The sequence below is a fragment of the Pelotalea chapellei genome (assembly GCF_018531195.1).
Classification (GTDB): Bacteria; Desulfobacterota; Desulfuromonadia; order Geobacterales; family Pseudopelobacteraceae; genus Pelotalea; species Pelotalea chapellei.
The window spans coordinates 345483-403153 of record NZ_JAHDYS010000001.1 but is presented as its reverse complement, the minus strand read 5'-3'; the positions used below and the strand labels follow the sequence as shown (position 1 = coordinate 403153).

The 57671-nt window shown below is 52.2% G+C and carries 55 protein-coding genes and 2 tRNA genes (2 of these 57 cut by a window edge); 31 read left to right on the top strand and 26 right to left on the bottom strand.

The genetic code is table 11. From position 1 onward, the window contains the following. From KJB30_RS01855 to KJB30_RS01810, 10 genes are all read left to right on the top strand, one after another. A protein-coding gene (locus tag KJB30_RS01855) for a sodium-dependent transporter (protein ID WP_214296212.1) crosses the window boundary here: on the top strand, positions 1 to 775 show its 3' portion. The gene continues 593 nt to the left of window position 1, outside the view; 775 of the gene's 1368 nt are visible here — the last part of the coding sequence; its start codon lies off the left edge, out of view; it ends in the stop codon at positions 773 to 775. 178 nt (positions 776 to 953) lie between these two features. Continuing rightward, on the top strand, positions 954 to 1085 hold the full coding sequence (locus KJB30_RS18190; protein ID WP_281415419.1) for a hypothetical protein: 132 nt from the start codon (positions 954 to 956) through the stop codon (positions 1083 to 1085). A gap of 28 nt (positions 1086 to 1113) precedes the next feature. Further along, entirely contained in the window at positions 1114 to 1746 is a 633-nt protein-coding gene (locus KJB30_RS01845) for a carbonic anhydrase (protein WP_214296211.1), read from the top strand. Between the two features lie 265 nt (positions 1747 to 2011). Continuing rightward, positions 2012 to 2278, top strand: coding sequence for a GlsB/YeaQ/YmgE family stress response membrane protein (locus KJB30_RS01840; protein WP_214296210.1), 267 nt, complete (start codon positions 2012 to 2014; stop codon positions 2276 to 2278). A 55-nt stretch (positions 2279 to 2333) separates the two neighbouring features. After that, a complete protein-coding gene (locus KJB30_RS01835; protein WP_214296209.1) occupies positions 2334 to 2747 on the top strand; it encodes a hypothetical protein in 414 nt (137 codons plus the stop codon). A gap of 404 nt (positions 2748 to 3151) precedes the next feature. Then, the gene (locus tag KJB30_RS01830; protein ID WP_214296208.1) at positions 3152 to 3985 is read left to right on the top strand and encodes a hypothetical protein; all 834 of its coding nucleotides are present in this window, start codon (positions 3152 to 3154) and stop codon (positions 3983 to 3985) included. A 39-nt stretch (positions 3986 to 4024) separates the two neighbouring features. Next, the gene (locus tag KJB30_RS01825; protein ID WP_214296207.1) at positions 4025 to 5005 is read left to right on the top strand and encodes an aliphatic sulfonate ABC transporter substrate-binding protein; all 981 of its coding nucleotides are present in this window, start codon (positions 4025 to 4027) and stop codon (positions 5003 to 5005) included. Positions 5006 to 5015: 10 nt separating this feature from the next. Beyond that, a complete protein-coding gene (locus tag KJB30_RS01820) occupies positions 5016 to 5861 on the top strand; it encodes an ABC transporter permease (RefSeq protein WP_214296206.1) in 846 nt (281 codons plus the stop codon). After that, positions 5858 to 6658 (top strand): ABC transporter ATP-binding protein, encoded by an 801-nt coding sequence (locus tag KJB30_RS01815; protein ID WP_214296205.1) that lies wholly within the window; start codon positions 5858 to 5860, stop codon positions 6656 to 6658. The genes KJB30_RS01820 and KJB30_RS01815 overlap by 4 nt, the downstream gene beginning before the upstream one ends. Before the next feature lie 559 nt (positions 6659 to 7217). Continuing rightward, positions 7218 to 8837, top strand: a complete 1620-nt coding sequence (locus KJB30_RS01810; protein ID WP_214296204.1) for a methyl-accepting chemotaxis protein — start codon at positions 7218 to 7220, stop codon at positions 8835 to 8837. Positions 8838 to 8948: 111 nt separating this feature from the next. Here KJB30_RS01810 and KJB30_RS01805 read toward each other — a convergent pair whose 3' ends face one another. From KJB30_RS01805 to KJB30_RS01795, 3 genes are read right to left on the bottom strand one after another with little or no spacing between them, the layout of a single operon-like run. Next, positions 8949 to 9935 carry a 4Fe-4S dicluster domain-containing protein gene (locus KJB30_RS01805; protein WP_214296203.1) on the bottom strand — a complete coding sequence of 329 codons (987 nt, stop codon included), beginning with the start codon at positions 9933 to 9935 and terminating at the stop codon, positions 8949 to 8951. Further along, a complete protein-coding gene (gene fdhF / locus KJB30_RS01800) occupies positions 9932 to 11968 on the bottom strand; it encodes a formate dehydrogenase subunit alpha (RefSeq protein ID WP_214296250.1) in 2037 nt (678 codons plus the stop codon). Before fdhF ends, KJB30_RS01805 begins: the two co-directional genes overlap by 4 nt. Continuing rightward, a complete protein-coding gene (locus KJB30_RS01795; RefSeq protein ID WP_214296202.1) occupies positions 11965 to 12813 on the bottom strand; it encodes an FAD/NAD(P)-binding protein in 849 nt (282 codons plus the stop codon). Before KJB30_RS01795 ends, fdhF begins: the two co-directional genes overlap by 4 nt. 247 nt (positions 12814 to 13060) lie before the next feature. Between KJB30_RS01795 and KJB30_RS01790 the strand changes: the two genes are divergently transcribed. Together KJB30_RS01790 and KJB30_RS01785 are read left to right on the top strand one after the other, a co-directional pair. Further along, positions 13061 to 14815, top strand: coding sequence for a transporter substrate-binding domain-containing protein (locus KJB30_RS01790; RefSeq protein WP_214296201.1), 1755 nt, complete (start codon positions 13061 to 13063; stop codon positions 14813 to 14815). Further along, positions 14812 to 16224: a sigma-54-dependent transcriptional regulator gene (locus KJB30_RS01785; RefSeq protein ID WP_214296200.1), complete on the top strand. Its 1413-nt coding sequence runs from the start codon at positions 14812 to 14814 to the stop codon at positions 16222 to 16224. Before KJB30_RS01790 ends, KJB30_RS01785 begins: the two co-directional genes overlap by 4 nt. A gap of 217 nt (positions 16225 to 16441) precedes the next feature. Here the strand turns inward: KJB30_RS01785 and KJB30_RS01780 are convergent, their stop codons facing one another. After that, a complete protein-coding gene (locus KJB30_RS01780) occupies positions 16442 to 16804 on the bottom strand; it encodes a nuclear transport factor 2 family protein (RefSeq protein WP_214296199.1) in 363 nt (120 codons plus the stop codon). 511 nt (positions 16805 to 17315) lie between these two features. Between KJB30_RS01780 and KJB30_RS01775 the strand changes: the two genes are divergently transcribed. From KJB30_RS01775 to arsB, 3 genes are all read left to right on the top strand, one after another. After that, positions 17316 to 17663 (top strand): ArsR/SmtB family transcription factor, encoded by a 348-nt coding sequence (locus KJB30_RS01775; protein ID WP_214296198.1) that lies wholly within the window; start codon positions 17316 to 17318, stop codon positions 17661 to 17663. Positions 17664 to 17746: 83 nt separating this feature from the next. After that, the gene (locus KJB30_RS01770; RefSeq protein ID WP_214296197.1) at positions 17747 to 18148 is read left to right on the top strand and encodes an arsenate reductase ArsC; all 402 of its coding nucleotides are present in this window, start codon (positions 17747 to 17749) and stop codon (positions 18146 to 18148) included. A gap of 15 nt (positions 18149 to 18163) precedes the next feature. Continuing rightward, on the top strand, positions 18164 to 19204 hold the full coding sequence (gene arsB, locus KJB30_RS01765) for an ACR3 family arsenite efflux transporter (RefSeq protein WP_214296196.1): 1041 nt from the start codon (positions 18164 to 18166) through the stop codon (positions 19202 to 19204). A gap of 168 nt (positions 19205 to 19372) precedes the next feature. Here the strand turns inward: arsB and KJB30_RS01760 are convergent, their stop codons facing one another. Then, complete coding sequence (locus tag KJB30_RS01760) at positions 19373 to 20248, bottom strand: hypothetical protein (protein WP_214296195.1); 876 nt, start codon at positions 20246 to 20248, stop codon at positions 19373 to 19375. A 499-nt stretch (positions 20249 to 20747) separates the two neighbouring features. Here KJB30_RS01760 and KJB30_RS01755 point away from each other — a divergent pair, with 499 nt between their 5' ends. After that, positions 20748 to 22067 carry a dicarboxylate/amino acid:cation symporter gene (locus KJB30_RS01755; protein ID WP_214296194.1) on the top strand — a complete coding sequence of 440 codons (1320 nt, stop codon included), beginning with the start codon at positions 20748 to 20750 and terminating at the stop codon, positions 22065 to 22067. 248 nt (positions 22068 to 22315) lie between these two features. Next, positions 22316 to 24424 carry a 5-histidylcysteine sulfoxide synthase gene (gene ovoA / locus KJB30_RS01750; RefSeq protein ID WP_214296193.1) on the top strand — a complete coding sequence of 703 codons (2109 nt, stop codon included), beginning with the start codon at positions 22316 to 22318 and terminating at the stop codon, positions 24422 to 24424. Positions 24425 to 24551: 127 nt separating this feature from the next. Here ovoA and KJB30_RS01745 read toward each other — a convergent pair. Further along, a tRNA-Leu gene (locus tag KJB30_RS01745) sits at positions 24552 to 24638 on the bottom strand. 123 nt (positions 24639 to 24761) lie between these two features. Here KJB30_RS01745 and KJB30_RS01740 point away from each other — a divergent pair. Both KJB30_RS01740 and tadA read left to right on the top strand, forming a co-directional pair. Beyond that, a tRNA-Ala gene (locus tag KJB30_RS01740) sits at positions 24762 to 24837 on the top strand. 77 nt (positions 24838 to 24914) lie between these two features. Then, positions 24915 to 25406, top strand: a complete 492-nt coding sequence (gene tadA, locus KJB30_RS01735; protein WP_214296192.1) for a tRNA adenosine(34) deaminase TadA — start codon at positions 24915 to 24917, stop codon at positions 25404 to 25406. Here tadA and fdhD read toward each other — a convergent pair. Further along, the gene (fdhD, locus tag KJB30_RS01730; RefSeq protein WP_214296191.1) at positions 25393 to 26757 is read right to left on the bottom strand and encodes a formate dehydrogenase accessory sulfurtransferase FdhD; all 1365 of its coding nucleotides are present in this window, start codon (positions 26755 to 26757) and stop codon (positions 25393 to 25395) included. The genes tadA and fdhD overlap by 14 nt on opposite strands. 254 nt (positions 26758 to 27011) lie before the next feature. Here fdhD and KJB30_RS01725 point away from each other — a divergent pair, with 254 nt between their 5' ends. Then, positions 27012 to 27617: a hypothetical protein gene (locus KJB30_RS01725; RefSeq protein WP_214296190.1), complete on the top strand. Its 606-nt coding sequence runs from the start codon at positions 27012 to 27014 to the stop codon at positions 27615 to 27617. 71 nt (positions 27618 to 27688) lie between these two features. Here KJB30_RS01725 and KJB30_RS01720 read toward each other — a convergent pair whose 3' ends face one another. The 11 genes from KJB30_RS01720 to tilS form a co-directional block, all read right to left on the bottom strand. Beyond that, entirely contained in the window at positions 27689 to 28903 is a 1215-nt protein-coding gene (locus KJB30_RS01720) for an aspartate kinase (protein ID WP_214296189.1), read from the bottom strand. 89 nt (positions 28904 to 28992) lie between these two features. Further along, a complete protein-coding gene (tsaE, locus tag KJB30_RS01715; protein ID WP_214296188.1) occupies positions 28993 to 29469 on the bottom strand; it encodes a tRNA (adenosine(37)-N6)-threonylcarbamoyltransferase complex ATPase subunit type 1 TsaE in 477 nt (158 codons plus the stop codon). Then, positions 29469 to 29918, bottom strand: a complete 450-nt coding sequence (locus KJB30_RS01710) for a CBS domain-containing protein (RefSeq protein WP_214296187.1) — start codon at positions 29916 to 29918, stop codon at positions 29469 to 29471. Before KJB30_RS01710 ends, tsaE begins: the two co-directional genes overlap by 1 nt. 90 nt (positions 29919 to 30008) lie before the next feature. Next, positions 30009 to 31562, bottom strand: coding sequence for an NAD(P)H-hydrate dehydratase (locus KJB30_RS01705; protein ID WP_214296186.1), 1554 nt, complete (start codon positions 31560 to 31562; stop codon positions 30009 to 30011). Next, complete coding sequence (locus tag KJB30_RS01700; RefSeq protein ID WP_214296185.1) at positions 31559 to 31939, bottom strand: holo-[acyl-carrier-protein] synthase; 381 nt, start codon at positions 31937 to 31939, stop codon at positions 31559 to 31561. Before KJB30_RS01700 ends, KJB30_RS01705 begins: the two co-directional genes overlap by 4 nt. Continuing rightward, on the bottom strand, positions 31936 to 32655 hold the full coding sequence (locus KJB30_RS01695) for a pyridoxine 5'-phosphate synthase (RefSeq protein WP_214296184.1): 720 nt from the start codon (positions 32653 to 32655) through the stop codon (positions 31936 to 31938). Before KJB30_RS01695 ends, KJB30_RS01700 begins: the two co-directional genes overlap by 4 nt. Before the next feature lie 65 nt (positions 32656 to 32720). After that, positions 32721 to 34079 carry a phosphoglucosamine mutase gene (glmM, locus tag KJB30_RS01690; protein ID WP_214296183.1) on the bottom strand — a complete coding sequence of 453 codons (1359 nt, stop codon included), beginning with the start codon at positions 34077 to 34079 and terminating at the stop codon, positions 32721 to 32723. A gap of 26 nt (positions 34080 to 34105) precedes the next feature. Next, the gene (cdaA, locus tag KJB30_RS01685) at positions 34106 to 34861 is read right to left on the bottom strand and encodes a diadenylate cyclase CdaA (RefSeq protein WP_246545414.1); all 756 of its coding nucleotides are present in this window, start codon (positions 34859 to 34861) and stop codon (positions 34106 to 34108) included. Next, positions 34861 to 36114: a dihydropteroate synthase gene (gene folP, locus KJB30_RS01680; RefSeq protein ID WP_367618904.1), complete on the bottom strand. Its 1254-nt coding sequence runs from the start codon at positions 36112 to 36114 to the stop codon at positions 34861 to 34863. The genes cdaA and folP overlap by 1 nt, the downstream gene beginning before the upstream one ends. After that, on the bottom strand, positions 36098 to 37954 hold the full coding sequence (ftsH, locus tag KJB30_RS01675) for an ATP-dependent zinc metalloprotease FtsH (protein WP_214296182.1): 1857 nt from the start codon (positions 37952 to 37954) through the stop codon (positions 36098 to 36100). Before ftsH ends, folP begins: the two co-directional genes overlap by 17 nt. Before the next feature lie 101 nt (positions 37955 to 38055). Next, complete coding sequence (gene tilS / locus KJB30_RS18335) at positions 38056 to 39447, bottom strand: tRNA lysidine(34) synthetase TilS (RefSeq protein ID WP_214296181.1); 1392 nt, start codon at positions 39445 to 39447, stop codon at positions 38056 to 38058. 243 nt (positions 39448 to 39690) lie between these two features. On the opposite strand from tilS, the gene KJB30_RS01665 reads away from it, so the two are divergent. Further along, positions 39691 to 41148 carry an RtcB family protein gene (locus KJB30_RS01665; protein ID WP_214296180.1) on the top strand — a complete coding sequence of 486 codons (1458 nt, stop codon included), beginning with the start codon at positions 39691 to 39693 and terminating at the stop codon, positions 41146 to 41148. Further along, positions 41148 to 41582 carry an archease gene (locus tag KJB30_RS01660; protein ID WP_246545413.1) on the top strand — a complete coding sequence of 145 codons (435 nt, stop codon included), beginning with the start codon at positions 41148 to 41150 and terminating at the stop codon, positions 41580 to 41582. Before KJB30_RS01665 ends, KJB30_RS01660 begins: the two co-directional genes overlap by 1 nt. Positions 41583 to 41689: 107 nt before the next feature. On the opposite strand, the gene KJB30_RS01655 is transcribed toward KJB30_RS01660, so the two are convergent. The 6 genes from KJB30_RS01655 to KJB30_RS01630 all read right to left on the bottom strand — a co-directional run bounded on the left by KJB30_RS01655 (position 41690) and on the right by KJB30_RS01630 (position 47244). After that, on the bottom strand, positions 41690 to 42046 hold the full coding sequence (locus tag KJB30_RS01655) for a phage holin family protein (RefSeq protein WP_246545412.1): 357 nt from the start codon (positions 42044 to 42046) through the stop codon (positions 41690 to 41692). Next, on the bottom strand, positions 42043 to 43290 hold the full coding sequence (locus KJB30_RS01650; protein ID WP_214296179.1) for a multiheme c-type cytochrome: 1248 nt from the start codon (positions 43288 to 43290) through the stop codon (positions 42043 to 42045). Before KJB30_RS01650 ends, KJB30_RS01655 begins: the two co-directional genes overlap by 4 nt. A 31-nt stretch (positions 43291 to 43321) precedes the next feature. Beyond that, on the bottom strand, positions 43322 to 44398 hold the full coding sequence (gene corA / locus KJB30_RS01645; protein ID WP_214296178.1) for a magnesium/cobalt transporter CorA: 1077 nt from the start codon (positions 44396 to 44398) through the stop codon (positions 43322 to 43324). A 1-nt stretch (position 44399) separates the two neighbouring features. Next, entirely contained in the window at positions 44400 to 45359 is a 960-nt protein-coding gene (gene pfkA, locus KJB30_RS01640) for a 6-phosphofructokinase (RefSeq protein ID WP_214296177.1), read from the bottom strand. Between the two features lie 67 nt (positions 45360 to 45426). Next, a complete protein-coding gene (locus KJB30_RS01635) occupies positions 45427 to 45888 on the bottom strand; it encodes an SRPBCC family protein (protein ID WP_214296176.1) in 462 nt (153 codons plus the stop codon). 93 nt (positions 45889 to 45981) lie between these two features. Next, positions 45982 to 47244 (bottom strand): replication-associated recombination protein A, encoded by a 1263-nt coding sequence (locus KJB30_RS01630; RefSeq protein ID WP_214296245.1) that lies wholly within the window; start codon positions 47242 to 47244, stop codon positions 45982 to 45984. Between the two features lie 303 nt (positions 47245 to 47547). Between KJB30_RS01630 and ilvD the strand changes: the two genes are divergently transcribed. The 6 genes from ilvD (at position 47548) to pssA (ending at position 54345) form a co-directional block, all read left to right on the top strand. Next, on the top strand, positions 47548 to 49209 hold the full coding sequence (gene ilvD / locus KJB30_RS01625) for a dihydroxy-acid dehydratase (protein WP_214296175.1): 1662 nt from the start codon (positions 47548 to 47550) through the stop codon (positions 49207 to 49209). A 39-nt stretch (positions 49210 to 49248) separates the two neighbouring features. Beyond that, positions 49249 to 50949, top strand: coding sequence for a biosynthetic-type acetolactate synthase large subunit (gene ilvB / locus KJB30_RS01620; protein WP_214296174.1), 1701 nt, complete (start codon positions 49249 to 49251; stop codon positions 50947 to 50949). A gap of 113 nt (positions 50950 to 51062) precedes the next feature. Further along, positions 51063 to 51554 (top strand): acetolactate synthase small subunit, encoded by a 492-nt coding sequence (gene ilvN / locus KJB30_RS01615; RefSeq protein ID WP_214296173.1) that lies wholly within the window; start codon positions 51063 to 51065, stop codon positions 51552 to 51554. A gap of 218 nt (positions 51555 to 51772) precedes the next feature. After that, on the top strand, positions 51773 to 52783 hold the full coding sequence (gene ilvC, locus KJB30_RS01610; protein ID WP_214296172.1) for a ketol-acid reductoisomerase: 1011 nt from the start codon (positions 51773 to 51775) through the stop codon (positions 52781 to 52783). A 72-nt stretch (positions 52784 to 52855) separates the two neighbouring features. Beyond that, positions 52856 to 53515, top strand: coding sequence for a phosphatidylserine decarboxylase family protein (locus KJB30_RS01605; protein ID WP_214296171.1), 660 nt, complete (start codon positions 52856 to 52858; stop codon positions 53513 to 53515). Further along, the gene (pssA, locus tag KJB30_RS01600) at positions 53512 to 54345 is read left to right on the top strand and encodes a CDP-diacylglycerol--serine O-phosphatidyltransferase (RefSeq protein ID WP_214296170.1); all 834 of its coding nucleotides are present in this window, start codon (positions 53512 to 53514) and stop codon (positions 54343 to 54345) included. Before KJB30_RS01605 ends, pssA begins: the two co-directional genes overlap by 4 nt. A gap of 84 nt (positions 54346 to 54429) precedes the next feature. Here pssA and KJB30_RS01595 read toward each other — a convergent pair whose 3' ends face one another. Then, the gene (locus KJB30_RS01595) at positions 54430 to 54900 is read right to left on the bottom strand and encodes a metallophosphoesterase family protein (RefSeq protein ID WP_214296169.1); all 471 of its coding nucleotides are present in this window, start codon (positions 54898 to 54900) and stop codon (positions 54430 to 54432) included. 61 nt (positions 54901 to 54961) lie between these two features. Here KJB30_RS01595 and sppA point away from each other — a divergent pair, with 61 nt between their 5' ends. Further along, a complete protein-coding gene (gene sppA / locus KJB30_RS01590; RefSeq protein ID WP_214296168.1) occupies positions 54962 to 55846 on the top strand; it encodes a signal peptide peptidase SppA in 885 nt (294 codons plus the stop codon). 26 nt (positions 55847 to 55872) lie between these two features. Here the strand turns inward: sppA and KJB30_RS01585 are convergent, their stop codons facing one another. After that, positions 55873 to 56925, bottom strand: coding sequence for a 3-deoxy-7-phosphoheptulonate synthase (locus KJB30_RS01585; protein WP_214296167.1), 1053 nt, complete (start codon positions 56923 to 56925; stop codon positions 55873 to 55875). A gap of 82 nt (positions 56926 to 57007) precedes the next feature. On the opposite strand from KJB30_RS01585, the gene gmhB reads away from it, so the two are divergent. Then, positions 57008 to 57553: a D-glycero-beta-D-manno-heptose 1,7-bisphosphate 7-phosphatase gene (gene gmhB, locus KJB30_RS01580; protein WP_246545411.1), complete on the top strand. Its 546-nt coding sequence runs from the start codon at positions 57008 to 57010 to the stop codon at positions 57551 to 57553. Positions 57554 to 57624: 71 nt separating this feature from the next. Beyond that, on the top strand, positions 57625 to 57671 hold the beginning of the coding sequence (gene rfbA / locus KJB30_RS01575) for a glucose-1-phosphate thymidylyltransferase RfbA (protein WP_214296165.1). The gene runs 850 nt beyond the window's last position; the window shows 47 of its 897 coding nt (coding positions 1-47); its start codon is at positions 57625 to 57627; the stop codon falls past the right edge of the window.

The following is a 57671-nucleotide window of genomic DNA, read 5'->3' as shown; positions in this document are numbered from 1 at the left end:
GCTGCCCGGCGCCGCCCAGGGGCTCGATTTTCTGTTTCATCCCGATTTCTCCAAGGTAACCGGCGCAGTAGTTTTGACTGCAATGGGGCTTGCTTTTTTCAAGCTTTCAGTCGGCATGGGGACCATGATCACCTATGGGAGCTACTTCAGAGACGACCAGGATGTACCGATGACCGCTTTGCGCGTCATGTTTGCCGATCTGACCGTTTCTATCCTGGCGGGAATCGCAATCTTTCCGGCGGTATTCACCTTTGGCTTCAAGCCGGAGGCTGGTCCGGCGCTGCTCTTCATCACGATTCCGGCTGTTTTTTCCCAGATGCCTCTCGGGAACATCTTCGTGACACTATTCTTTGTGCTCGGCGCCATAGCATCGACCGGCGCCATGCTCTCCATCATGGAGGTGCCGGTCGCCTATCTGCATCAGCGTTTTGCGTTATCCCGAATCAAGGCGACCGTTATCACCGCAGTAACACTCGCCCTGATCGGATCCACAGCGGCGCTCTCAAATAGCATGCTGGCCGGGTTCAAGCTCTTCGGCATGACCATGTTCGACTTCTACGATTTCCTTACTTCAAATCTGCTGCTACCGATCGGGGGACTCTTTCTGTGCCTCTTTGCAGGCTGGGTCTGGGGAGAGGAAAAGGTGCGGGCGGCGCTTTCCAACGACGGCGTCCTTGCCAACCGACACATCATCAGCACCTTTCTGTTTCTGTTGAAATATGTTGCACCGGTGGTCATCGTTGTCATACTGCTGCGAGGACTGAAAATTATCTAGTTTACGACCGGAAAGGGCTCTTTGTGTCCCCCTGACCCCGAAATCCCAGTAGTCTTCTTCATAGGAACCCAAACGTGTGTAAGATGAAGTCTTTTTTAATTTCTGTAATCTCTTTATATATCCCTACAACCCAAACGTCTCCAGGTTGCTATTTCATGAGTTATTCCAGGCAATACCAGTGGTTTATCTTGAAATAAACGTCCCCCCGGATAGCTCGGAAATTGATCGGGCGCTGGAAGAGGCGGCACGGCGAGAGCGTGAACGCTATGACCTGACCGCTGACGAGGCTCTGGCAAAATTGACTGAATGAACTGATAAAACGACAGGAGCTCTTCATAATGCAAGATCTCGAACGATTTGTAGCCGGTTTCCGTAGCTTCCAGAAAGATTATTTCGGCCCGGAAAACTCACAATTTGAGCGACTTAAGCAGGGACAAAGTCCCAAGACCATGATCATCGGCTGTTCGGATTCGCGAGTCGATCCGGCTATCCTGACCAACTGCGCGCCGGGTGATATTTTTACCGTCCGCAACGTGGCCAATCTGGTGCCACCCTACGAGGAAGATGGCGGCCGGCATGGCGTCAGTGCCGCCCTGGAGTTTGCCGTCTGCTACCTGGAGGTGGAGCACATCATCGTGCTTGGCCACTCCCAGTGCGGCGGCATTAATGCTCTGATGGCCGGAAACTGCGGCTGCAAGGGGGACGGCTTCATTTCCAGTTGGATGTCCATCGCCGCGCCGGCACGAGAGAAGGTGCTGGCGGAATTACCGGGCAAAGATACAAAGCTGCAGCAACGGGCTGCCGAGCAGGCAGCCATTCTCGTTTCGCTGGAGAATCTCCGCTCCTTCCCCTGGATCAATCAGCGGGTGATTGACGGCACCCTTTCGCTCCATGGCTGGTATTTTGAATTGAACGCCGGGGAACTATCGGAGTACCGGCAGTGTTCTGGCCTGTTTCAGAAGATTGACTAGGTTTTATTATTAGGATCATAGCTACTACAATATTTCTGTTTCCTACCCTGAATCTACCCGAAAGCCCCCTTGACGCTACCTGCACATGGAGATACCATTTTCTTATGGGATCAATCATTTTGGTCTTCTTCCCACATGTTCAGAAAGCATGCTGTGATAAAAAACAGAAGGGAGGTGAGCGAAACTCTTCAGCTATTTACGGAAAATGTTGCATGTAAAATAGTTCGTTTGTTCAAACTGAGACTGAATTTCAAAGGAGCTAGCCATGGGAATTATATCTTGGATAGTAATGGGATTGATAGTTGGCGCTCTCGCAAAGTTCATCATGCCTGGCAGAGACCCTGGAGGATTCTTTATTACCATTCTGCTAGGGATAGCGGGTGCTTTTCTGGGTGGATTCATCGGGTCTGTATTGGGGTTGGGAGATGTCACAGGTTTTAACATAGGGAGCCTGCTGCTGGCGATCGGCGGTTCTATTCTTTTATTGGTAATATACCGTGCCCTGAAAGGAAGAGGTGCTGTCCATACCTGACCTGAAAGCGTTGCCGTCGCTTCATCCGACCACTTAGCATAGGTTTAGAGGCTGTTTGGGACACAATACCAAGATGCTTGATTTGAAATTTGCAAAGCTGGTTTGGGTTTTACCTTGTTCTGCGGTGGGGCTTGTTCTCACCGCAGTTCTTTTAGTTGCTGGTGCCAAGGTCTCATGGTCCTCCGGAGCATTGGAGGTCACCTTTCGCGACAGCCTTGCTGATTGCGGCAGGCGTGCACGCGACCTGAGTTGTCGCGGCATCGTATTCGGTCATGTCATTCTGGCCGTCACTAGAGAAGAGCTCGCTATCATTGGCGCACATGAGCGAATTCATGTTCAACAATATGAACGCTGGGGGCCATTATTCTTTTTGGCTTATGGGACATCCAGTCTCTTGCAGCTGATTCACCGGCGTAGCCCGTACTGGCACAACCACTTTGAGATTCAAGCCCGCGAGCGCAGCAAATGAGTCCAGTTGACCTTTGAAATCGCCCTCTTTTATTTCCGAGTTAGTTGATGTGGTATAGGTTGTTTTTTAAATAGAATTTCTTCTGCGTGAGGAGAATCTGGTTGTCATGGTTTGTTGACAGGGTGCTATGGTTGTAATCTGTTTTTTTGGGCGTGGCTCTCGGGGTTGTATTTAAATGTCGCATTGGATCAGTAGTTTGTCGTGTTTTAACTGAGATTTCAAGAATAAAAACTACCTCTTTGGGGATGGATGCTGTCTTTAAAAAGGGGCGGGTGTAGCTCTGATGGGAGCTATGATTGACACGTTTTTTTGTTGACAATTACAGTGGAGTTATGTTTAATGTCTACTAAATTTATGGATTAAGTAGTTTCGTTGTAGTAGATCAGAAAGCTGAGGAGACAGGAATGGAACCGAAAGGGATGAAGGGAAAAATAATTCGTCAGGCTAAAAGCCTTGGTGCCAGTCTGGTGAATTTTGCACCTGCCCAGCGTTGGGACGAATACGGCGAAGTGGGGCCTGATTATCGGCCAAAAGCGCTGTGGGATAAGGTTGAAACGGTGATCGTGATCGGTGTGCCGATGCTGTTGCCGGTGCTGGAAAGCACTCCATCCATCAATTATCAGGAGATGTATAACACGACCAACAGTCTGCTGGATCAGATCGGCTTTCGTCTGTCGGTCTGGCTCAATGATCGTGGTCACTCCTCCATTTTCATGCCCCGGGATGGCTACGGAAATCTGGAAATTTTGCTGAACAAATACCAGGGCTGCTTCAGCCATGTTTTTGCCGCGAAATACGCCGGCCAGGGAACAATTGCCTACAACCACAACCTGATCACCCGGGAGTTCGGTCCACGGGTCCGCATGGTCTCACTGTTAACCAGCCTCAAGCTGGAGGGAGACCCTGTGATTGAAAAGGACATCTGCATCAAGTGCGATGTGTGCCGCAAACTTTGTCCATCCGATGCATTCACTACACGGCAGGACTCGATCATTGCCGACATGGATATGACCGCCTGTACCAATTACCATATTGAATTGCGCAAAGAGAATCGCTGGCCGTGCGGAATCTGCTGCAAGGTATGCCCCATAGGCGATGACAGGAAACTGTACGAAAGCACCAACATCGGGAAATACCTCAAGGAACGTGAAGCGCTCGATAAAAATCCCGATGATCCCGAGTACAAAAGCTGGGTTCACCAGCGGACGCACGGATCTTCGGGCACAAGAATCTATTGAATTTAATGCGGCATGTCCGCAATACAAAGGAGAATGTCAATGACGCGTAAACTGTTTCTTACTGCACTGATGGCATCAATCGCCCTCTTGTCAATCGCCATGACAAGCGGATGCGCAAAGAAAGACACCAAACCTGAAATCGTCAAAATCGACTTCGCCTATTACAACCCGGTCAGCCTTGTGTTGAAGGAAAAGAAATTCCTCGAGGAAGATTTGGCCAAGGATAACATCAAGGTGGAATGGATCCATAGCCTGGGCAGCAACAAGTCTTTGGAGTTGTTGAACAGCAAAAGCGCCGATTTCGGTTCAACTGCAGGGGCAGCAGCTCTGATAGGCAAAGCAAACGGTAACCCGATCAAATCGGTGTATGTGTACTCCAAGCCGGAATGGACCGCTCTGGTGGTGCGTAGTGACAGCCCCATTGCGAAGATCGAGGATCTCAAAGGGAAAAAAGTCGCCGTAACCCGCGGCACTGATCCGCACGTGTTCCTTCTGCGTGCTTTGGACAGTGTTGGACTTTCAGAAAAAGATATCGAACTAGTACCGTTGCAGCATCCTGATGGCCGCAATGCTCTTGAAAAGGGTGATGTTGACGCATGGGCCGGGCTTGATCCACTCATGGCTTCGACGGAAGTCGATAAGGGTTCGAAACTTTTTTTCCGCAATGCCGATCTGAATACCTATGGCGTGCTCAATGTTCGTGAGGAATTTGCAAAGAAGTACCCGGCTCAAGTTAAACAGGTGATTGCTGCCTACGAGAAGGCCCGTACCTGGGCGTTGCAGAATCCTGCAGAATTCAAAAAGATCCTTGCCCGTGATGCCAAACTCAATGACGCGGTGGCAACCCGTGTTATCCAGCGTACCGACCTGTCTGGCCCTGTCATAGGGGATAAACAGAAGGCAACCATTGCAGCAGCCGGGGATGTTCTCAAAAAGAGTGGTGTCATCAAGAAAGATGTTGATGTGCCTGCCATCGTAAATGCCTTGATTGATCCGCAGTACGGCATAACCGCAAAATAAGGACTACGTCATGGGTAATGGTTACCAGCCAGAAGAGACAGTACTATCGCTGCCACCGGATGCGTCTGCCAGCCGTTTCCGGGTTTCCGGACTGACCGGAAGATTGCCCCGTAAATGGGTGGGAGCATTACTTCCTGTCGTGTTTGTGATTGTCTGGGAGTTGCTGTCACGGGCCGGCCTGCTTGCCGCCAACTGGTTCCCGGCGCCGCTCTCCATTGCCGGTACACTGGTTGAGCTGCTGCAGGGGGGAGAGCTGTTTCATCACATCGGCATTACCGTGGCACGAGTTGTGGCCGGTTTTCTGATTGGTGCAGTGCTGGCAACGCTTCTGGCCGGCATCGCCGGCTCGACACCCTTGATACGGGAACTTGTCGATCCCACTATCCAGGCTTTGCGCAACATCCCATCCATGGCCTGGGTGCCGCTCTTTCTGCTCTGGCTCGGCATTCATGAAAGCTCCAAGATAGCCCTGATAGCAGTAGGAGTGTTCTTCCCGGTGTACCTGAACCTGTTAAGCGGCATCCTGAATGTAGATCGAAAGCTGATTGAGGTGGGGCACGTGTACCGGCTCAACAAACTGCAACTGGTGCGGCGGGTCATTTTGCCCGCTGCACTGCCTGCTTTCCTGGTCGGCTTGCGCAGCGGCCTTGGTCTGGGATGGATGTTTGTGGTGGCGGCCGAGATCATGGGAGCAAGCAAAGGTCTCGGCTTCCTGATGATTGATGGTCAAATGACCGGCCGGGCCTCGGTCATCATTGCCAGCATCGTACTCTTTGCCCTGTTCGGGAAACTCACCGACCTGATGATCGAGCGTTGTGGCAATCGGTTGCTCAGGCAGAGGGGGGTGGGAATATGAACGGCACAAGCGTATCCACGACGGGTAAAGAATCGGTGCTGGATATCCGCGGCCTCACCAGGAGATTCCAGGTAAATGGATCTGAAGTGACTGCCCTGCAGAATATCAATCTCTCGGTGCGGCAGGGAGAATTTATCAGCGTCATTGGCGGGAGCGGCTGCGGAAAGAGCACGCTGTTGCGAATTATTGCCGGGCTGGATACCGAATATGAGGGTGAAGCACTGTTTGATGGTGCACGCATCAAGGGGCCCGGACTTGAGCGCGGCGTCGTGTTTCAGGAGCACAGACTCTTTCCCTGGTTGACTGTTCGTCAGAACGTGGCTTTCGGGTTGGGCAATGTCACCTCCAAAGACGATTGGGAATCAGTTGATGAACACATAGAACTTGTGGGATTGAAGGATTTCGAAGGAGCCTATCCCCATCAGCTTTCCGGGGGGATGGCGCAAAGGGCTTCCATTGCCAGAGCCTTGGCAAATCGCCCCGAAGCGTTGCTTCTGGATGAACCTTTCGGTGCGCTGGATGCGCTAACCAAAATCCAGATGCAACAGGAAGTTCTCAAGATCTGGGAAGCGGAAAAGGCCACCATGATTCTGGTTACCCATGACATCGATGAAGCTGTTTTCCTGGGTGATCGTGTAGTAATCATGTCCAACCGGCCGGGAACCATCAAGCGGATCATTCCGGTTGATCTTCCACGTCCCCGTGACCGTGGCAGCTATGAGTTCACCCAGGTGAGAAGCGCCATCTACGCTGAATTTTTCCGTCAGGAGGAGAAGCCGTTCGCCTACGAGATTTAAGCAATCTTTCAACGGCTACAAAAGACTGATACAGAGGCCGAGGGAGAAAATCCTTCGGCCTTTTCTATATTTAAGGAAATCTGGCAGAGCGGCATGCATGAAAAAGCTTTCATGATTGTCTGAAATTGCTGGGAGTGTGGTGTAAATCAGGAGACTATTTAAGTAGAACAGGATAACACACAAAATGTATTCATAAAAAAATAGCAGTAGGTCTGATTGAAGGGAATGGGTTAATGGCACCCAGGACACCTCCTGAAGACGTTTGCGTGAAGGCAATATACTTTTAATCTAATTAAAGATCTTGTTGGTTTTAAAGTGCTTCTCCTGGAATTTCACTGGATAAAAGGGAGGTTGGCAAAAAAAAAGATTGGATAAAAAAAGAAGGACTTTAAAAATAAATATTAAAGTTATGGCATTTGAATTATTTCACTGCTGTCGGCAAGAAAGAGAACAATGTATCGCTGGTAAATGCGTCTGAATAATCAATTTACAGCTTTCAGATTGCATGTTAATTAAAATGGCAATTACCAATCAGGCAGGCTTGTGAAAGGATGTGGTTATGACGACAAAATTTAATATCGGAGCGCGTTTAGCTATTGGATTTTCGATCATGCTTCTGCTCATGATCGTGATAACAATGATCTCCATGCGCAGTTACTCGCTTATAAACAAAAAGGTAGACATAATTACCGATGACAAATGGCCTAAGGTCGTCATGCTGCATGACATTAAAGATAATATAAACATATCAGCAAGAGCATTGAGAAATGCCATTATTCTTGATGACCCCACTGAAGTGAAGCAGGAACTGATGATCATGGCGGGAACGCGAAAGCACGTCAATGACCTGTATGAGAAATTGGAAAAGGACATTACCACCCCTGAAGCCAAGGCGGTTATTGCATCCATAAAGGAACAAAGAGCAAATTATATTGCCGCACAGAAAGCTGTCATGGCAGCAATTGAAGCAGGAAACAAGGATGAAGCTCGACAGGCTTTGCAAAAGTTCCAGCCGTTGCAGCTTTCATATTTCGATCTGGTATCCAAATTTATCGATATTCAGGCGAAAGAAGTCGAGCAGGCAGGCAATTCAGTCGAGCAGGCAACAAAACATGCCGAATATATGCTGCTGGGTACACTGGTGGTTTCTCTGCTAAGTGCGGCGATTATCGGTGTGATGATTACCCTTAGCATTACCGTTCCATTGGGCAAGGCAGTCGAGCTTAATCGAACTATTGCAGATGGAAACCTGGCGGTAATCATTGATGAGGACCGTACAGACGAGATCGGTAAACTCAATGCATCGGCAAAGCATATGGTCGAAAATCTTCGCCAGATCATGCTGCGCCTATCAAGCACTTCAGATCAGGTCGCATCGGCATCCGCACAGCTTCATTCAACGTCCGAGCAGATGGCTACTGCATCTGAAGAGGTGGCTGCACAAGCTGGGACAGTGGCGACTGCAGGAGAAGAAATGTCTGCAACAGCCGATAATATTGCTCAAAGCTGTTCGCATGCTGCCGAGGGATCGAGGCAGGCAAGCCTGGTGGCTACTGACGGAGTAGTTGTGGTGAGCAGGACTGTCCAGGTCATGTCAAGAATTGCAGACAAGGTTCAGACATCTGCCAGAACGGTGGAGAGTCTGGGTACCCGCTCTGATCAAATCGGCGCGATCGTAGGAACAATAGAAGACATTGCTGACCAGACAAACCTCCTTGCGCTTAATGCCGCTATCGAAGCTGCCCGCGCTGGAGAGCAGGGACGCGGATTTGCCGTCGTGGCTGACGAGGTACGGGCGCTGGCAGAGCGAACCACACGAGCAACCAAAGAAATCAGCGACATGATCAGGGGGATTCAGAAAGAGACAAGAGGCGCAGTTTCAATTATGGAAGATGGAGTGAAAGAAGTTGAAAGTGGAACCATTGAAGCAAGCCGCTCGGGATCCTCTCTTCAGGAAATTCTTGAACAAATAAATGCTGTAACCATGCAGGTCAGTCAGATCGCAACCGCAGCCGAAGAACAGACTGCTACAACCAGTGACATCAGCAACAACATGCATCACATGGCTGAGGTGGTTCAACAGACCGCGCGGGGTGCCAGAGAATCGTCGCAGGCGGCCAGTGGTCTGGCAAGATTGGCTGAGGATTTGAAGGGAATGGTGGGACAGTTCAAGTTATAGTCACTTTGATCCATTGTATGAATAAACAAGAGGTTAGGCCGGTTGGCTTAACCTCTTGTTGCATCGGCCCAAAGACTGGAAGGTTTTGGGGAATCGGCAGATCTGTGGCTTTTATATGTTACCAAACCGCTCGATCAGCTCGCGAGCCACTGCAAAGATGCCGATGCCGGTCGGGCAGACCGCATCACAGCGGCCGCAGACGAAACAGCTGATTTCGCCCCAGCGATCAGGATCGGCGGCGAGTTTGTGGTGAATCCGGCGGCGGGTGCGAAGCCCTTCAGTGCCGAGAGGATTGTGGCCGCTTGCTTCGCGCATGAACCCGTCCAGCTGGCAGGAGTCCCACATCCGGCTTCGCTTAACCCGCCCGGCATAGCGCCAGTCCTGTACCCCGAAACAGGTGCAGGTGGGACAGGCCAGATTACAGCCGGTGCAGGCGATACACCGGTCGCCGATCTCGCTCCAGAAGGTGTCCGGGACCCGGTCGGCTCTGATCAGCTCCGAGGCACGCCGAATTGCTTTTTCATTCTCATCTTCATATACCGCCATTTCCTTCCGTAATCGTTCAAGTGTCCCATCGCTGACAGTCTCAGCCAATCCCTCGACAATCGCCGAGCCGGCCCCGGTGTGCGAAACAACCAGCCAGCGGGTGCGGTCCCAGACCAATTCAAAGTCGCAGTCGCCATCGGCAAGAGCAAGCGATGCCCCGCCAGGTCCGCAATAGCCGGAAACACCGACCACGAGCGCTCCTTGGCGATTGCGGAAATAAATGTCGTCCCGCCAGCCTTCGGCGAAGAACCTGTCGATGAACCTGAGGCAGGCAAGGTCGCGGGAGGTGAAGCCGACCACCAGAAGCGGTTTCTCCGGTGCCGAAGGCTCTGTGAAGCCTTCTGAGGCAGCGACAAATACCGGCCCCTCATGGGGGAAGAAGGCTGCAGTCGGCTTTGCGGGCAGAGCGCCGCCGAACAGTGCGACGGTACCATCGCCGGGGTGACCGAGGCAGCGGGTTCCATCGGGGAGCATGATAGGCAGGCGGACCTCATGGGTGGCTTGCAGGGAAGAGAAGAAATCAGGGATCTGCTCGTTGGAAAGGTATTTCATGGCGCCTTCCTGACCTGTACCGCGCAGACTTTGAATTCGGGTATGGATGATTCGGGGTCGAGCACATTGTTGGTGAGGGCGTTGGCTGCCCCTTCGGTAAAATGAAATGGCATGAAGACCACGCCTGGAATCACTATCCCGGTAATGCGGGCCTGGGCCCGCACCGAACCACGTCGGCTTGCAATGAGTACGTCGTCCCTCTCGCGCACACCAAGGCGTGCTGCGTCATCCGGGTTGATCTCGATGAATGATCGCCGCTCCTCCCGGTCGAGCAGGTGGGTCCGCCGTGTCATGGTGCCGGTATGCCAGTGGAAATAGGTCCGGCCTGTAGTCAATACGAAAGGAAATTCTTCGTCAGGGAGCTCGGCCGGTGATCGGTAGATGACCGGACTGAACCGTCCCTTGCCGCGGTTGAAGCGGCCGATGTGCAGGATTGGGGTGCCGGGATGGTCGCGATCAGGGCAGGGCCATTGCAGACCGAGGGGATCGAGCCGGTCGTAGCTGATGCCACCGTAAATAGGTGTGACGGAAGCTATCTCATCCATGACCGCAGATGGATCGGGATAGTGCATCTTGTCGCAACCGGCCTGCTTCGCCAGGGCACAGATGATCTCCCAGTCGGCCTTCGCCTCGCCCGGCGGCTCCACTCCCTTGCGGACCCGCTGAATGCGCCGCTCGGTATTGGTGAAGGTGCCTTCCTTTTCGGCATAGCAGGCGGCGGGCAGGACCACATCGGCCAGGGCGGCGGTCTCGGTGAGAAAGATATCCTGAACAACCAGGAAATCCAGGTTCTTCAGAGCGTGTCGGGCATGCCCCTGGTCAGGATCCGACAGGATCGGGTTTTCGCCCATGAAGAACATGCCGTGCAGCTTCCCTTCCGCAGCGGCATCCATTGCTCTGGTCAGGGGGAGTCCCGGCGTTGATGGAAGGGCATCCACTCCCCAGGCACGGGTAAACTTCTCCCGGACCATCGGATCGCTCACTTTCTGATAACCGCTGAAGACATCCGGCAAGGCCCCCATGTCGCAGCCCCCCTGGACGTTGTTTTGCCCGCGCAGCGGATTGACGCCGGTTCCGGGCCGCCCCACGTTGCCGGTCAGCATCGCCAGGGCGGCGCAGCAGCGGACGTTGTCGACGCCGTGGCTGTGCTGGGTGATGCCCATGGAATAGACGATCATTGCCCGCTTCGCTCCGGCGAAAAGCCGTGCGGCAGCGACAATTTCCCCAGGCTGCAGACCGGTGAGTGGTGCAGCCCGCTCCGGCGTCCAATCGGCTATGGAAGCGGCAAACGCTTCGAAGTTTTCGCAGCGCGCGGCGATGAACTCCCGATCCTCCAGCCCTTCGGCAATAATCACCTGCATCATTGCGTTGAGAAGTGCCACGTCGCTGCCGTTGTTGTGACGCAAATGCAGATCGGCATGGCGGGCGAGGCGGATAAGGCGGTTGTCGGCCACGATCAGCTTCGTTCCCCTGCGAGCAGCCTTGAGAATGCGGGAGCCGATCAAAGGGTGCTGCTCGGTGGTGTTGGAGCCGATTATCAGAATGAGATCAGTATTGTCGAAGCAGTCGATGGAGTTGGTCATCGCCCCGGAGCCGAAGGTCTCGGCAAGGCCGGTAACGGTTGAGGAGTGGCACAGCCGGGCGCAATGGTCGATATTGTTGGTGCCGAAGACGCCCCGTGCCAGCTTCATCAGCAGGTAGTTCTCCTCATTGGTTGCTTTGGCCGAGGAGGCGAACATGAGGGAGTCGGCACCGTGGCGTTCCTGGATTTCTCGCAGCCGCTCCGCCACCAGGCCCAGCGCCTCGTCCCACGAGGCGGGGTGCAGCTTACCGTCGCGGCGTATCAGCGGAGTGGTGAGGCGGTCCGGGTGATGAACGAAGCCGAAGGCATTCCAGCCTTTGACGCATAGCCCGCCCCGGCTGACCGGATGGGTCGTGCTCGGCTCGACGCCGATCAGGCGCCCACTATCGCTGACGAGGTAGAACATGCAGCCGGTCCCGCAGTAGGGGCAGACGGTAAGAGTCCGTTTCATAACGCTCCCCGCAGATGTTCGATTTCGTTCAGCCAGAACACCGGCCCATCCTGACAGCAGTACAGGTGCTCGATTGTGCAGTGGCCGCATTTCCCAACGCCGCAGCGCATGTGACGCTCCAAGGAGACCACGATCCGGTCGGATGAGAGTCCCTTTTTCTTCAGCTCTGCAATTACGGCACGGTACATCACCGGCGGGCCGACCAGCACCGCCACTGTCCGGTGGGGATCGATCTCCAGCGGCGGAATCAGGGAGGTAATCAGGCCCACCCCTCCGCTGTAGCAATCACCCTCAGGTACCTGGTCAACCGTACGGCTACAGGCGAAGCGGGCCGATGTTTCCCAGAGAGCAAAATCATCCTTGAAAAGCACATCCCCCGGACTTTTGGCTCCATAGAGAATGGTGAGCGCGCCGAACTCCTCCGGCCGGTCCTCGCAGTAATGGATCAGCGACCGCAGCGGCGCAAGCCCACATCCGCCGGAGATCAGCAGCAGATCGTGTCCACGCAGTTTCGGCAGTTCAAACGGCCTTCCAAAGGGACCGCGAACGCCGATCAGATCTCCTGCTGTCAGTTCATGCATGGCACTGGTCAGCGAACCGGTCCGGCGTATCCCCATCTCGAAATAGTCGGTGCGAGTCGGCGAAGATGCCACCGAGATCGGTGCCTCCTCCCAACCCAGCAGGGAAACCTGGACAAACTGTCCGGGAAGGTGACCAAGCGGTGCACCATTCTTCAGCCGCAGGCGGAACAGTTTTTCATGGGGGGTCAGGTCGCTGACTGCAATGATTTCGCAATCAACAGGCACATAAAGGGATGCGGTTGTACCATCTGCGGATGATGACATCTTGGGGCCTATCTATTTGGGATCTTGTGCTTTATTTAACGTATACATTACCTGCTTGTTGGGCAAACGACAAGCTACAAAGAACGTTACTAGGAGGTTATGAACCTTTAGCCTTAATCCCAACTCCGGGGCTGTTTTTACCACTATTCTTCCTCAATTGACTTTGCCCCGTAACACGTCTAATCTGAATCCAGTCCGGTCCTGCCAACTGACAGTTCCCCACGGCACATCACTTTCGCGGAACAATATGCTGAATACAAAGTTAATACCATTTCTGGTGCGATGTGCACTGATCCTGATGCTATGTCTGATTCATCACGATGAGGCCTGCGCCGATGCTGCCAAAGCGAACCGGCCCGCCGAAGCAACGCTGATTGTCGGTGGTGATCGGGACTATCCACCGTATGAATTCATCGACAAGGACGGGCATCCGGCCGGTTACAATGTGGATCTTACCCGCGCAATTGCGGATGTGATGGGGATGAAGGTCGATTTTCGTTTCGGCAGCTGGTCCGAGATGCGCGAAGGTCTGAACAACAACAGCATCAATATCCTGCAAGGCATCTCCTTTTCGGAAGAACGTTCGCGCAACCTCGATTTTTCCCCTCCCCATACCATCGTGCACCACGCCATCTTTGCCCGCAAAGGAACCACCCCGGTTTCGTCGTTGGAGGAACTGCGGGGGAAAAAGGTGATCGTATTTCGTGACGGCATCATGCATGACCAACTGGTGAGTCTCGGTTTCGGGTCGGACCTGATCCTGACCGGTACCCCGGCCGACGCCCTGCGACTGCTGGCATCGGGCAAGCATGATTATGCTGCTCTGGCAAGCTTGCCAGGCATGTACCTGATCCGCGAACTGCATCTGAACAATCTGGTGCAGGTGGCAGGGAGCGTTTCATCTCAAAAATATTGTTATGCCGTTAAAAAGGGAAACGCTGAGCTGATGGCGCGTTTCAGTGAAGGATTGGCGATTGTCATGCAGACCGGCCAATATCAGGCCATTTATGATAAATGGTTGGGGGTGCATGAGCCGCCCCGTTTCGGGCGTGACCGTGCCCTGAAATACGGTGCCATGGTGCTTGTGCCGCTCCTGCTGGTGCTGACGGCCAGCGTGGTATGGTCGCGAACGCTCCAGCTGCGTGTGGCACAGCGTACTGAAGAGCTGGCTTGTGAGGTGGCGGAGCGCAAGCTGGCGCTGGAAGAATTGCGCAAGCATCAGGATCAGTTAATCCAGGCGGACAAGCTGGCATCTCTCGGGATCCTGGTCTCCGGAGTTGCTCATGAAATCAACAACCCAAACGGACTGATTCTGCTGAATCTTCCGATTCTGCGTGATGTGTACAAGGATGCGGCCGAAACGCTGGAAGAGCGTTTTGAGGCAGAAGGAGATTTTATGCTGGGGGGCGTTTCTTACGCCCGCATGCGCCAGGAAGTTCCGCATATGCTGGATGAAATGCAGGAGGGCTCCCAACGAATTAAGCGGATAGTGGAAGATTTGAAAGAATTTGCCCGTCCCGATCGGGTGGCAGCCAAAGAACCGTTTGATCTCAACCTGGTTGTCCAGGCGGCGGTAAGGCTGGTGGACTCATCCCTGCGCAGGGCCACCTCCCGCTTTTCTGCAGAGTATGATGACTGCCTTCCTCGCATCTGCGGTAATGCTCTTCGGATCGAACAAGTTGTGGTCAATCTGCTGATCAATGCCTGTCAGGCGCTTCCATCGCCGGATCGGGCTATTTCACTGGCAACTTCGTTCACCTCCGGCATGGTTGTGTTGACGGTCCGGGACGAGGGGCTGGGGATCGCTCCCGAACATCTGCCGCACCTGACGGATCCATTCTTTACAACCAAACGGGAGAGCGGGGGCACCGGGCTGGGACTTTCCATTTCCGCCGGTATCATCCAGGAACATGGCGGCACTCTTTTGTTTGAAAGCCCTGCCGGTGGCGGGACAAGGGTGATTCTGACCCTGCCTGCATATAAGGAGGAAGCACACACATGACCCAATCCCTCTATCCGGATTTCCAGATCTTGCTGGTTGACGACGAGCCGGCCTGGCTTCGCGCAGTCAGTCTTACCCTGGCGAGGGCAGGTATTTCCAATACCGCTACCTGTCAGGACAGCCGTCTGGTCATGGATATTCTGGCAACCCGCCAGGTGGGGCTGCTGCTGCTCGATTTGACCATGCCTCACCTGGGGGGGGAGGAATTGCTGACGCTGGTCGCCGAGCGCCACCCCGAGGTCAGCATCATCGTAGTCAGTGGTATGAATCAGATTGAGACGGCCGTGCGCTGCATGCGGCTGGGAGCCTTTGATTATTTTGTGAAAACCGCTGAGGAGGATCGTCTCGTACAGGGGGTGATGCGTGCTATCCGCATGCAGGAACTGGAGCGGGAAAACCGGGCCATGTCAGACCGGCTCCTCTCCGGCAGTCTGCGCCATCCAGAAGCCTTCAGCGAGATTGTCACCGCTGACCGCAGTATGCATGCCATCTTTGCCTATGTGGAGGCGGTCGCCCAGAGTCCCAAACCGTTGCTGATCACCGGCGAAAGCGGGGTGGGCAAGGAGCTGGTGGCCCGGGTGTCACATCGCCTGGGGGGCAGAAGCGGCGGGCTGGTATCGGTCAATGTTGCGGGGCTTGACGACAATGTCTTTGCCGATACCCTTTTCGGCCATGTGCGTGGCGCATTTACCGGAGCCGACCAGGCACGGCGTGGCATGATAGAGGAGGCAGGGGAGGGGACGCTGTTTCTGGATGAGATTGGCGACCTTTCCATCGCTTCTCAAGTCAAGCTCCTGCGTCTGATCCAGGAGGGGGAATACTTTCCGCTGGGAAGTGACCGTCCCAAACGGATCAAGGCACGCATCATCGTGGCTACCCATCAAAATCTTGCGGCCAAGAAGGCGGCCGGGGAATTCCGTCGCGATCTGTATTACCGCTTGCGCACCCACCGCATCCATGTGCCCCCTTTGCGCGAACGTCCCGGTGATATCCCGCTGCTGGTGCCCCACTTTCTCGCCCTGGCGGCCCGCGAGCTGGGCAAGAAGCGGCCGACTCCTCCCCGCGAGCTTTTTCAGCTTCTGGCCAGTTACCGCTTTCCCGGCAACATCAGGGAACTGAAGTCAATGATCTTCGATGCCGTCAGCGTTCACCGTGAACGGGTGCTCTCCCTTGATACTTTTATCGCCGCCATCGGCACAGCCGCTATTGCCCAGAAAGAGGAGGTTTCCCACTGGAATGGCGGTAACCTCTTTCGCGAACTGGAACTGCTCCCCACTATCTCGGATTCCGTGGAGCAGTTGATCACTGAGGCCATGGAACGGGCCAGCGGTAATCAGACCATTGCCGCGCGACTACTGGGAATCTCCCAGCCGGCCCTGAGCAAAAGGCTATCCCGCAAGGAACTTTGAGATTACGTAACGTAGGGGCGGGTTTCAAGCCCGCCCAGCATAAAATGATAAAAGAGCCGCATTACCCAAATAATAGGTGGTGCGGCTCTTCTTTTATAATATTCCTTTGGAACGGAATAACGTGGTGGTGAGTAACCCTTTTACCCCTAATTGGACCCTCACTTTTTTACTTGTGTATCGAGTCAGGGTCTGACCTCTGGGGTGTTCCAAGCCGATGTTAAACGCCATCAGCCTTGACCTCCATCAAGTATGAGATCAGGCGACAGATTTTGGCATTCCGCATCTCAAACACATCGACGAATGCCAAATCCAAGACCCCCCCACTTGCCTTTTGCGCCTGAACCGTGCCCTCGACGATGACGACATCATTTTCCTCAGTGGTGCGTGAGACTGTAATATCAGGATGTCCTTGAAAGGCGGGATTTTCAATTTCCTTATCGAACTCCTGCTTGCCGACCAGATGAAATGCGCCGGGGAGATCCCATATGACATCTTCAGTGAGACAGGACAGAATCTTTTCGTGATCACCCTTTCTAAATCCGTCCAGGTATCTTTCTATAGTATTCTTATTGTCCGACATTCATGCTCCTCATTCAGTTGGGCGTCTAACGGGGTGCCGCTGGGCTCTAGTGACATGTTATCTGTTCTAGTTACATCAGTATTCATTCTGTCAAAACAATATTGCCTGATCGCATTTAGTAATCTGCTGCTGAAGGTAATGAGAAGTTCTAATTTACCCCGTCCGGTTAGCACTCATCACATAGCACAGCAGATTTTTGTTAAAAAGATTTATTTGGTGAGTTTTCTGTTAAGTGGCAAAGATGATCCCGGGGCTATGCCTCAATTATATATATGTAATACCCCAGAACCTTCCCGCCGGCTCAAAATAAAACGGGCTGCCCAAGTGCTTGGCAGCCCGTTTCTCATCACACACTACATAGCCAATTACACCTTCACCAACTTCGCCTTGCCGTCTTCAGATCCCAGACTCCATCCGGGGAGGCTGCCGACAACACCTTGACCTTATCACTGGTCTTGCTGTCTTGAGGTGGTACCTTGACCCGTAAGAATCGCTGCTATATAACTGGCATATGAAACATCACGCTCAGATATTCAAAGCCCTCGCTGACCCCATTCGTCTGCGAATCGTCCTGCTACTGCAATCAGAAGGCGAGTTATGCGTCTGCGACCTTATGGCAGTGCTCAAGTTGCCACAGTCTACCGTATCCCGACATCTTGCCTATCTCAAGCGCAGCTGCTGGGTTGACATCAGACGCCAGGGTGTCTGGATGTACTATCAATTAAGCCGGGAAAGTTGCCAGATGTGCAGGGAACTGCTTGAGACGCTTAAAAAAAGTGTCGGCAATCTTCCTGAAGCCGAATCCGACCGGAAAGCTTTTGCTGAATTTAAAAAAAAACCACCCTCAGCTTGTAATTAGTCTGTTCTCCATCAAGACCCTCCTCAGATGTTGTTTTTTAATTGAGCCTTGATTTATCCGCAAAAGCGGATATATTGAGGTGCATGAAAAAACGAATCCTTTTTCTCTGTACCCACAACTCCTACCGCTCCCAGATGGCCGAAGGTCTCATCAACCACTATCTCGGTGACCATTTTCACGCTTTCTCCGCTGGAACCGAAGCGACAAGGGTAAATCCATTGGCCGCCAAGGTTCTGTCTGAACTTGGGATTGACATCTCCAAGCACTATTCCAAGACCATTGACGAATTCTGCGGTCAACACTTCGACCATGTCATTACCCTCTGCGGCGATGCCAATGAAAAATGTCCATTGTTCTTTGGCGGTACGCAACGGCAGCATATCGGCTTTGACGACCCTTCCGGTCTCACCGGAACCGAAGGCGAAGTACTGCCGGAATACCGTCGCATACGGGATGATATTCTCAAAAAGTTAGCTCTTATCTGACAGGAGCATCGCCACATGAGTGAACATATTTCTCGCAAATTGTCCTTCCTCGACCGGTACCTGACCCTGTGGATTTTTGCCGCCATGGCCTTTGGGGTCGGCGCTGGCTATTTCGTCCCTGGTGTCGAACAATTCATCAACAGCTTTCAGGTCGGCACAACCAACATACCGATTGCCATTGGTCTGATCATCATGATGTATCCACCGTTCGCAAAAGTTAAATATGAGGAGATGCCGGAAGTCTTCCAGAACAAGAAGATTTTGGGCCTGTCTCTGGTACAGAACTGGCTGATCGGACCGGTGCTGATGTTTGTGCTGGCCGCTCTGCTTCTGCCGGACAAGCCGGAATACCTGGTGGGACTGATCATGATCGGCCTGGCTCGCTGCATCGCGATGGTGATCGTCTGGAACGAACTGGCTAAGGGGAATACCGAATATGCCGCCGGGTTGGTAGCTTTCAACAGCATCTTCCAGGTGCTCTTCTACAGCGTCTATGCCTGGTTTTTCATTACTGTGCTGCCGCCGCTGGTAGGGCTTAAAGGAATGGTCGTTGATATCAGCATCAGACAGATTGCGGAGAGCGTCTTCATCTATCTGGGTATTCCCTGTATCGCCGGGGCGTTGACACGCCTGATCGGCGTAAAACTCATGGGGAGGGAGCGCTATCATCATGTGGTGGTGCCAAAGATCAGCCCGTTAACACTGATCGCCCTTCTGTTCACCATTGTGGTCATGTTCAGCCTCAAGGGGAACCTTATCGTGCAACTACCGCTGGATGTGATTCGAATTGCCATCCCGCTCGGAATCTATTTCATCGTCATGTTCCTCGTTTCCTTCTGGATGGGTAAGAAACTGGGGGCAGATTACAGCAAGACAACTACACTGGCCTTTACCGCTGCCAGCAATAACTTCGAGCTGGCCATAGCCGTGGCGGTGGCGGTGTTCGGACTTAATTCCGGCTCTGCCTTTGCCGCTGTCATCGGGCCGCTTGTGGAGGTGCCGGTCATGATTGGACTGGTGAATGTGGCTTTCTGGTTCCAACGCCGCTATTTTTAATAACCATAGTACTCTGTGGAAGTGCCCGGCTGCTCTTTGTGGCAAGGTCCAGGGGGTACCATACCTGATTGTAATCTTGAAGTAGAAGTCGAAGTGACCATGAAAAAAGCCGGCTGGGGGACACCCAAGCCGGCTTTTTTCATATTACAGGGTTAGTGTTCTGTGAGTTCAGGACAGCGGTTGGTTCACATGAAATACGATCGCTTCCAGGACGCACTGGCAGCCTCCTTCATGCAGGGCTTCGCGGGCCGAATCCAGTATGCGCTCGATCCGCTTGCTGACGGTGGCTCCGCCTGCCGAGCCGTAGTCGCAGTTGACGGTCAGCTCTAATGACCACTCCTGAGGGATGGAGATGGCGGCATTGACGTACTTGGTCCGGGCGAGGCGCGCGCAGAGATTGCCGAAATCGACGCTGTACCCGAGGCCGCGGTATTTGGGGGAGACCCACATCATGCGTGGATGGACCAGAAAGGCAAGCGTCTTTCGGGCTGGGTCGGCATTGGCCGTCAATTCCAGTTCGATGTAACCGATCACGGCGGAGTGCTGCTGGTCATAGGCGCCGATGACGATCTTTCGCTCGATATCCACCGTGCCGTCAGGGTGCTCCTTTTTGACCATGTCCGTACGGAACTCCGCCATCATCGGCGCGTGCTCGGCCAAGTCGTAGATGCTGCGCTTTCCCGGGCGTTCGTGCTTACCTTTTTTTCCTTTCCAATGGGTGAACGCATCGTTGATTTGCAGTTGAAACTGGCTGGCGGTGAATGGCGGGCAGAGCGAGAAGGAGGCAAGGGGGCGCTTTCGAATGTGCCTGAAGTTTGGGTGCCATTGCAGACCGTGGTCCATGGCCTTCCAGTCTTCATCCCGTGAATAGTTGAAGAGCGGGAGGTTGCCGTCGCCGTCGAACGGGGCGTCGTTTGAGATGATTTCACCCAGGAGGGTGGCCAATGGGGATACGTGTGTGTGAGGTTGGGCACGGACAACCCTGAAATTTCTGGCTCCGGGCGCTGGGGTGTCGTTGCTCCTTCTTGAGTAGGCGATGTGCATGTGGTACTCCGCTGGCAGGATTTGGGAGACAATATGTGACGGTTCTGATGTGTTTATTCCAATCTTTTCTGCCCCGCATAGTAGTGTCTGTCGCTGCACATTGCAAGCCCTCCTGATGGGTAAAATGATTTCATAGAAAAAATCTAACATGTGTACAGCTGACAAGAACCTGTAGCATCTACAACACTCTGGCAAAGGGGCATAACTTTTGGCATAGGCAATAACAAAAGTTATGCCCCTCTGCTTTCCTGAATGTGTCCCCCTCTTTGCCCCTTCAACCCAGCCCCTGTCTCTTTTTTGTGTGACAAAGGTTATACCCCTTTGGGTGCCGTTTTCGCTAATCAAACAGTGTTAAGCCCGTGTTTTTAGTGGCTTACATATTGTTTACACTTTGGTACTGCTCTTGCTGATATGGCATTATCAGTCGTCACGGCAGGGTGAGCGGATGACTGCACTCGACCCATAAGCAGTTCATTCATCCATACAGGAGAGGAAGACCATGCAAAAGAAAAGGTTTTACCAGCATCTTTATGTCCAGGTATTGACAGCAATCGCCGGCGGCATCCTCCTGGGGTACTATTACCCCGAAACCGGTGTAGCTATGAAACCTTTGGGAGATGGTTTCATCAAGTTGATCAAGATGATCATCACTCCGGTTATCTTCTGCACTGTGGTAACCGGCATCGCCGGGATGGAGGACATGAAGAAGGTGGGTCGTGTCGGCGGCAAGGCACTGCTCTACTTCGAAGTCATAAGTACCCTGGCGCTGGCAATCGGCCTGCTTGTAGTGAATTTCATCCAGCCGGGTGCAGGCTTTAACGCTGATGTTACCAAGCTGGATACCAAATCGATCGCGGCCTATACCACCCAGGCCAAGTCCCATACGCTGGTCGATTTTGTCATGAACATCATCCCCTCCAGCGTGGTGGATGCCTTTGCCAAAGGGGACATTCTTCAGGTGCTGCTCTTCGCCCTTTTGTTCGGGTTTGCGCTTTCCGCCTTGGGCGAGAAAGGGAAGGCTGTCCACAAGCTGGTTGATTCGATTTCCATGGCTTTCTTCGGTATCGTTAATACAATCATGAAGCTGGCTCCTATCGGCGCTTTTGGTGCCATGGCCTTCACCATCGGAAAATTTGGGGTTGGTTCGCTCTCCAAGCTCGGTATGCTGATGGGAAGCTTCTATTTGACATGCCTGCTTTTCGTGTTTGTTGTTCTCGGGACCATCTCCCGGCTATGTGGTTTCAATATCTTCAAATTCCTGCGTTACATCAGCGAGGAACTGCTGATTGTTCTCGGTACGTCATCCTCCGAGTCCGCGCTGCCACGCATGATGACCAAGCTTGAAAAATTGGGCTGCAAAAAATCGGTGGTCGGACTGGTAATTCCTACCGGTTATTCTTTCAACCTGGACGGCACCTCTATCTATCTGACAATGGCTGCCCTCTTCGTGGCCCAAGCCACCAATACTCCGCTGACCATGACCCAGACTCTGACCATCCTGGGCGTGTTGCTTCTGACATCCAAGGGAGCCGCAGGCGTTACCGGCAGCGGTTTTGTCACTCTGGCTGCCACCTTTGCGGCCATACCCACCATTCCGGTTGCCGGACTGGCCCTGATCCTGGGGATCGACAGATTCATGTCCGAGGCTCGCGCCATCACCAATCTGATCGGTAACGGCGTTGCCACGGTGGTTGTGGCTAAGTGGGAAAACGAGCTTGATGTTGAACAGATGAATCGGGTGCTGAACGGCAATGCTTCTGCAGCACTGGAACCTGCGCTTGTATTCGGTGAAACGGAGCTTGAAACTGTGCCGGATTAGTAGTAATTAGATGAAATGGTTTTTGATGAAAAGGCGGTCTCTGAACGGGACCGTCTTTTTTTATTTGTTTCCGGCATGGGAGAGGCACCTGAATTGAAAACCGGAACAGCTGTATTTCCATGGCTTCGGGATATACTTTTCCTTGACGCAGCCTAATGATTGTAGAAAAGTAGAAGGTACTGGTAAGCAGCCTCAAAGGAAATTTCGACCGGAATCGATTTCGACTACATGGTTTAGGGGGCGATGTCATGAACCTGAAAAATACCCGCACCATCATCCTGAATAGCGGCGATCCGGAAGCAAAGCGCCAGGAGATCCTCGATTACTTTCACGCTACCTATGATATCGATGAAAAACTCTACGAGACTCTCAGGTACGATGAAACTTTTTATCTGCGCCCCGACAGGCTGCGCCATCCGCTGATTTTTTACTTCGGCCACACCGCCACCTTTTTCATCAACAAGCTGACCATCGGCCGGGTTATCGACCGGCGCATCAATTCCGCGTATGAATCGATGTTTGCCGTGGGGGTGGATGAGATGTCCTGGGACGATCTGGACGAACGCCACTACAACTGGCCGACCCGCCGGCAGGTCAAGGAGTACCGCGATCAGGTGCGTGAGCTGATGGACGGGCTCATTCGCACCCTGCCGCTGACTCTGCCCATTACCTGGGACTCCCCCTGGTGGGGCATCATGATGGGTATCGAGCACGAGCGCATTCACCTGGAAACATCCTCGGTGCTGATCCGTCAGTTGCCCATAGATCAGGTGCAGCAGCTGCCCTTCTGGGATATCTGCAATCAGACGGGTGAGCCGCCGGCCAATGAGCTTGTAACGGTGCCGAAGGGGAGGGTGGTGCTGGGCAAGTCCAGGGAGCATGCCCTCTACGGCTGGGACAATGAGTTCGGAACACATGAGGCGGATGTTGCTGACTTCAAGGCATCAAGGTACCTGGTTTCCAACCGTGAGTTCCTGGAGTTCGTTGAGGCCGGCTGCTACCGTGACCGCCAATGGTGGACCGAAGAGGGCTGGAACTGGCGCGAGTTCAAGCAGGCTGACCATCCCCTGTTCTGGATCAAGGATGGGGATTCATGGCGGCTGCGTACGATGGCTGCGGAGATTCCGCTCCCCTGGAACTGGCCGGTGGAGGTCAATTACCTGGAGGCCAAGGCATTCTGTAACTGGAAAACAGCCCAAACCGGACAGCAGATCCGCCTGCCGAGCGAGGATGAATGGAACCGCCTGCGGGACCTGTGCGAGATACCCGATCAACCCTGGTGGTCTACGGCGCCGGGCAACATCAATCTGGAACAGTGGTGTTCCTCCTGTCCTGTCGACATCTTCAAAACCGGAGATTTCTTTGATGTGCTGGGCAATGTCTGGCAGTGGACCGAGACCCCCATCTATCCCTTCCCCGGTTTCGAGATCCATCCCTGGTATGACGATTTTTCCACTCCTACGTTCGACGGTAAGCACAACCTGATCAAGGGGGGCTCCTGGATCTCCACCGGCAACGAGGCCACGCGGGATTCGCGCTACGCTTTCCGCCGCCACTTCTTCCAGCATGCCGGTTTCCGCTATGTGGAGAGCAGCGTACCGGTAACAATCCACGACGACCGTTACGAGAGCGATGTCCTGGCGGCCCAGTATTGCGACGCCCATTACGGTCCTGAGCACTTCGGCGTGCCTAATTTTGCTGTGGCCTGCGCCGATATCTGCATGGCAGCCATGGCGGGACGAAAAAAAGGACATGCTCTCGATCTTGGCTGTGCCGTGGGGCGGGCATCTTTCGAACTGGCCAAGGGTGGTTTTGAGCGGGTGACTGGACTGGATTTCTCGACCCGCTTTTTCCGGCTGGCAGCCCACATGCAGGAAGAGGGGCACCTGCGCTACCTCTTGCCAGAGGAGGGGGAGATCGTCTCGTTTCATCAGATTGAGCTCAAGGAGCTGGGGCTGGACAGGGTCCGCGGACAGGTGGATTTCTCCCAGGCCGACGCCTGCAATCTGCCGGAGAAGTTCACCGGCTACGATCTGGTGCTGGCCGCTAATCTCATCGATCGGCTTTACTCGCCGCGCGCGTTTCTTTCCACAATTCATGGGCGTATGAATCCAGGGGGGCTGCTGGTGATCACCTCGCCCTATACCTGGCTGGAGGAGTTTACCAAGAAGGAAGAATGGATGGGGGGATACCGCGAAGCGGGCGAGCCGGTGTGGACTCTGGATGGATTGAAGGAGGCGCTTGCCCCCCATTTCCGCATGCTGGGCGAACCGCGCGATGTTCCTTTTGTGATCCGTGAAACACGCAGGAAATTTCAGCATACGATAGCCGAGCTGACAGTATGGGAGTTGAGATGACGTGCGACGAGGGCTGGTTCTCAGAAGAACTTGAGTGGATTGCAAACTAAGGTGGGATGATGCTTCGGAGCGAAAAAAAAGAGCCCTGGATGTCAGGACTCTTTCAGACTGCTGAATAAGTTTTAAATGGTGCCGGAGGCCGGGGTCGAACCGGCACGGGGTCACCCCCGCTGGATTTTGAGTCCAGTGCGTCTACCAATTTCACCACTCCGGCAACGAGTTTTGTAATATACTGCATAACTGTCAGAACCGTCAAGAACAAAGCCAACCATGAGCTGCATTTTTTAAAAACATGTTGACACTTAATCGATGATTTGATAAAAGATTATTTCCTTTTGGGGGTGTAGCTCAGCTGGGAGAGCGCTTGAATGGCATTCAAGAGGTCGACAGTTCGATCCTGTTCACCTCCACCAAAGATAACAGGGGTTAGCTAAAAGCTAACCCCTTTTTTCATGCCTTTTTTACGTAATTTGCTGCAGAAAGTGAAGCTATGTCTGAGAAGACTCATGAGTATTGGATGGGCCGGGCTATTTCCGAAGCGGGTAAAGCTCAGGCTAAGAACGAAGTTCCCATTGGGTGCGTTATTGTCCGTGCCGGGAAAATTGTCGCCAGCGGTCATAACTTGCGAGAAACCACACAAGATCCGTCGGCCCATGCTGAATTGATCGCCATCAGGAAAGCCGCCAGGAAACTGGGTTCCTGGCGGCTTTTGGAAACTACCCTCTATGTAACCCTGGAACCATGCATCATGTGCATGGGCGCTATCATTCTCTCCCGCATTCCCACCGTAGTCTTTGGCTGCTATGACCCCAAGGGGGGGGCAGTTGGTTCCCTTTTCGATCTCTCCGACGATTGCCGTCTAAATCACAGTGTGCAAGTGGTTTCACGCATTATGGAAGCAGAATGTTCGGCCTTGCTGAGTGATTTCTTCGCTGACCTGCGCAAGCGCAAACGCAGTGAACGTTTGGCTATGATTCCTTGATTGCCTCGTATTCTTCAGGTGTGTTCACATTGCGGAAGGATTCTTCCGCCCCGGCAATGCATTGATAGCTTTCCCAAGGCACTTGTGTGGCGCCGACTTTATCAAGCAGATCCAGAATGCACTTGTCATCTTGTTCGATCATCTGCTGGAGCAAAGCAAGGATTGATCGGTCGTAAAGAGCATGGAGTGGTTCGCGCAGTCCTTCCCGGTTTAGTGGAACCACTGCCGCGCTTTCATGTGGCACAGTGCAGAGCAGTCTGATCAGCTCTGGATTAAGGAGAGGCATGTCACAGGCAACGACGAAGATACGATCTGTCGGGCTTGCGGCCAACCCTGCATGGAGACCTGCGATCGAGCCTGCACCGGGGTAACTGTCAGCTACCGTGCGGCAAGGCAGGAAAGCAAATTCTTCAGGGGTATTGGTGACAAGAAGCACCTCTTTGAAGAGTTTGTTCATAACGTGATAGACCTTTTCAATCAGAGTGCAGTCATCGATTTTGAGAAGAGCCTTATTTGAACCCATTCTGCGCGAGGCACCGCCAGCCAGGATTACACCGGTAATGCCTGTGATCCTGGTGCTGCCCTGGTGCTGGTCGATCATTTCCGGATGGCTGTAGATGGAAAATTTACCGCCGCGAACATAGCCCACCAGGCAGATACCGCTCTGTTCGCACAGCTTGATGGCCATGTCAGTCGGAGAAGTACGCGAGGCGATCAGTCGAATTCCAAGCAGATGGGCTTTGGCTACCATTTCTGTTGATACTCTGCCTGAGGTCACCAGCATGGTTTCACTCAGGTCGATACTTTTGAAGAGTGCTTCGCCGGCAATGCGATCTAGGGTATTGTGCCGTCCCAGGTCTTCTGAGTAGAGCACCAGGCTGCCATCTCTTCCGACAGCAGCCGAATGTATGCCACCGTGGGTGCGATAGTTGTCGGCGCGTTTGGCAAGCTCATCCATCAAGGCGAAAATATGGTCCGGAGCAAACCTGCTTCCGTATGATCCGTCTTGAGATGAAGGAAGTGCGATTGTGTCGGGCATACTGAAGGAAATGCCGGTGCCGCAGCCGGAAGTCAGCACGGGCTTGAGTCGCTCCGGCAGTTCTCCCTTGATTTGAACGTTGGCAGCACCAAAATCTTCACATACGCTGAACATCTTGAAATCAGAAAGTGACTTTACAAAACCTTGCAGACGCAGGAAGCCTGCCACGAGAAAACGCAGGTCATGGGGCGAGCCGATCAGTGTAGCGATCTCTCGGCCGTTTACAATCAACTGCAAAGGAAATTCCTGTACGACATTGCCGAGGTGCGGTTCCAGCTTTCCGTGGTTCCAGGTAAAAAAAGTTTGCTTCATTACTTGTCTCCTTGTCAGCTACTTTAGTATAATCAGGAACAAGCTTTCAACCGCTAAACACATTGCCTGAGTTGCGAGAGGCAATACCTTATCTGGGTCAAATTTGTAGGTGTAAAAACAAATTTTATTTAATAGTAAGTTTGAAGTTATTGAATGCAGAGGAGATTTAATAGGTAGGCCATGTAATGTGTTCTGGCATCAAATCTGCTATGTTCTGTTTACTATTCAAAACAGGACACGAAAGGAGTTTTGCAATGGAAAAGAAGTTACTGTTGATGATGATTGCTGCAGCACTTGCGGTGCCTGTGTCGGCATTGGCCGAAGTGAGTGTTAATGTCAATGTCGGCGTTCCGGGTGCGGTTGTCGTTCCGGCGCCTTTGCCTCGGCCGAGGGTCATGGTGCCGGCACCGCCAAGCATACGCTTTGAGGCCCCTCCCCTTTTTCTTGCCCCTCCACAACTCGGTTTTTACCTAGGTGTGGATGTTCCATATGATATTTTCTTTTCAGGAGATAACTATTATCTCTATTACGGAAACTCTTGGTATCGTTCAGATTTTTATAACGGCCCCTGGATCGTGACCGAACGCCGGCATCTGCCGCCGGGATTGCGCAAACACAGAGTGGAATATATCCGCTCCTACAAGGATAGGGAGTATCGTGCCTATGACAGGCAGCGTGACCATTATCGCGGTCGTCACTTCAGGCCTGAGCATGTTCGGGGTGAGCATGGCGAGCAGAGACGTGGCAGGGAGGACTGGAAGGAAGAACGCAAGCATGAAAAGCGGGAAATGAAGGAAGAGCGTCGGCGCGAAAAGGAAGAATGGAAAGAGGAGCGCAGAGGTCATGGAAGACGCGACTGACCAGTGCTGCTGATGTGAAATAAAAAAAGCCCCGCCGAATTTCGGTGGGGCTTTTTTATATTAAAAGTGTATCAGCACTGCATGCCAAAAGTCTCATGCAGCACGCGTACTGCCAGTTCGGTATACTTTTCGTCGATAATAACGGAGATTTTTATCTCCGAGGTAGAAATCATCTGGATGTTGATGCCGTTTGATGCGAGGGCACTGAACATTTTTGTTGCAACACCAGCGTGGCTGCGCATGCCGAGACCAACAATAGAAACTTTGCTGATGTTCTCATCGGAAACTACCTGCTTGGCCTGGATTTCCCTGGCTACTTCATTAGTAATCAGCAGCGACTGTTTGAGATCTGCCTTGGTTACGGTGAAGGTAAAGTCAGTCATGCTATCATGGCCGACATTCTGCACAATCATATCAACTGATATGTTGGCATCCGAAAGTGCGGTCAGAATTTTGGCAGCAATACCCGGTTTATCGGGTACCCCCATCACTGCAATCTTGGCTTCGTTCTTGTCGTAGGCGACTCCTGAAACGAGAATTCCTTCCATTTCTTTATCCTCCCTGGTAACCATCGTACCGGTATTTTCATTTAGGCTGGAGCGGACATGGATGTCCACGTTGTATTTTTTGGCAAATTCAACGGAACGGATCTGGAGAACTTTGGCACCCAGGCTGGCAAGTTCGAGCATCTCGTCATAGGAGACTTTCTCCATCTTGCGGGCTTCCTTGCAGACGTTGGGATCGGTGGTGTAGACGCCGTCGACATCGGTGTAGATCTCGCATACATCTGCCTTAAGCGCAGCCGCGATGGCTACTGCCGAGGTGTCTGATCCGCCGCGGCCAAGGGTGGTAATATTTCCTTCCGAGTCTATGCCCTGGAAACCGGCGACAATGACTATGGTTCCGGCTTTCAGATCAGCCCGAATTCTGGCGTCATCAATGCTTTCGATACGGGCTTTGGTGGCAGTACCGTCGGTAATAATTGGCACCTGCCAACCCTGGTATGATTTAGCCTTGTATCCGAGAGATTTGAGGTACATTGAAAGCAGACCGGTGGTTACCTGCTCGCCGGTAGCCACAACAACGTCATATTCACGGCCATCGGGAATTTCACTCATTTCATTTGCAAGAGCAACGAGTTTGTTGGTTTCGCCGGACATGGCTGATACGACAACGATAAGGTCGTTACCGGCGTCATAAGTCTTGATGATCCGTTTGGCAACATTTTTCATGCGGTCTGTTGTTCCGACCGATGTACCGCCATATTTTTGAACTACAAGTGCCATACTGCTCTCCTTCGCAATTGGTAGTAACAGCGGAAATAGTATCTGGATTCGGGTGTATAGCAGATAACCTGCTGTCAGGTCAAATTATTTTAAGCTTCCATATCTTCCAGCTGTTTTAGTACAGCTTCCGAACTGAACCCGAAAGATTCAAGGGTTATTGTGCGTTGATTAGCTGCCGCATTTTCAAAGGTGACAGAAAGATGATCCGCAGGCAGGAGCTGCCCCAACCGTTCCGGCCACTCTACAATACAGATGCCGTTGCCATGGAAATAATCTTCGAAACCGAGTTCAGCAATCTCATCTTCACTTGTCAGACGGTAGAAATCAAAATGATAGACGGGGGGAAGACCGGGATATTCATTCATGATGGCAAAAGTGGGACTGGCCACCATGTTTGCGCTGGCGGGGGCAGCCCCTTCCACAACTCCGCGCGTAAAACATGTCTTGCCCCCTCCTAATTCTCCTCTCAGAGCCAGCATGGCCCCGGGCTCCAGAAGTGCTCCAAGGCGTTTGCCAAGTCTTTCGGTATCAAGAGGAGAGGAGGATGTGAGGGAGAATCTGCTCATTACTGAATGACACTGCGAATAACATCGATGCGGGCTACTATCCCGACAACTTTCCCGTTGGAAACCACCGGCAGAGCATGCAGCTTGCGGTCACTCATCAGGTCGGCAGCATTGCTGACCGAGTCTGATGGAGAGACAGTTACAACGTCGGAGGCGCAGATTTCCCCAACCGTTTGTGCTGTCATTTTTTGAAGCTCCCGCTCCAGTGTACGTTCTCCTTCTATCGGGATGACCCAATCAAAAAGAGATATGACTGTAGGTATGTGCAGATTCTTTCCCTGTTCGATCAGGTCGGAAGCCGTTACGATCCCGGTTAGATTACCCTCGGCATCCACAACCGGCAGACTGCCGAAGTTGCGGTTTTCAAAAATCTCGGCCAATTCCCGCACGGTTGTTTCCCGCCTTACTGTTACAACATCTTTAGTCATTATATCCGCTACGATCTGCATGGTTTCTCCTTAGTGTGCTATCAATTCACTTATTATCAAGCGGGCAGCTTTTTAAAACTCGGGTGACTCGAGTATGTAATTTCCTGATCGTCATCGGTTGCTGCTCATCAGTCTCTTGCAGGCATAGGGAAGTTTTTCCTGAACGTCAGTCGCATTGATTCCGATCTCGCCCTTGTCTCCAGCAACCATGTCTGCAGCATAGCCATGGATGAAAACACCGATTCTGCAAGCATCCCAGGCACTGTAACCCTGGCCGAGCAGAGAGACAAGGATGCCGGTCAGAATGTCACCCATGCCGCCGGAAGCCATGCCCGGGTTTCCACTGCTGTTGATGGCTGCCACTCCTGATGGGGATGCAATGATGGTGCGGGCTCCCTTGAGGATCAGGTACACGGAGTAATCAGATGCGAATTCCTGAGCCACTGCTATGCGCTCTGCTTCTACATCCGGTATGCCGACGCCGAGCAGGCGGCTCATCTCTCCCGGATGGGGGGTAAGGATTACGCTTTCAGATTTTTTTCGTTTCAGCACGGAAACATCTTCAGATAACGCATTCAGGCCATCTGCATCGATGACTAGAGGGGCTGTAATAATCTCGATCAATGTCTGTATCAGGGAAACCGTGTCAGGGCGGCGATCAAGGCCGGGACCCACTGCGATGGCATCTTTACCGGCGAGTAATTTCTCAATTGCGGGGAATGCACTGCTGGTCAGGTGCCCGGTTCCTGAATCATGCAAAGCCACGGTCATGGCCTCGGTAGTCTTGACTTCAAGAACAGCATTCAGGCTTTCAGGCACACCGAGCGTGACCAGTCCGGAGCCGGTTCGTACGGCACTGTTTGCACAGAGGGCGGCAGCGCCGGTTTTACCGGTGGACCCGGCAATAATAAGGCAGTGTCCGAAATCACCTTTGTGTGCGGTCCGGTTTCGCGGGCGCAGCATCGAACCGATGGAGTCGCTGGTAAGCAGTTCATATCCCGGAGCCACATCCATAAGAGATGCGGGGATGCCGATGTCGGCAACGATCAGCTTGCCGGTATGCTCGGCGCCGGGATACAACATGTGCCCCAACTTGGCAAATGCGAAGGTTACGGTAGTGTCTGCATGGACAGCATCTCCCAGCACTCTCCCGGTTGTGCCATGAATTCCCGAAGGAATATCCACAGCTAATACCGGCTTTGAGGAGGCATTAATCAGCCTGACGGCTTCAAGATAAACGCCGGTAAGATCGTTTCGCACTCCGGTTCCGAAAAGGGCGTCCACAATAACGTCAGCCTGGAATATGTCATTTTTGAGGGCGGAAAGCTGACCTTCGCAAGGACAGAAGTTGCTCATGCCCGCCGGCAGCTTATCCAGGTTTGCGGCGGCATCGCCGGAAATCTGCTCCCGCTCGGCCAGGATATAGACGCTTACATTCCATCCCGTCTCGCTGAGCAGACGGGCAATCACATAACCGTCACCACCATTGTTTCCCTTACCCGCTATGACTACAGCTTTGTTGCCTGCGGTTGTCCCATAGTTTGCTATCAGGATGTCCGCACAGCACCGGCCAGCGTTTTCCATCAGTTGCAGTCCGGGAATCTTGTGTTCAACGATCGCCTGCCGGTCCAGGTTCTGCATGGTTTGTGCGGTGACAATTTTCATCCAGCCTCCAGAACAACCATCGCAATAGCGTGACCGCCGTCGTGTGAGATAGAAAGAAACGCAGTTCCCAGCTTCCTCGTGAGAAAAATCTCCTCTGTTTTTCCTGAAAGATGCAACTCCGGTTTGCCCAGATGATCGTTTATGACTTCCATATCCAACCAGGAAATACCATCTCGCAACCCTGTACCCAGGGCCTTTACAAAAGCTTCCTTGGCTGCGAAGCGTCCGGCGAGACAGGTGGCTTTTTCTTTCCTGGCACTGCACACAGATAGCTCTCGCATGGTGAACAGGCGCTGTAACAAAGCGGTGTTGTTGGTGTCAACGAAACGCTGAAAACGCTCTACGGCAACGATATCAGTGCCAATACCGGCAATCATGCGTATTTGATCAGTTCAACCATGTCTCTGACAGCTCGGTCCATTCCGACCATCATGGCCCTGGCCATAATGGAATGACCGATGTTGTACTCTTCTATTCCGCCCAGCGCAGCGAGGGGTTTAATGTTGAAATAGTTGAGTCCATGGCCCGCATTGACACCCATGCCTACTTTGCGAGCCAGTTTGATGCCTGCATCAATGTCACCTAGGAGTCTTTCCCGAGTTTTCCAGTCTGCAGCTTCAGCGTAAGCACCGGTATGAATCTCGATATAATCGGCCCCGGTTCTGTTTGCTGCCTTTATCTGCTCCTGATCAGGATCAACGAAGAGGCTGACGACAATGTCGCCGTCCCGCAGCCGCTTGACCGCCTCGGTGATGGGTTTGAGATTGAGAATGACATCCAGACCACCTTCGGTTGTCAGCTCCTGGCGCTTTTCAGGAACCAGGGTCACCTGTTCCGGCTTTGTTTTAAGGGCGATGCGGATCATCTCCTGGGTGGCGGCCATCTCCAGATTCAGTTTTGTCTTAATCGTTCTTCGCAGGATATCCAGGTCGCGGTCCTGAATATGACGGCGGTCTTCCCGCAGATGGATAGTGATTCCCTCGGCGCCGGCCATTTCACCTATCGCTGCCGCCGTAACCGGATCAGGTTCAATGCCTCCGCGGGCCTGGCGTACGGTGGCTACATGATCTACATTTAATCCAAGTTTTGCCATTACAGTTCCAACCTTTCACAAAAGACTGTTTTCCGAGTCTCCCGGTTCCTGGTACTTAGCAGCAGTTACTTTTCCCCGATATGCCGTTTGACAATGTCGCAGATTTCATTAGCCCAGGCGGTGATCTCATAGGTGTCTTTGCCTTCCAGCATGACGCGCAGGAGAGGTTCTGTGCCGGAGTAGCGGATCAGGACACGTCCCTCGTTGGCAAGTTTGGCTTCAACATCATGAATCTTGGCTGCCACTTCGGGAATGTTCATGATGTCCTGCCGCTCCCGCACCCGTGTATTGACCAGGACCTGCGGGAGGGGGATCATTACCTGGGCCAGTTCGGAAAGCGGCTTTTGCTCCCGACGCATGACCGCCAGCAGTTGCAGCGCGGAGAGGATGCCGTCACCTGTGGTGTTGTGATCAAGAAAGATCATGTGGCCGGACTGCTCTCCACCCAGGTTGTACCCTTGCTTGCGCATCTCTTCGACCACATAACGGTCACCCACGCCGGTCTTGACAATCTTGCCCCCTGCTTTCCTGATGGCAATATCAAGCCCCATGTTGCTCATTACTGTGGTCACAAGGGTTTTCTTGTTGAGGATTTTCCGCTTGAGCATATCTGTGGCGCAGATTGCCATGATGTGATCGCCATCCACTTCATTGCCGAATTCATCACAGACTATTACCCGGTCAGCATCGCCATCCAATGCAATGCCGATATCTGCCCGGTGCTCCTTGACCGCTTCACTGATGACCTCGGGATGAAGTGAGCCGCAACCGGCATTGATATTGGTGCCGTTGGGTTTTACCCCCATGGGGATGACTTCTGCGCCCAACTCTTCGAATACCGCCGGAGCAACCTTGTAGGCTGCGCCATTGGCGCAGTCCAGCACGATTTTCATCCCGGAAAGGTCCATCTCCTGTGGGAAAGTGTTTTTGAGGAAAACGATATAACGCCCCGCAGCATCGTCAATGCGGAATGCCTTGCCCACCTCGGTGGCAGTAGGCCGGAGAGAATCGATATGATTGGTCTCGATCAGCTTCTCTATCTTCAGTTCGATTTCATCGGGAAGTTTGAAGCCATCGGCTGAGAAAAATTTTATGCCATTATCCTGAAAAGCATTGTGGGAAGCCGAAATAACAACGCCTGCATCAGCACGCATGGATGAGGTGATGTTGGCAATGCCCGGTGTCGGGAGGGGGCCGACGATCAGCACATCCACACCCATGGAGCAGATGCCGGCTACCAGGGCATTTTCAAGCATATAACCGGACAGGCGGGTGTCCTTTCCGATGACGATACGGTGGCGTCGCTTGCTGGAACTTTTGAAAATGTAGGCGGCAGCTCTGCCGAGTTGCATCGCCATTTCAGTAGTCATTGGGTAGACGTTTGCGACACCTCGCACGCCGTCGGTTCCAAACAGTGCTTTCATTGATCCTCCTTCAGTAGGCCGTCCATTCACGTACGGCGTTTTACCCCGAGAGCCTTTTTCATAAGTCTGCGAAGTTCAGTGTGTTCCAGGTCATAGGTGATTTTGGCATCGTGCACCAAAGATATTTTGCCAGTTTCTTCAGAAAGAACGACAACATAACAGTCGGATAATTCCGAAAGGCCAAGCGCGGCACGATGGCGGGTTCCGAAGCTTTTGGCAATGTCGGGATTCTGGGAGAGCGGCAGCAGGCAGCCTGCCTTGGTAAGTTTTCCTGTTTCAATAATCACTGCACCATCATGGATCGGGGAATAGGGCAGGAAGATTGAGTTGAGCAGTTCGCTGGTTACTTTGGCATCAATTTGTGTCCCGACATGAATAATATGATCGATAGGGATCTGTCGGACCAGCACGATCAGGGCCCCGATCCGCTTTTCAGCCATATCCGTCAGTGCCTTGAGCAACTCTTCAACTGTTTCGATATCGCCGTCGAATTCCGAAACAACTGGTGTACGTGTGCGACTGGCAAGCAAGGCGCGCCGGAGGTCGCTCTGGAAGATCACTGCCAGCAGGACCGGAGTTGAAATCACGAGTATATTGATGACCCGTACGATACTGGAAAAGCCGGTAATCCGGCCAACCAGGGAAATCAGCGAGAATAACACCATGATGGCGAGCAGGCGCATGGCAGCATCACGACGGATGGCCAATGCACAGCCGAATACCAGCGCAGTCATCAGAAACGTATCAGACAGTCCCATTACCGCGGCAGTAAAATCCATCATCAATGACTCGCTGGAGGTGGTGGTTTGCCGGGAAGGCCGGTTGTTATGGCATGGGCCATGTCCGCAGCATCGCGCATTTCGGCAACATCATGGACACGTAGGATGGAAGCTCCATTGGCAACTGCCAGTGCAACCGTGGCGGCAGTGCCGTGAACCCTTTGAGATGCGTCCCGCCCAAGGGCCTTGCCAATAAAGGATTTGCGTGAGGTGCCCACCAGAAGTGGAGGACCAAGCACAGACAGTTCGCGAAGCCGCCGCAGAAGTTCAAGGTTTCCTTCAGCATTCTTGCTGAAACCGATGCCCGGATCGAGGACCACCCGCTCAGGTTTAATGCCGGCAGATAATGCCAGTTCAAGTGAAACTGACAATTCCTGGGCGACCTCCCCCAGCAGATCCCGATATGTGGTGGTGTTATGCATGGTTTCGAGCGTGCCACGGGTATGCATAAGAACCACTCCTGCACCTGTCCGGGAGGCTACCTGAGCCATGCGGGGATCAAAGGTGAGCCCGCTGATGTCATTGATTATTTCGGCACCGGCATCCATGGCTCCCTGCGCTACGGCGCTTTTCCATGTGTCCACGGACAGGGGGCAGGATACTCTTTCTGCCAGCAACCGGATAACAGGCACTACTCTTTGCAGTTCAAGCTCTTCCGAAACAGGTTGTGCGCCGGGTCGGGTGCTCTCACCGCCGATATCGATGATGTCGACTCCTTGTTCAACCATTTCCAAAGCTCGATCCAGAGCCTGTTGAGGGTCGAAATGGTGGGAGCTGTCAGAAAAGGAATCTGGTGTTGCGTTGAGGATGCCCATGATCAGTGGGCGAGCAAGGGAGAGTTCCCTTCGGGATGTCTGCCATGAACGTGGCCCGCGTTCTGCGCGGGCCAGTGCATGTTCGATTTCAGTCGCAATGGGACGTAGCCCGAATGGCTGTGCGGCAAGCTTAGAGCAGAGAAGCTGGAGCTGCTTGTCAGTTCCCATAAGGATAACATCAGTCGCCTCGATACTGCAGGCAACTGTGCCGCGGGCAACAGCAGCATCCCCTCCCAAAGATAACATTTCCTGCTTGAGAACATTTGCCTGACGGCACTGCAGTCGGGAAAGGTGCACACATCTGTGCACCATTTTGGATGCCATCAGAGCGATTCCGCCCGGATCTACTCCCATACGCCGCAGTTCATGTTCAGCGTCAAGCTGGTTGGCAATCTGCAGCAGCCTCACTGGAAAAACGCCCATCTCAGGCCTGACTGACAATAGGGGCTTCCGTGGCCGGTACCATGTTTTTAGGGTCACAGGCCGGTCCACCCCCTGCGATTATCTCGTCAACCTCTGCACCGGTAAGATTTTCTTTCTCGATCAGGCAGGCAGAGAGGTTATGCAGGTTCTGGATGTTGTCTTTGAGCAGGTTAAGGGCACGGCTGTATGCTTCGTCCACGATGCGTCTGATTTCCGTGTCGATTTCAACTGCCGTGGCTTCGCTGTAGTTCTTGTGGGTGGACATTTCGCGTCCAAGGAAAATCTGTTCATCCTTCTTGCCGAAGGAGAGGGGGCCCATTTTGTCACTCATGCCCCATTCGCAGACCATTTTACGGGCCATTTCTGTGGCTTGTTCGATGTCGTTTCCAGCTCCGGTTGTGAAGGTGTGGAAGATGATGTCTTCAGCAGCCCGGCCCCCCATCAGCACGGCAATGCGAGCCAGGAGTACCTCACGGGAGTAGCTGTGCTTGTCTTCGATGGGCAGCTGCATGGTGACGCCAAGTGCCCGGCCGCGAGGAATGATTGAAACTTTGTGGATGGGGTCGGTGCCTGGAACCATTCTGGCGACAAGAGTGTGACCAGCCTCGTGATAGGCTGTGCTCTTCTTTTCCTCATCAGAAATAACCATGCTGCGTCGTTCGACACCCATCAAGACTTTGTCCTTGGCGTTGTCAAAATCAATCGGTTCAACCACGTTTTTATCGAGTCTGGCTGCAAGCAGGGCGGCTTCGTTAACGACATTGGCCAGGTCTGCACCAGAAAAACCGGGGGTGCCGCGTGCGATAACCGCCAGGTTTACTTCGGGGGAAAGAGGTACTTTTTTGGCATGAACGCCAAGAATCATTTCGCGACCCTTGACATCCGGGCGTGGCACGACTACCTGGCGGTCGAAGCGGCCGGGGCGCAACAGGGCAGGGTCGAGCACATCCGGGCGATTTGTGGCGGCAATCAGAATGACCCCTTCATTCGATTCAAAGCCGTCCATCTCTACCAGCAGCTGATTAAGGGTCTGCTCACGTTCGTCATGTCCTCCGCCCAGGCCGGCCCCGCGATGGCGGCCAACGGCATCGATTTCATCGATGAAGATGATACAGGGGGCGCTTTTCTTTCCTTGCAGGAACAGATCGCGTACACGGCTGGCACCGACGCCGACAAACATTTCCACAAAATCGGAGCCGGAGATGGAGAAGAAGGGTACACCGGCTTCACCGGCGATGGCTCTTGCAAGCAGTGTCTTACCGGTACCCGGAGGACCCATCAGAAGGACGCCCTTCGGAATGCGGCCTCCAAGTCTGGTGAATTTTTTAGGATCTTTCAGGAAAGAGATTATCTCATGCAGTTCTTCTTTGGCTTCTTCTATGCCGGCCACATCCTCAAAGGTGATTTTAACCTGAGATTCAGTCAGCAGTTTGGCCCTGCTTTTTCCGAACGACATGGCCTTGCCGCCGCCAACCTGCATCTGGCGCATGAAAAAGATCCAGACTCCAACCAGCAGGATCAGCGGAAACCAGGAGATGAAAATGGAAAACCAGGAGAATTTCTCTTCCTCGGGTTTTGCCTGAACAGTGAGCTTCTTTTCAAGCAGCATATCGGTGACATCGGCATCTGACGGCTTGTAGGTGCGGAAATCTTTCCCGTCCTTGCCTTCGAACTTGCCGTAGATGTCATTGCCCTGAATGGTGACAGATGTGATCTTGCCGGCATCTACCTGGGTGATGAAGTCGCTGTAACTGATTTTTTCAGCGGTTGGCCGGGGTTTGTTGAACATGTTGAAAAGCAGGATCATCATCAAGCTGATAACCAGCCAGAGTGAGAGATTTTTGTAGAATTGATTCACATTGCCCCCGTAATAAAAAATGGTCTGAAATAATATTTAAATTCTATCTGATTTATCATACAGGGTAAAGGATGACAAGCTAATTGAGGTCAGTAACAGCCTCATGTTGCGCTGTATTCACCAATGATTATAACGGATTCCTGGTCATTTATCAGGGACTTCTGTGACGTGCGGAGGCCGCATAACCATATGAGGGTTGTGCCGCAAAAAACGAGCGGAAGTCGGCGACGTTGGGGAAGAGGTATCTTGGCGTCGATAAAGATGTCCTTTACCTTCTTGCTGCCGGTCATACCAAGGGGGGTCATGCGGTCGCCGCTTCTGAAGGTGCGCACCTGCCAGGGAAATGGAACCTTTTCTAAATCGAAGCAGGCGATATTCTGGTTTAACCGCCCTGCATCGGGAGGAGCAGCCACCCCCAGGGATAGAATGAGGGTCCCGCCCCAGGGCAGGCGATAAACACCTGGACCAGTAATGGAAACAATATCCCCACCTGCTAAATTTTCCTGTTTGGAAAGGCGTTCCAAAACGAGCAAATCATATGAGCGACGGGCACAGGTTCCAACTGGAAGGTTCAGACGTGCATTGGGGCGAGGAGAGCATATCAGGTGTTCCAGGGCCTGGATATGGCGGAATCCAAAATGCTTGAGGCTTCCATGCAGTCGTTCCAGAACATGGCGAAGCAGTCTTCGCAGCAGTGCAGGGGGCTGCTGTACCAGAACAATCAGATCACAGCTGACTGATTCGGGTGTGAATCGACATGCCTCGGAAACCAGTTTTGCAGTTAAATCCTCCAGCACTGCATCTTCATCGGAAAGCAGAGAAGCGGTGGTGGTTAAACTACTTCGAATGGCAGGATTATAGGTTTCCAGAAGCGGCAACAACTCATGACGAACGCGGTTGCGGAGAAACTTTGTGTCGCGGTTGCTGAGGTCCTCTCGAAAACAGAGATTGCGCTCCGCAAGATACGCTTCAATTTCCACACGGGTACTATCAAGGAGCGGCCGGAGCCTGTTGCCGTTACGCCAGGACATTCCTGAAAGGCCGGTCGTTCCGGCACCACGCAGGAGGCGCATCAGGACAGTCTCGGCCTGATCATCGGCATGATGTGCAAGTGCAATGACAGCTGCGTCATGTTCCAATCGCACCTCTTCAAGAAACTGATGCCTGGCTTGCCGGCCGGCGTCTTCCAGATTGATCTTCTGTAGCCGAGCCATTTCCCCCACATCAATGCGCCTCGCTTTGAATGGCAGCGCATAGTGCTCGGCACGGCCTCGGCAGAACTCTTCGTCGGTATCGGATTCGGCGCCACGCAGGCAATGGTTGAGATGTGCCACTATCAGGTGCAGGGAGAGTTCTTTCAGGCCGGCCAGGATGTCCAGCAAGGCACAGGAGTCTGCTCCACCTGAAAGAGCCACGATTATTGTGTCACCGGGGCAGAGCCCATGTTCGTGGAGGCTCTGCTTCACTCGGTCGGGAAGTATGTGTAGATTCACCTGGCTCCTACCTGGCGGGTGACGGCAGACAGAATCATTGTCGTCAATAGAAGGAACAACATTGTAATGATGGTGGCAACGGGATAAATAATGGATACCTCAGATTATGGAATATCAAACCCTGATGCGGGTCGGCCGCACTATAACAAAGATTGTCCGACCAGCACAAGACCGCATGCATTCTCGCAAGCACCGGCCATTGTGCTATGCTTTCAGGTACACTAACGTTTTGGGGGGTGCTTCATGACGCTTCCAGCCCAGCTACGTCAAGTCAGTTCCACCATATGGGAGCTGCCTGTATCTTTCAAAGAAGGCATGCTGGTTCCCGTGCGAATCATTGCTTCAGAGCCCCTGCTTGCTACTATGGAGGCAGGAGTTTTTGATCAGGCTGCAAATGTGGCCTGCCTACCCGGCATCGTCAAGTATTCCTACTGTATGCCGGACGGCCACTGGGGCTACGGTTTTCCCATCGGCGGCGTGGCTGCTATGAACCCTGCTACCGGTGTGATTTCTCCAGGTGGTATCGGTTTTGATATCAACTGCGGCATGCGCCTGGTTCTGACCAACCTGACCGAGCAGGAGGTCAGGCCGCGCCTGCACAAGTTGGTCGATCTGATGTTTGAACGTATCCCGACAGGTGTCGGCTGTAAGGGATTCGTAAAATGTACACGAAGCGAATTCCGCCATGTATTGGAAAAAGGGTCGCGATGGTGCCTGGAAAAAGGCTATGCCACCCATGATGACCTTAAGATGACTGAGGAACAGGGCAGTTTCAGCGGTGCCGATGCTTCTACCTGCAGTGAAAGAGCGATCGAAAGAGGTGTTGATCAGATCGGCACTCTTGGATCAGGCAACCACTATTGTGAAATCCAGGTGGCGCGACCTGAGAATATCTTTGATCAGGAGACAGCACGAGCTTTCGGCATTACCATTCCCAACCAGGTGGTGATCATGTTCCATTGCGGGAGCCGGGGTCTGGGACATCAGGTTGCTACGGATTATTTGCAGACTTTTCTGCGGGTAATGACAAAAAAATATGGCATTACCGTCCGTGATCGGGAGCTGGCCTGCGCCCCTTTTCGTTCCCCGGAAGGGCAGGAATATTTTTCGGCAATGAAATGTGCAGTAAACATGGGCTTCGCCAACCGCCAGGTCATTCTGCACCGCCTGCGGGAGGTTTTCTCCCAGGTATTTCGGCGTTCCCCAGAGGATCTGGGCATGGATATGGTCTATGACGTGGCCCACAACACTGCCAAACTGGAGACTCACAGGGTAGACGGCAAAGAAAAAGAGCTGCTGGTGCACCGCAAGGGCGCCACCCGTTCCCTCGGTCCCCATGCGCCCGGTCTTCCGGCCTGCTATAAGGAAACGGGGCAGCCGGTTATCATCGGCGGCAGTATGGAAACAGGTTCATATCTATTGGCAGGCAATGGGGGTGCCAGTGACACCTTTTTCACCACTGCCCACGGCAGCGGCCGCACCATGAGCAGGCACCAGGCCAAGAAAATGACTAAGGGACAGAAGCTTCTGGGTGAGATGGAGCAGCGCGGCATCTATGTGCGCACCGATTCATATGGCGGTCTTGCCGAGGAGGCTGGTTTTGCCTACAAGGATATTGACGTGGTGACGGCTGCAACCGAAATGGCAGATTTAAGCCGTCGTGTTGTAAAGCTCGTTCCTATCGGAAACATCAAGGGATAATGATGACGTACCGGTTTCTTGAACATATAGCGACTGCTGATGTGGCTTTCGAAGCTTATGGAACCACCCGTGAAGAACTTTTTATCTCCTGTGCCGAAGCTCTGCTGCATACCATGGTTCATCAATTGGAAGATGTTGAACGGGTGCAGGAAGAGATTATCAAGCTTGAACATACAGACCTGGATCTCTTGCTATATTCATTCCTCGAAGAGCTGGTCTTCCAAAAGGACGCCCGGCAACTACTGCTGCATGCGGATGTGGTGAGAATAGAAGAGGCAGATGATATCCTGCGGTTGGAAGCAGTGACAAGCGGAGAGAAAATTGCCCCACAACGACATCGGCTGGTGGTTGATGTGAAGGCGGTTACCTTGCACCATTTTCAGGTAGTGCAGGAAGAAGATGGTTGGCGGGCAACGGTTGTGCTGGATATATGATTCAGATCAGGATGCGCTCCTTTTAAACTAGGAAGAGCACGAAGGAAGGGAGAATGCCCTTTTCTTCGTGCTCTTTTGATTTGGGGGTTGCTGTCTTGTCGGAACAGTTACTTCTTTGGCAGAAAGACCATGTTCAGAATAAATGAGAAAATACTGTAAAGCAGGGCCGCCACAAATGCGGTTCCAAAACCTGAAACCCTGAAGCCGTGGACAAGGTGGGCAGCGAGATAGAACATGAAACCGTTGATCACCAGGGTAAACAGCCCCAGGGTGAGCATGGTGACCGGCAGAGTCAGCAGTACAAATACCGGACGAATAAAAACGTTCAGCAGGCCGAGGATCAGCGTGCCTATCAGCAGGTCCTGGAAGTGATCGATCTGAATGCCGGGAATCAGCTTCATTACGAAAAACAGAGCGAAGCAGTTCAGTATCCAGCGGAGCACAAGGCGGGTGATGGAGTTCATTTGACGGACACCTCCAGGGAAGTTTCGCTGATGCGGGTCTGGTCACCCTTGTAGCTACGATCGTTATAGCGGTTCAGGTCATAGACAAGCCGAGATGTGATTGTGTAGCGTCCGGCAGCAAGGGTGGGGGACCAATGCAGCACTCTTTCCTCGCCGGCACGGATTATTGTCTCGTGTGGGGCCAAGGCTTCAGCAGGTACTGAGCTACCCGGCATTTTTCTGAACTCATCCAACCAGGTGCTGTCATTTGGTCCGTTGCCGGACCAGGGAGCGAAAGTCCATTCCTGGGTGGCAGCTGTTTTCCCTTCTGAACTGATCGCTTGTACTTGAAGGTAAACTGCGCGTCGATGGGAACCCGTAGGAACGGAATGGCCAGCGCCGATGTTGATGACATGAAAGTCAAAAGCTCCTTTTTCTTTGACCGGCTGGACAATAACCTGGCTCAAGGCGTTGAGAAGTCTCTGCAGAGAACGTCCGCCTGTCCAGAGATGGCGCGACGAAACTCTTTCCGGAAGGGTGGTGTCCTCTGTTAATCTGCGCATGGTGTGGGGCATATGGCAATCCTGGCAGTTCTGACGCCCCAGTCCCTTGAGAAAAAAGTCGTCACGCCACTCAAGGAAAGTCTGGGTCTGATTTCCCGGCACTCTCTTTCCGAGGCTATGGCAATAAGCGCACATCAGTGAAGTCTTGATATTGACATCGGGTCGATTTTCATGGGGGGCGTTAATGTTGTAAGGACCACGGATTTTTCCTTCAGGAGTCAGATGGCAGCTGACACAGGATAATCCCGTCTCTTCCCGTTTCATGGCACTTACTTTGGGCTTGTCTGTCTCTGATATCTCGAGATTTCGCGGTATCGTGAAGCTTTCAGGCAGGTGGCAGGCTGCACAGGCGGTCCCGGCCATCTCATGCTGTTTCGGCTGTTTGGAAAAGGACTTTATGTCGGTCAAGGCATGACCGGTTGCCTTTGACGAGACTATATGCGGCAAGGTGTGGGCCTTACCATCTTGCGAAACCAGCTTATAGCCCTGGTCACTGCCGAACCCGAATGCATATTCGCGATAGATGGCGGTATGGCATCTACCGCAGACCTCGGATTGCGTGTCGGCCCCCACAGGAAAAGTCATCTTTTTCTCTCGGGCAGTTTTTTCAGCTTTTTCCGGTGAAGCATCGGACAGGATTGGGGCTGAAAGCAACATGCAGATAATCAGCATCATTCTGATGCCATAAGGAAAAAGCCTCATGATACCCTCCATAAAAAAATAACAGTTCAAATCATAGCCATTTCTTTTTTCTGAAAAAAGCAACCATTCCAAGCGAGAGCACGATCATTACAGCCCAGAGCGCATAATATCCGTAATGCCACTCAAGTTCCGGCATATTCTTGAAATTCATGCCATACACGCCTACCAGAAATGTCAATGGCAGGAAAATCATACCCACCACGGTCAAAAACTTCATAATTTCATTCATGCGATTACTGACGCTCGAAAGATACAGGTCAAGCATTCCGGCGAGCAGATCCCTGTATGTCTCGACAGTATCCATTACTTGCACAGTGTGATCGTAGATGTCACGATAATATACTCTTGTGGCATCAGACAGAAGATGGCTGTCGCCACGCTCCAGAAAGGAGATAGCCTCCCTGAGCGGCCAGACAGCTCTGCGCAAAAAGATAATCTCCTTTTTGAGGTAACTTATTCGGTGGAGCGTTTCCCGACCCGGTGTCAGGGTGAGTTCTTCCTCAACATCAACAATGTGTTCTCCCAGTTCCTCAAGGACACTGAAATAACTATCCACAATGGCATCTATCAGCGAATAGCAGAGGTAATCTGTTCCTAAGGCGCGGATTTTTCCCTTGCTGGTACGAATACGCTCGCGTACTGCATCGAAAACATCTCCTTTAATTCCCTCCTGAAATGTCAGCAGATAATTGGGGCCTACGATCATACTAAGCTGCTCGGAAGAGAAGTCAGCTTCATGCTGTGGTCGGAGCATGCGCATCACGATGAAGAGGTACTCTCCGTAATCTTCAATTTTCGGACGCTGCACGGTATTGACGATATCTTCCATCACCAGAGGATGAAAGGAAAAATGCTCTCCAAGAGCGCGAACGATCTCAACGTCGTGAACACCTTCCACATTTATCCACGTTACACCGGTGGGGTTGATACAGGAAGGGAGGTGTTTCCCGATCTTCGGAAGGCTTTGCTCCTCTAGGGCCGTTGCATCGTAAGCAATGATGCTGATCTGTGCTGCTTCAGCCCGTTCTTCACCAATGTGTACCAGTGATCCCGGAGGCATTCCTGACTTGATGGAGCGTTTTTTAAGAAATTTCTGTCGAGTGGGCATTTCAGATCCCGAGTACTTCGGCCATTCGGAGTACTTCGTCATGGGGGCGTTTCTCGCTCCTGATCACATCATCCAGCGGTGTGGCCAACATGTTGTTGGCTGAGAGGCCTACCATGACCCCCGACACGCCGGAAATCAGCAGTTCAACTGATTTTTTGCCGAAACGGCTTGCCAGCAGGCGATCAAAGACAGTCGGTGCGCCTCCTCGCTGGTAATGCCCCAGCACGGTAACCCGTACCTCGAAACCTATAGTGTCCTTGATGCTGTTGGCAATTTCCTGGGCATGCCCGGCTCCCTCGGCAACTATGATGATGGCATTGTCACGTCCTTCGGCAAAGCGGCCTCGCAGTTGCTGGCAGATCTCGGTCAGATCGTAGGCCTGCTCGGGAACCAGGGCGAATTCCGCACCTGTGGCAATTGCTGATATGGAAGCAAGGTATCCTGAATTGCGTCCCATGACTTCGATTACAAATGCTCTGGCGTGGGAGGATGCGGTGTCTTTAATGCAGTCAACGGCATAAAGAATGTTGTTGAGTGCCGTATCAACCCCAAGGGACATATCGGTGAAGGGGATGTCGTTATCAATGCTGGCCGGGATTCCTACTACAGGGAACCCAAGCCGGTGCAGTGCAAGGGCTCCGGTTAATGAACCATCTCCACCCAGCACCACCATTCCGTCTATACCCATCTCCCTGAGGTTGCTGAGCGCTTGCTGCTGCCCTTCAGGCGTCTTGAATTCAATGGCACGGGCAGATTGCAGAAACGTCCCTCCTCTGTGAAGGATTCCGGATACCGCCTTGCTATCAAGATTAATGGCGTCACCTTTCATTAGCCCCTGGTACCCCTTGCGGAAGCCGATGACCTCGATTTTCATTCTGACGGCGGTTCTCACTACGGCTCTAATGCAGGCGTTCATGCCGGAACAGTCGCCGCCACTGGTCAAGACAGCAAGTCGCTTCATATATTTCTCCTCTTTATTATCATCAATAATAGTATCTCAGATAATTCGCGTAATGCTGATGACCTGATCAGGGCACAGGAAATATTTTCATCAACGCCTGGCGGCGAAACTCAAAAATCCTGTTTAGGCGGGGCTCCACGATCAACCTGTTCACCAGGCCGGCGAACTGCATGGGGGGCAGGAGATAGTGAATCAGATCCCGTATCTCAACCCCCTCCTCAATCTCATTAAAGTGATGCTGGTGATGCCAGAAACGATACGGACCGAAGCGCTGCTCGTCAACAAAGAAAAAAGGTTCCTGCACATGAGTAATTTCTGTTACCCAGTTCATTGCTACACCGAAAAGGGGGCGCACTGTGTAGGTGATAATCTGGCCTGCATAGGTTTGATCTGTGTTTGGAGAGGTTACCTTAAAATCCATGGAGGGGGGAGTTATGTCTTTAAGGTTTCGTGGGTTGCTGAAAAACCTCCACGCATCATTGATGTTGACCGGCAGGACTTGGATGCGTTCAAAAAGAAATAGTTTCATTTTTTGCTCTTTTGAGGGAATGGGTGAAGTCATTCCTTGAAGCACATGCGACTGATAGCCTATGTCCCCGGATACTCCGATAGTGACGGCCTGTTACTCCCGGCGTTTATTCCTTAACCACTCCATCCGTTCCAGGATATTCTTTTCATAGCCGCGTCCCTTTGGCTCATAGTATTTCGCACCGCTGATTTTTTCCGGCAGGCATTCCTGTCCTGAGAATCCCTCATAATCATGGTCGTATTTGTACCCCTTGTGGTAGCCCAGTTCTTTCATCAGTTTCGTGGGCGCATTTCGAATATGCATCGGGACCGGGAGAGCCCCGCTTTTGCGCACTTCTGCAAGGGCGGCATCGATGCCGATATAGGAGGCATTGGATTTGGGAGCAGTGGCAAGATACGTTACGGCCTGGGCCATGGGAATGCGCCCTTCAGGCAAGCCGATCATCTGAAACGCCTGGAGGGCGGAAACAGCCACCTGCAGAGCACGTGGATCGGCGTTGCCGATATCTTCAGAAGCAAGAACAATCATGCGGCGCAGGATGAAGAGCGGGTCTTCGCCCGCCTCAAGCATGCGTGCAAGCCAGTAGAGTGCGGCGTCAGGATCGCTTGCGCGCATGGATTTGATGAAGGCAGAAATCACATTGTAGTGTTCCTCTCCTCCCTTGTCGTACAGAATCGCCTTCTTTTGCAGCGCCTCCTGCACAATCTCCAGAGTGATCCCAGTTTCCCGGTCCTCAGTCACGGATTCAACCAGTCCTGCAGCCACTTCAAGGGTGTTGAGTGCAATTCTGGCATCTCCGTTGGCCTGTTGGGCAAGAAAGTCCAGTGCAGTGTCCTCAGCGGTCAGTTCCCGATTGCCAAGTCCGCGCTCGTGGTCACTTAAGGCATGTTGCATGATTGACTTGATAGTGAAGGAATCAAGTTGCTGAAGTGTCAGCACGCGGCAGCGGGAAAGCAGCGGGGCAATGATTTCGAAAGAAGGGTTTTCCGTAGTGGCGCCGATAATGGTGACCACACCCTTTTCAACGTAGGGGAGGAAGGCGTCCTGTTGGGATTTGTTGAAACGGTGAATCTCATCGACAAACAAAATGGTGCGGATGCCCCGCACAGCATAACCTTCTGCTTCACGGAATATCTCCCGGATTTCCTTGATACCCGATAGAATTGCGGAGAAGAAAATGAAGTGAGATCGGGTTTCCCGTGCAATGACATGGGCCAGGGTGGTCTTGCCGCAGCCGGGAGGACCCCAGAAAACAAGGGATGACAGGTTATCCGTTTCAATCATCCTGCGCAGGATGCGACCTTCTCCAAGAAGATGATCCTGACCGGTAAATTCACTAATGGTGCGCGGGCGCATTCGCTCAGCCAGTGGAGCATGGTCAACTTTTTTGTCTGCTGCAGCAAATTCAAATATGCCGGGGGAGGTTGCTTTTTCGGATTTCACAAGTAAGGGACCTTTAGGAGGAAGGCGACCAAGCCGCCAGATATTTGCAATCGCATGAAGTGCTGCGTGATTTGAAAGTATATAGTCTGGAAATTGCCTTTGCAAGATTACAATGGATTGACAACCTTTCAGACGATATTGTAGTATTTTAGACCTTTTACATATATCAACACTCTGTTTGACAGGAAGAAACAAGTTTTTTTAAAGGACCTACATATGAGAAGCGACACCATAACACGCGGCCTGGAGCGTACTCCCCATCGTGCACTACTGAAAGGTACAGGCGTACCCCAGAGCCAGATGGATAAGCCATTCATAGGCATTGCTACCAGTTTCACAGATCTTATACCCGGTCATGTAGGTATGCGCGATCTTGAACGCTTCATAGAGAAAGGTGTGCACACCGGCGGCGGACATGCCTTCTTTTTTGGAATTCCAGGAGTGTGTGACGGCATGGCCATGGGGCACAAAGGCATGCACTATTCCCTGCCGACGCGCGAGTTGATTGCCGACATGGTTGAATCTGTGGCAGAAGCACATCGTCTCGACGGTCTGGTGCTGTTGACAAACTGCGATAAGATCACTCCCGGCATGCTCATGGCTGCTGCACGGCTTGATATTCCCTGTATCGTCGTAACCGCAGGCCCGATGATGAGCGGCAGGGGCCAGTCCGGTCGCCAATTTTCCTTTGTCTCGGATACATTTGAGGCCATGGCTCGCTATAAGGCGGGTGTAATCAGCGACAAGGAACTGCAGGTTTGTGAAGACAATGCCTGCCCCGGTATGGGGTCTTGCCAGGGCCTATTTACCGCAAACACAATGGCCATTTTGACCGAGACCATGGGCATGAGTCTGCCACGCTGTGGAACGGCCCTGGCGGTTTCTGCTCTTAAGCGACGCATCGCTTTTGCATCAGGTGAAAAGATCGTCGAGTTGGTACACAACAATGTCACTCCGCGCAGTATCCTGACTCGTGAAGCTTTTGAAAACGCCATCCGGGTCGATCTCGCGCTGGGAGGATCTTCGAATACGGTTCTTCATCTTTTGGCAATCGCCCATGAAGCAGGCGTTGAGCTGCCTCTGGAGTTGTTCGATGTCCTTGCCAAGGATACTCCACAGCTCTCCTCCATGAATCCGGCGGGTGAATATTTCATGGAAGATCTCGATATCGCTGGCGGTGTCAGCGGCGTCTTCAAACAGTTGGGTGACAAGATCAAGGATGCTCCCACACTGTTCGGACTGACGACCCACCAGTTGGCCGAGAGCATCCAGAATGTCGACGAAGAGGTCATTCGACCGCTTTCCAACCCGATCAAGAAAGAGGGAGGCATCGCCATTCTCTCAGGTAACATTGCTCCCAAAGGGGCTGTAGTCAAACAGTCCGGTGTTTCTGACAAGATGATGCAGTTCGAGGGCACCGCCCGTTGTTTTGATGCAGAGGAAAAAGCCATGGCCGCCATCATGGAAGGCAAAATCGTCGCCGGCGACGTGGTTGTCATTCGCTATGAAGGCCCCAAAGGTGGGCCGGGGATGCGCGAAATGCTGGCACCGACCGCCGCCATCATGGGGCTTGGCCTGGGAGATTCCGTGGCACTGATTACGGACGGCCGCTTTTCCGGAGGTACCCGTGGTCCCTGTATAGGCCATATCTCTCCCGAAGCAGCTCAAGGTGGTCCAATCGCGCTGGTCGAGGATGGAGATCGCATTGTTCTGGATATTCCTGCCCGCAAACTTGAACTACTGGTGGATGAGGCAACTCTTGCCACCCGTCGGGCGGCCTGGAAAGCACCGGAAGCCAAGATAAAGACCGGTTGGCTTTCACGTTATGCCAAAGTGGTGACATCGGCACACACCGGAGCAGTCACGACAGCTGATTAATGATTTGAGATTAACCATATTTTGACCCTGAGGTATTTTATGAAGATGAATGGCGCACGCATCATGCTGGAATGTTTGAAGAAGGAGGGTGTTGATACGGTCTTCGGTTATCCCGGCGGCACAGTCATCAATATTTATGATGAACTTTTCAGCTTCAAAGAGATTCGCCACATCCTGCCTCGTCATGAGCAGGCGGGAACTCACGCAGCTGACGGTTATGCCCGTGCCACTGGAAAGGTAGGTGTGGCCATCGCCACTTCCGGCCCCGGGGCCACCAATACCGTGACCGGAATCGCCACTGCTTATATGGATTCGATCCCCATGGTAATCGTCACCGGTCAGGTTCCCACCGCACTGATTGGTAACGATGCTTTTCAGGAAGTTGACATCATCGGCATTACACGTCCTTGCACCAAGCACAGCTTTCTGATCAAGGATGTGAAGGACGTGGCAATGATCATGAAGAAGGCTTTCTACATTGCTCGCAGTGGTCGGCCCGGCCCTGTGTTGGTCGACCTTCCCAAGGATGTACAAATTGCTCAGACTGAGTTTATTTATCCCGAGTCTGTTGATATTCGTGGTTACAAACCTAACCTTGAAGGTCATTTCCGGCAGGTGGAAAAGGCTGTCGGCATGCTGTTGGATTCACAGCGTCCGGTAATGTATGTGGGGGGGGGCGTTGTATTGGGCGATGCTGCAGATCAACTGACTACACTGGCACGCAGACTTACAGTTCCGGTAACAACCACTTTGATGGGATTGGGTTCATTCCCCGGGAACGATGAGAATTCCCTGGGTATGCTTGGCATGCATGGGGCGTATTGTGCCAACATGGCCATGACCCATAGCGATCTTATCGTTGCTGTCGGTGCTCGCTTTGATGACCGCGTGACTGGCAAGATCGCCACCTTTGCGCCTAATGCCAAAATTATTCACATTGATGTCGATCCGACCTCCATCAAGAAAAATGTTCGGGTTGATCTGCCAATTGTCGGTGACGTTCAGGATGTTCTTTCCAAGATGAACAAACAGCTGGACAAGCAGAAGGAAAAGGTTGAAAAATTCCTGAGCACCCTTGGTCCCTGGCATGCAGATATAGCCGGCTGGAAAACCAAGCATCCCCTCAGTTACAAGCAGAGTTCGACAATCATCAAGCCTCAGTACGTGATTCAGAAACTGCGTGAGCTGTCGGATGATGACGCTATCGTTTCTACAGATGTTGGTCAGCATCAGATGTGGACTGCCCAGTTCTTCCAGTTCAATAAGCCGCGCACCCTGCTTTCATCGGGCGGACTCGGCACAATGGGCTATGGATTGCCGGCTGCCATGGGTGCCCAGGCCGCTTATCCCGGGCGCCAGGTTATTACCATTTGTGGCGATGGGGGTGTGCAGATGAATATTCAGGAAATGGCTACGCTGGTGCAGAACCGCCTCCCCGTCAAAATAGTAATTCTCAACAACAATTTTCTTGGCATGGTGCGGCAGTGGCAGGAGCTCTTTTTTGACAAGCGTTATTCCCAAACCTGCATGGAACTACCTATTGACTTTATCAAGCTGGCGGAAGCTTATGGCGCAAAAGGTTTTCACGCATCAAAGCCGGATGAGGTTGAGAAGGTCATTCGGCAGGGTTTTGCTGAAGATGGTCCGGTAATCATGGAATTCAAAGTTGCTCGTGAAGAAAAGGTGTTACCCATGGTGCCGGCTGGAGCATCACTCAATGAAATGGTTTTGAATGCGTAATTCCCGATAGCAATTTGCACTGGAAGATGTAGACGTCTTCCAATGCAGCCAGGCGTATAGTTAATCATCTCACCTGTTTCACTGTTTGAATTTTTGTTTGGGAGGCTTTATCCATGCAGCATACTATTTCCGTGCTTGTTGAAAACGAATTCGGCGTTCTTTCCCGCGTCTCTGCTCTGTTTTCAGGGCGAGGCTTTAATATCGATTCGTTGACAGTTGCTCCCACAAATGATGAGGGCATGTCTCGCATGACCATTGTTACCCGTGGAGATGAAAATATTCTTGAACAGATTACCAAGCAGCTCAATAAGCTTATTGATATCATAAAGGTTATTGATTTCACCGATGGCAGCGGTATCGAGAGGGAAATGGCTTTGATAAAAGTTTCCGCGGAGGACGAAAGCAGGGCAGAAGTCCTTCGTATAGTAGATATTTTTCGAGCCAAAATAATTGATGTTACCCCAAGATCCTATACCATCGAAGCCACCGGCAGTCCTGTTAAGATAGACGGTATCCTTGATCTGCTACGCCCCTTGGGGCTCAAAGAGCTGGTCCGGACCGGGGCTGTTGCCATAGGTCGCGGGGCCAAGGGGTGGAAAGGGTAAAGGAGTGTAACAAGCTTGTAAAGAGCCGTCCGTTGCATGCGCCGGGCGGTTTTTTTTATTTGAAATTGCCACATCGCGTGTTGCTATCCGATAGAACCCAAGGTGCTATTTGATTGACAATATTCATTGTTTTATAGTATTTGTATGCTCATTTTGCCTTGTGAAAGTAAACAGATGTACCGGTTTGCCGGATATTTTTGAGTGGAGGATGTGCCAGTATGAAGGTGTATTATGACAAAGATTGTGATTTGGCGGTACTGAAAGGCAAGAAGGTCGCCATCATCGGTTATGGTTCCCAGGGCCACGCCCATGCCTGCAACCTCAAGGATTCTGGAATTGATGTGACCGTGGCCTTGCGCGAAGGATCTTCCTCCATCGTCAAGGCGCAAAATGCCGGCCTCAAGGTGGCAAGCGTTGCTGATGCTGTAGCCTCTGCAGACCTGGTGATGATTCTTACTCCTGATGAGTTCCAGTCCCGCCTTTACAGGGACGAGATCGAACCTAAGCTGAAACAGGGCGCCACCCTGGCCTTTGCCCATGGTTTTGCCATTCACTATAACCAAATTGTGCCGCGTGCTGATCTCGACGTGATCATGATCGCCCCCAAGGCTCCTGGTCATACGGTTCGTTCCGAGTTTGTCAGAGGGGGCGGGATTCCCGACCTCATCGCTATTTTTCAGGACGCATCCGGCAAAGCCCGTAATCTCGCTCTCGCCTACGCGAGTGCCATTGGTGGTGGCCGTACCGGCATTATCGAGACTACCTTCAAGGACGAGACGGAAACGGACCTGTTTGGTGAGCAGGCAGTGCTCTGTGGCGGCGCAGTTGAACTGGTGAAAGCAGGTTTCGAGACCCTGGTGGAAGCCGGTTATGCTCCCGAGATGGCTTACTTCGAATGTCTGCACGAGCTCAAGCTGATCGTGGACCTGATGTACGAGGGGGGTATTGCCAACATGAACTACTCCATCTCCAACAATGCCGAGTATGGTGAGTACGTTACCGGTCCGCAGGTAATCAACGACCAAAGTCGCGCGGCCATGAAGAAATGCCTGGCTAACATCCAGAACGGCGAATACGCCAAACGTTTCATTCTGGAAGGTTCATCCAATTATCCCGAGATGACGGCGCGTCGTCGCCTCAATGCCGCCCATCCGATCGAGCAGGTCGGAGAGCGCCTGAGGAGCATGATGCCTTGGATTCAGAAGATTGTCGACAAAAGTAAAAACTAACACCAATACTGCGCTCAATGACACCCCTTTACCCCCATGGGAAAGGGGTGTCTGCGCATTCAGGCAGGTAGCATGAATAAATCAACCCCCTTTGCACGCGAAGGGTATCCATTCATCGCACTTTCGTGCGGTTTGACGCTGCTTCTGGCATTTTTGGCCTGGAAGTTCTCTTTTTTGATTCTTTGGGTGCCGGTCACACTTTCATTTCTGGCTGCCTGCTTCGTGCTCTATTTCTTCCGTAATCCGGAACGAAGGCCTCCTGCGGATGAGGCCGCCGTGGTCGCTCCTGCGGATGGCACGGTGATTGTCGTGGAAAAGGTGTCCGAGACTCCTCTCGGATGCGAGGCGCTCAAAATCAGCATCTTCATGTCTGTTTTCAATGCCCATGTCAACCGGGCTCCCTTCAGCGGCATTGTGGAAGGCTCCACCTATAAATGCGGTAAGTTCTATGATGCGCGCCACGGCCAGGCATCCTTTGAAAATGAGTGTAATGGAATTATACTTGCTTTGGACAGTGGGGTGCGTATAGCCTTTGTTCAGATTGCCGGGCTAATAGCTCGTAGAATCATCAGTTATCCCCGAGTCGGTGATCGCCTCATCCGTGGAGAGCGCTACGGGCTGATTCGATTTGGTTCCCGAGTGGATGTGTACCTTCCGGTTGGAGTAACACCACTGGTAAAGATTGGTGACAAAACAGTCGCCGGTGAAACAGTGCTTGGACGAATTGTATGACAACTATCAATGATGAAAATCAGGAAGAGACAGTCGAGAAAGCTGAGAGCATTAAGCGCGGAATCTACGTTCTTCCAAACCTGGTGACCACTGGAAGTCTGTTCGCCGGATTTTACAGCATGGTATCCACCCTGAACGGCAACTACAGCGCAGCCGCTATCTGGATTTTCGTTTCGGCTGTTTTTGATGGTCTTGATGGCAAAGTAGCCCGCATGACAGGCACCACCAGTAAGTTCGGCGTGGAATATGACTCCCTGGCAGATCTGGTCGCTTTCGGTGTTACCCCGGCGCTAATGGTATATGCCTGGGCATTGAAGCCTTTTGGCCGGATAGGATGGTTGGCTGCATTTCTGTTTGTAGCATGTGGCGCATTGCGCCTAGCGCGTTTCAATGTGCAGGTTAATACAGTCGAAAGTAAACGTTTTGTTGGACTGCCAATTCCTGCCGCAGCCAGTATGGTTGCTGCTACCGTATTGCTTTTTCATCACCTGAATCGTCTGCCCCAGGAGTTTATTCAGAATCCTTTTATGTTTAAAAGGCTGGCGATTATTACACTGATTTATCTGCTCGCTTTTCTGATGGTCTCAAACTTCCGTTATTATTCATTTAAAGATCCTGCTTTCATCAAGCGCCAGCCATTCGGTTTTCTTTTGTTGGCGATAGTTTTGTTGATTATTGTTGCTGCAGAACCAGTGGTAATGACTTTTGCAATCATGCTTTGTTATGTTCTTTCAGGGCCGGCGGATTTTATTCTGACTTGGCCGCGTCGACGTAGACTTGAAAAAGCCGTGCACAAAGGGCATGAGGCGAGCCACCGGGATGGTGAGTGATTGAATTGAGTGTTATAGTCTAATACAACAAAAGAGGGCGGGTTTGATACCCCGCCCTCTTTTGGTTGGTGCTTCCGATGGTATTTAATCGATAGCCATCAAGCGGGCGTGTATTCCTTCCGAGTCTATTTCCAGGATGGCAAAAGATGTGGGAGTGTCGGACTTCATGAGGGTACCGGGATTGAGGCAGAGCATGCCGGACAATGTTGCAATTGAGGCAAGATGTGAATGGCCGTAAAGGATTGCATCTGCCTGTAGTTGGAGGCCGTGTCGTTCCAGTCGCGTCAGATTGCTTTTGACTCCATAGCGATCGCCATGGGCCAGCAGTACACGTTTTCCGCCCCCAATCCATAACAGTTCTCGTGGGGCGGTGGATTCTGAATCACAGTTGCCTGCGATGCTGATAATAGGCTGGGAGATAACTTGTTCAAGTACTTGCACGTCATCTGCACCGTCACCTAGGTGAATAACGGCATCGAAAGGTTCAACAATTTCGCAGGCTCGTAAGGCAAGCGGATAATTGCCATGGGTATCGGACATGACGATGATTTTCATTTTTAAATTATATCAGAATTGCAAATTTAATTAAAAATAAATTCCTGCTAGGCGGAAGATCATGTCAAAGAAAGTCATTATGATAACTGCTGGTTGCCTGATGTTTCTGGTGTTCCTCTTCATGGTGTCGCTGCTGATCAGCAAAGCGCTCATAGGAAATGATACAGAGACAAAGCTGATCACCGATAAGGGAGTCGGTTTAGTGGAAGTAAAGGGGATGATTATTGATTCACGGGAAACGGTCAGGCAGTTGAGATATTTCCTTAAGAAGGACGCTGTAAAAGCTGTTGTTCTGAGAGTTGACTCCCCTGGTGGTGTTGTTGCTCCCTCCCAGGAGATCAGTGATGAGGTAAGGAAGTTTGCAGCAAAAAAAAAGATTATTGTTTCCATGGGTAGTCTTGCTGCTTCAGGCGGGTATTATATCTCAGCACCAGCTACTCTGATTTATGCTAATCCCGGCACGATCACAGCCAGTATCGGTGTCATCCTCAAGCTTTCCAATATTGAAGAGTTGATGGATAAGATCGGAATTAAATCGTCGACCCTGAAAACCGGCAAATTTAAGGATGCCGGTTCACCATTGCGCCAGATGACTTCGGAAGACAGAGCCATGCTGGAGTCTGTTATCAGCAGCACCCACGAGCAGTTTGTCAAGGCTGTCGCCTCTGGGAGGAAACTACCGCTGGAGGAAGTTCGCAAGATTGCTGACGGTCGCGTGCTTTCGGGTGAGCAGGCCCAGGCACTTAAACTAGTTGACCGTCTCGGAACCTTGCAGGATGCGATAGAAGAGGCTGGCAGACAGGCGGGAATTAAGGGGGAGCCGGAAGTAATCCAGCCCCCCAAGAAGAAAATCAATTATCTCGATCTTTTAGTTGAGGGTACAGAAGGATCTGTGAGTAAAGCTTTCAGCAATTTGGGACGGGGCATGCAATTGGTGTATGAGTAGCTGCATAAATCAGAAAGGCTAACTGCTTACTTCATCTGCCCTAGCCGATGATGGGCATCAAGCAGGATTTTTTCAGTTGTGGCCCAGTCTATACAGGCGTCAGTTATGGATACACCATACTGCAGCTCGGTTATGTCAGCCGGAACCTTTTGATTGCCTGCCGATAAAAAGCTTTCAATCATCACACCCGAAATCGATTTGTTGCCATCGATGATCTGCTGAATAACGTTTTCGAGCACTTCCGGCTGTCTTTGATAATCCTTGCTGGAATTGCCGTGACTGCAATCCACCATGATGGTTGGAAACAGGTCATTATTCCTGAGCATTTCCTCTGTCGTGCGGATGTCTTCGGCATGGTAGTTGGGTTTGCCGGAACCGCCTCTCAAAACAATATGCACATCAGGATTGCCAGTGGTCTGGATGATGGAGGTGCGTCCCTCACGATTGATGCCGAGGAAGCTGTGTGGATGACGGGCAGCTTTCATGGCATCTATTGCAATTTGCAGATTTCCGTCTGTACCATTTTTGAAACCAACTGGAAATGAGAGCCCGCTGGACATTTCGCGGTGGGTTTGGGATTCGGTTGTGCGTGCGCCGATGGCGCCCCAGCTGATCATGTCTGCCACATATTCTGGAGTGATCGGGTCCAGCATCTCATTGGCTACGGGAACTCGCAGGTTGGTGATTCTGCTGAGCAGTCCACGGGCAATCCCAAGACCTTTTGAAATCAGGTGAGTGCCGTTCATGTCAGGATCGTTGATCAATCCCTTCCAACCGACGGTTGTACGGGGCTTTTCGAAGTAAACTCGCATGATGAGGAGCAGCCGGTCCTTGACGAAATGTGAAAGTGTTGCCACTTTTTTTGCGTATTCAATTGCAGCTTCTGGGTCATGGATCGAGCAGGGACCAACCACCACCATTAAACGGCTGTCCCTGCGCTGCAGAATATTCTTGATTCCTTCCCGACTGGCGCTGATAAATTGCCGGTCTATTTCTGACAAGGGGAATACCTGACGCAGATCACCGGGAGCAATAATTGGTGTAATGGAAGAAACTTTAAGGTTATTCGTTTTAATCATTGTAGTGGCCCGCTTTCTTTTGGAATGATATATTCTTAACCTTTAGTGGTTTTACAACAGAATGTCAAAGGGGAATCCAGCTATGCAGCGGGCGGTCTTTCTTGATAGAGATGGCACCATTAATCAGGAAAAGGATTATCTTTATCGTATTGAAGATTTTGAATTTATTCCCGGTGTTCCTGAAGCAGTTAAAATATTTAACGCTGCAGGTTTTCTGGTAGTTGTAGTCACCAATCAGTCCGGAGTTGCACGGGGATATTACACCGAAGAAGATGTGGATATTCTGCATAGATATGTTTCCAGCCAGCTTGAAGGTGCCGGGGCAAAGATTGATTGCTGGATGTACTGTCCCCACCATCCCTCCGGAAAGGGTAGTTACGCTCTGCCATGCGCCTGTCGCAAACCGTTGCCGGGAATGCTCCGGGATGCAGCCCGGCAACTGGATATCGATCTGCAGTCATCCATAATGATAGGTGATAAGCGCGCGGATGTTGAGGCGGCAATAGCTGCAGGTTGTAGGCCAATACTGGTAAGAACCGGTTATGGTGCGGCAGAAGAGGCTGATGTTCCTGCCGGTATTGAGATATATGATGACCTTTATTCCGCTGCTGTTTCTTTATTACGATGACTGAGAGGTTTGACAGAAAACAGGCATGGGTGTAACAATGTGAATTTATTTCAGCAGTAGAGGGAGGGTACATGACTCATGGCATCAAGAAGGGCATCATCTTGGCCGGCGGTGCTGG

Coding starts and splice junctions, on each gene's coding strand:
- KJB30_RS01845 (WP_214296211.1), top strand. CDS start 1,114: ATGCAAGATCTCGAACGATTTGTAGCCGGTTTCCGTAGCTTCCAGAAA.
- KJB30_RS01840 (WP_214296210.1), top strand. CDS start 2,012: ATGGGAATTATATCTTGGATAGTAATGGGATTGATAGTTGGCGCTCTC.
- KJB30_RS01830 (WP_214296208.1), top strand. CDS start 3,152: ATGGAACCGAAAGGGATGAAGGGAAAAATAATTCGTCAGGCTAAAAGC.
- KJB30_RS01825 (WP_214296207.1), top strand. CDS start 4,025: ATGACGCGTAAACTGTTTCTTACTGCACTGATGGCATCAATCGCCCTC.
- KJB30_RS01820 (WP_214296206.1), top strand. CDS start 5,016: ATGGGTAATGGTTACCAGCCAGAAGAGACAGTACTATCGCTGCCACCG.
- KJB30_RS01815 (WP_214296205.1), top strand. CDS start 5,858: ATGAACGGCACAAGCGTATCCACGACGGGTAAAGAATCGGTGCTGGAT.
- KJB30_RS01810 (WP_214296204.1), top strand. CDS start 7,218: ATGACGACAAAATTTAATATCGGAGCGCGTTTAGCTATTGGATTTTCG.
- KJB30_RS01805 (WP_214296203.1), bottom strand. CDS start 9,935: ATGAAATACCTTTCCAACGAGCAGATCCCTGATTTCTTCTCTTCCCTG.
- fdhF (WP_214296250.1), bottom strand. CDS start 11,968: ATGAAACGGACTCTTACCGTCTGCCCCTACTGCGGGACCGGCTGCATG.
- KJB30_RS01795 (WP_214296202.1), bottom strand. CDS start 12,813: ATGTCATCATCCGCAGATGGTACAACCGCATCCCTTTATGTGCCTGTT.
- KJB30_RS01790 (WP_214296201.1), top strand. CDS start 13,061: ATGCTGAATACAAAGTTAATACCATTTCTGGTGCGATGTGCACTGATC.
- KJB30_RS01785 (WP_214296200.1), top strand. CDS start 14,812: ATGACCCAATCCCTCTATCCGGATTTCCAGATCTTGCTGGTTGACGAC.
- KJB30_RS01780 (WP_214296199.1), bottom strand. CDS start 16,804: ATGTCGGACAATAAGAATACTATAGAAAGATACCTGGACGGATTTAGA.
- KJB30_RS01775 (WP_214296198.1), top strand. CDS start 17,316: ATGAAACATCACGCTCAGATATTCAAAGCCCTCGCTGACCCCATTCGT.
- KJB30_RS01770 (WP_214296197.1), top strand. CDS start 17,747: ATGAAAAAACGAATCCTTTTTCTCTGTACCCACAACTCCTACCGCTCC.
- arsB (WP_214296196.1), top strand. CDS start 18,164: ATGAGTGAACATATTTCTCGCAAATTGTCCTTCCTCGACCGGTACCTG.
- KJB30_RS01760 (WP_214296195.1), bottom strand. CDS start 20,248: ATGCACATCGCCTACTCAAGAAGGAGCAACGACACCCCAGCGCCCGGA.
- KJB30_RS01755 (WP_214296194.1), top strand. CDS start 20,748: ATGCAAAAGAAAAGGTTTTACCAGCATCTTTATGTCCAGGTATTGACA.
- ovoA (WP_214296193.1), top strand. CDS start 22,316: ATGAACCTGAAAAATACCCGCACCATCATCCTGAATAGCGGCGATCCG.
- tadA (WP_214296192.1), top strand. CDS start 24,915: ATGTCTGAGAAGACTCATGAGTATTGGATGGGCCGGGCTATTTCCGAA.
- fdhD (WP_214296191.1), bottom strand. CDS start 26,757: ATGAAGCAAACTTTTTTTACCTGGAACCACGGAAAGCTGGAACCGCAC.
- KJB30_RS01725 (WP_214296190.1), top strand. CDS start 27,012: ATGGAAAAGAAGTTACTGTTGATGATGATTGCTGCAGCACTTGCGGTG.
- KJB30_RS01720 (WP_214296189.1), bottom strand. CDS start 28,903: ATGGCACTTGTAGTTCAAAAATATGGCGGTACATCGGTCGGAACAACA.
- tsaE (WP_214296188.1), bottom strand. CDS start 29,469: ATGAGCAGATTCTCCCTCACATCCTCCTCTCCTCTTGATACCGAAAGA.
- KJB30_RS01710 (WP_214296187.1), bottom strand. CDS start 29,918: ATGCAGATCGTAGCGGATATAATGACTAAAGATGTTGTAACAGTAAGG.
- KJB30_RS01705 (WP_214296186.1), bottom strand. CDS start 31,562: ATGAAAATTGTCACCGCACAAACCATGCAGAACCTGGACCGGCAGGCG.
- KJB30_RS01700 (WP_214296185.1), bottom strand. CDS start 31,939: ATGATTGCCGGTATTGGCACTGATATCGTTGCCGTAGAGCGTTTTCAG.
- KJB30_RS01695 (WP_214296184.1), bottom strand. CDS start 32,655: ATGGCAAAACTTGGATTAAATGTAGATCATGTAGCCACCGTACGCCAG.
- glmM (WP_214296183.1), bottom strand. CDS start 34,079: ATGAAAGCACTGTTTGGAACCGACGGCGTGCGAGGTGTCGCAAACGTC.
- cdaA (WP_246545414.1), bottom strand. CDS start 34,861: ATGATGGATTTTACTGCCGCGGTAATGGGACTGTCTGATACGTTTCTG.
- KJB30_RS01665 (WP_214296180.1), top strand. CDS start 39,691: ATGACGCTTCCAGCCCAGCTACGTCAAGTCAGTTCCACCATATGGGAG.
- KJB30_RS01660 (WP_246545413.1), top strand. CDS start 41,148: ATGATGACGTACCGGTTTCTTGAACATATAGCGACTGCTGATGTGGCT.
- KJB30_RS01655 (WP_246545412.1), bottom strand. CDS start 42,046: ATGAACTCCATCACCCGCCTTGTGCTCCGCTGGATACTGAACTGCTTC.
- KJB30_RS01650 (WP_214296179.1), bottom strand. CDS start 43,290: ATGAGGCTTTTTCCTTATGGCATCAGAATGATGCTGATTATCTGCATG.
- corA (WP_214296178.1), bottom strand. CDS start 44,398: ATGCCCACTCGACAGAAATTTCTTAAAAAACGCTCCATCAAGTCAGGA.
- pfkA (WP_214296177.1), bottom strand. CDS start 45,359: ATGAAGCGACTTGCTGTCTTGACCAGTGGCGGCGACTGTTCCGGCATG.
- KJB30_RS01635 (WP_214296176.1), bottom strand. CDS start 45,888: ATGAAACTATTTCTTTTTGAACGCATCCAAGTCCTGCCGGTCAACATC.
- KJB30_RS01630 (WP_214296245.1), bottom strand. CDS start 47,244: ATGCGCCCGCGCACCATTAGTGAATTTACCGGTCAGGATCATCTTCTT.
- ilvD (WP_214296175.1), top strand. CDS start 47,548: ATGAGAAGCGACACCATAACACGCGGCCTGGAGCGTACTCCCCATCGT.
- ilvB (WP_214296174.1), top strand. CDS start 49,249: ATGAAGATGAATGGCGCACGCATCATGCTGGAATGTTTGAAGAAGGAG.
- ilvN (WP_214296173.1), top strand. CDS start 51,063: ATGCAGCATACTATTTCCGTGCTTGTTGAAAACGAATTCGGCGTTCTT.
- ilvC (WP_214296172.1), top strand. CDS start 51,773: ATGAAGGTGTATTATGACAAAGATTGTGATTTGGCGGTACTGAAAGGC.
- KJB30_RS01605 (WP_214296171.1), top strand. CDS start 52,856: ATGAATAAATCAACCCCCTTTGCACGCGAAGGGTATCCATTCATCGCA.
- pssA (WP_214296170.1), top strand. CDS start 53,512: ATGACAACTATCAATGATGAAAATCAGGAAGAGACAGTCGAGAAAGCT.
- KJB30_RS01595 (WP_214296169.1), bottom strand. CDS start 54,900: ATGAAAATCATCGTCATGTCCGATACCCATGGCAATTATCCGCTTGCC.
- sppA (WP_214296168.1), top strand. CDS start 54,962: ATGTCAAAGAAAGTCATTATGATAACTGCTGGTTGCCTGATGTTTCTG.
- KJB30_RS01585 (WP_214296167.1), bottom strand. CDS start 56,925: ATGATTAAAACGAATAACCTTAAAGTTTCTTCCATTACACCAATTATT.
- gmhB (WP_246545411.1), top strand. CDS start 57,008: ATGCAGCGGGCGGTCTTTCTTGATAGAGATGGCACCATTAATCAGGAA.